The 42,466-nt window shown below is 56.4% G+C and carries 37 protein-coding genes and 9 pseudogenes; 17 read left to right on the forward strand and 29 right to left on the reverse strand.

Annotated features, from left to right (window positions below):
- Positions 1–90: 90 nt before the first annotated feature.
- Entirely contained in the window at positions 91–336 is a 246-nt protein-coding gene (locus tag FHX05_RS28560) for a transposase (RefSeq protein ID WP_183876134.1), read from the reverse strand.
- Positions 337–378: 42 nt separating this feature from the next.
- Complete coding sequence (locus FHX05_RS28565) at positions 379–2,988, reverse strand: GGDEF and EAL domain-containing protein (protein ID WP_183876136.1); 2,610 nt, start codon at positions 2,986–2,988, stop codon at positions 379–381.
- A gap of 870 nt (positions 2,989–3,858) precedes the next feature.
- Between FHX05_RS28565 and FHX05_RS28570 the strand changes: the two genes are divergently transcribed.
- On the forward strand, positions 3,859–4,080 hold the full coding sequence (locus tag FHX05_RS28570) for a type II toxin-antitoxin system ParD family antitoxin (protein WP_183876138.1): 222 nt from the start codon (positions 3,859–3,861) through the stop codon (positions 4,078–4,080).
- 1,078 nt (positions 4,081–5,158) lie between these two features.
- Here FHX05_RS28570 and FHX05_RS28575 read toward each other — a convergent pair.
- A pseudogene (locus tag FHX05_RS28575) lies at positions 5,159–5,833 on the reverse strand (EAL domain-containing protein); the annotation flags it as partial.
- Between the two features lie 164 nt (positions 5,834–5,997).
- Here FHX05_RS28575 and FHX05_RS30630 point away from each other — a divergent pair.
- Positions 5,998–6,243, forward strand: a pseudogene (locus FHX05_RS30630) (IS21 family transposase); the annotation flags it as partial.
- A 409-nt stretch (positions 6,244–6,652) separates the two neighbouring features.
- On the opposite strand, the gene FHX05_RS28580 reads toward FHX05_RS30630, so the two are convergent.
- The gene (locus FHX05_RS28580) at positions 6,653–6,859 is read right to left on the reverse strand and encodes a hypothetical protein (RefSeq protein WP_183876140.1); all 207 of its coding nucleotides are present in this window, start codon (positions 6,857–6,859) and stop codon (positions 6,653–6,655) included.
- A gap of 260 nt (positions 6,860–7,119) precedes the next feature.
- On the opposite strand from FHX05_RS28580, the gene FHX05_RS28585 reads away from it, so the two are divergent.
- The 3 genes and pseudogenes from FHX05_RS28585 to FHX05_RS30635 form a co-directional block, all read left to right on the forward strand.
- Positions 7,120–8,112 carry a helix-turn-helix domain-containing protein gene (locus tag FHX05_RS28585; protein WP_183876142.1) on the forward strand — a complete coding sequence of 331 codons (993 nt, stop codon included), beginning with the start codon at positions 7,120–7,122 and terminating at the stop codon, positions 8,110–8,112.
- 303 nt (positions 8,113–8,415) lie between these two features.
- Entirely contained in the window at positions 8,416–10,428 is a 2,013-nt protein-coding gene (locus FHX05_RS28590) for a methyl-accepting chemotaxis protein (RefSeq protein ID WP_183876144.1), read from the forward strand.
- A gap of 38 nt (positions 10,429–10,466) precedes the next feature.
- A pseudogene (locus FHX05_RS30635) lies at positions 10,467–10,573 on the forward strand (chemotaxis protein CheW); the annotation flags it as partial.
- On the opposite strand, the pseudogene FHX05_RS28595 reads toward FHX05_RS30635, so the two are convergent.
- The 15 genes and pseudogenes from FHX05_RS28595 to FHX05_RS28660 form a co-directional block, all read right to left on the reverse strand.
- Positions 10,571–10,909: pseudogene (locus FHX05_RS28595) on the reverse strand (IS701 family transposase); the annotation flags it as partial. The pseudogenes FHX05_RS30635 and FHX05_RS28595 overlap by 3 nt on opposite strands.
- Positions 10,910–10,931: 22 nt before the next feature.
- Positions 10,932–12,290, reverse strand: coding sequence for an ISKra4 family transposase (locus FHX05_RS28600; RefSeq protein WP_183876146.1), 1,359 nt, complete (start codon positions 12,288–12,290; stop codon positions 10,932–10,934).
- 82 nt (positions 12,291–12,372) lie between these two features.
- Positions 12,373–12,984, reverse strand: a pseudogene (locus FHX05_RS28605) (transposase); the annotation flags it as partial.
- A gap of 609 nt (positions 12,985–13,593) precedes the next feature.
- On the reverse strand, positions 13,594–14,928 hold the full coding sequence (locus tag FHX05_RS30640) for an EAL domain-containing protein (protein ID WP_246699148.1): 1,335 nt from the start codon (positions 14,926–14,928) through the stop codon (positions 13,594–13,596).
- A 39-nt stretch (positions 14,929–14,967) separates the two neighbouring features.
- Positions 14,968–15,918 (reverse strand): annotated as a pseudogene (locus FHX05_RS30645) (PAS domain-containing protein); the annotation flags it as partial.
- 100 nt (positions 15,919–16,018) lie between these two features.
- Positions 16,019–17,938, reverse strand: a complete 1,920-nt coding sequence (locus FHX05_RS28615) for a methyl-accepting chemotaxis protein (RefSeq protein WP_183876149.1) — start codon at positions 17,936–17,938, stop codon at positions 16,019–16,021.
- A 172-nt stretch (positions 17,939–18,110) separates the two neighbouring features.
- A complete protein-coding gene (locus FHX05_RS28620) occupies positions 18,111–18,335 on the reverse strand; it encodes a hypothetical protein (protein WP_183876151.1) in 225 nt (74 codons plus the stop codon).
- Positions 18,336–18,404: 69 nt separating this feature from the next.
- Positions 18,405–18,755, reverse strand: coding sequence for a chemotaxis protein CheW (locus tag FHX05_RS28625; protein ID WP_183876152.1), 351 nt, complete (start codon positions 18,753–18,755; stop codon positions 18,405–18,407).
- The gene (locus tag FHX05_RS28630) at positions 18,755–18,976 is read right to left on the reverse strand and encodes a hypothetical protein (protein ID WP_183876154.1); all 222 of its coding nucleotides are present in this window, start codon (positions 18,974–18,976) and stop codon (positions 18,755–18,757) included. Before FHX05_RS28630 ends, FHX05_RS28625 begins: the two co-directional genes overlap by 1 nt.
- 594 nt (positions 18,977–19,570) lie before the next feature.
- Entirely contained in the window at positions 19,571–19,918 is a 348-nt protein-coding gene (locus FHX05_RS28635) for a DUF3088 domain-containing protein (RefSeq protein ID WP_183876178.1), read from the reverse strand.
- 29 nt (positions 19,919–19,947) lie between these two features.
- Entirely contained in the window at positions 19,948–20,355 is a 408-nt protein-coding gene (locus FHX05_RS28640) for a PIN domain-containing protein (protein ID WP_183876156.1), read from the reverse strand.
- Between the two features lie 3 nt (positions 20,356–20,358).
- Positions 20,359–20,595, reverse strand: coding sequence for a type II toxin-antitoxin system prevent-host-death family antitoxin (locus FHX05_RS28645; protein ID WP_183876158.1), 237 nt, complete (start codon positions 20,593–20,595; stop codon positions 20,359–20,361).
- A 288-nt stretch (positions 20,596–20,883) separates the two neighbouring features.
- Positions 20,884–21,348 (reverse strand): annotated as a pseudogene (locus FHX05_RS28650) (DDE-type integrase/transposase/recombinase); the annotation flags it as partial.
- Positions 21,349–21,410: 62 nt separating this feature from the next.
- A pseudogene (locus FHX05_RS28655) lies at positions 21,411–22,531 on the reverse strand (group II intron reverse transcriptase/maturase).
- A 532-nt stretch (positions 22,532–23,063) separates the two neighbouring features.
- Positions 23,064–23,330 (reverse strand): annotated as a pseudogene (locus tag FHX05_RS28660) (IS6 family transposase); the annotation flags it as partial.
- Between the two features lie 90 nt (positions 23,331–23,420).
- On the opposite strand from FHX05_RS28660, the gene FHX05_RS28665 reads away from it, so the two are divergent.
- Positions 23,421–23,825 (forward strand): hypothetical protein, encoded by a 405-nt coding sequence (locus FHX05_RS28665; RefSeq protein ID WP_210295027.1) that lies wholly within the window; start codon positions 23,421–23,423, stop codon positions 23,823–23,825.
- A 324-nt stretch (positions 23,826–24,149) separates the two neighbouring features.
- Here the strand turns inward: FHX05_RS28665 and FHX05_RS28670 are convergent, their stop codons facing one another.
- Positions 24,150–25,079, reverse strand: a complete 930-nt coding sequence (locus tag FHX05_RS28670) for a LysR family transcriptional regulator (protein ID WP_183876162.1) — start codon at positions 25,077–25,079, stop codon at positions 24,150–24,152.
- A 247-nt stretch (positions 25,080–25,326) separates the two neighbouring features.
- Between FHX05_RS28670 and FHX05_RS28675 the strand changes: the two genes are divergently transcribed.
- From FHX05_RS28675 to FHX05_RS28690, 4 genes are all read left to right on the forward strand, one after another.
- On the forward strand, positions 25,327–25,992 hold the full coding sequence (locus FHX05_RS28675; protein WP_183876164.1) for an ABC transporter permease subunit: 666 nt from the start codon (positions 25,327–25,329) through the stop codon (positions 25,990–25,992).
- Between the two features lie 4 nt (positions 25,993–25,996).
- On the forward strand, positions 25,997–26,746 hold the full coding sequence (locus tag FHX05_RS28680) for an ABC transporter permease subunit (protein WP_183715363.1): 750 nt from the start codon (positions 25,997–25,999) through the stop codon (positions 26,744–26,746).
- A gap of 75 nt (positions 26,747–26,821) precedes the next feature.
- Positions 26,822–27,667: a transporter substrate-binding domain-containing protein gene (locus tag FHX05_RS28685; protein ID WP_183715365.1), complete on the forward strand. Its 846-nt coding sequence runs from the start codon at positions 26,822–26,824 to the stop codon at positions 27,665–27,667.
- A gap of 82 nt (positions 27,668–27,749) precedes the next feature.
- Positions 27,750–28,985, forward strand: a complete 1,236-nt coding sequence (locus tag FHX05_RS28690; RefSeq protein WP_183715367.1) for a CapA family protein — start codon at positions 27,750–27,752, stop codon at positions 28,983–28,985.
- 88 nt (positions 28,986–29,073) lie between these two features.
- Here the strand turns inward: FHX05_RS28690 and FHX05_RS28695 are convergent, their stop codons facing one another.
- The 4 genes from FHX05_RS28695 to FHX05_RS30905 all read right to left on the reverse strand — a co-directional run bounded on the left by FHX05_RS28695 (position 29,074) and on the right by FHX05_RS30905 (position 33,550).
- Positions 29,074–29,562 carry a helix-turn-helix transcriptional regulator gene (locus tag FHX05_RS28695; RefSeq protein ID WP_183715369.1) on the reverse strand — a complete coding sequence of 163 codons (489 nt, stop codon included), beginning with the start codon at positions 29,560–29,562 and terminating at the stop codon, positions 29,074–29,076.
- Between the two features lie 380 nt (positions 29,563–29,942).
- Positions 29,943–31,349, reverse strand: a complete 1,407-nt coding sequence (locus FHX05_RS28700) for a hypothetical protein (protein WP_183715371.1) — start codon at positions 31,347–31,349, stop codon at positions 29,943–29,945.
- Positions 31,350–31,352: 3 nt separating this feature from the next.
- Entirely contained in the window at positions 31,353–32,552 is a 1,200-nt protein-coding gene (locus tag FHX05_RS28705) for an MFS transporter (protein WP_183715373.1), read from the reverse strand.
- Positions 32,553–32,629: 77 nt separating this feature from the next.
- Positions 32,630–33,550 carry a helix-turn-helix domain-containing protein gene (locus FHX05_RS30905; RefSeq protein ID WP_183715375.1) on the reverse strand — a complete coding sequence of 307 codons (921 nt, stop codon included), beginning with the start codon at positions 33,548–33,550 and terminating at the stop codon, positions 32,630–32,632.
- A gap of 286 nt (positions 33,551–33,836) precedes the next feature.
- Here FHX05_RS30905 and FHX05_RS28715 point away from each other — a divergent pair, with 286 nt between their 5' ends.
- Positions 33,837–34,853, forward strand: a complete 1,017-nt coding sequence (locus FHX05_RS28715; protein WP_183876166.1) for a class I SAM-dependent methyltransferase — start codon at positions 33,837–33,839, stop codon at positions 34,851–34,853.
- A gap of 92 nt (positions 34,854–34,945) precedes the next feature.
- Complete coding sequence (locus FHX05_RS28720; RefSeq protein WP_246699144.1) at positions 34,946–35,638, forward strand: hypothetical protein; 693 nt, start codon at positions 34,946–34,948, stop codon at positions 35,636–35,638.
- Between the two features lie 11 nt (positions 35,639–35,649).
- On the opposite strand, the gene FHX05_RS28725 is transcribed toward FHX05_RS28720, so the two are convergent.
- The 5 genes from FHX05_RS28725 to FHX05_RS28745 all read right to left on the reverse strand — a co-directional run bounded on the left by FHX05_RS28725 (position 35,650) and on the right by FHX05_RS28745 (position 39,602).
- Positions 35,650–37,674, reverse strand: coding sequence for a hypothetical protein (locus FHX05_RS28725; RefSeq protein ID WP_183876168.1), 2,025 nt, complete (start codon positions 37,672–37,674; stop codon positions 35,650–35,652).
- Positions 37,640–38,032: a hypothetical protein gene (locus FHX05_RS28730; RefSeq protein ID WP_183715381.1), complete on the reverse strand. Its 393-nt coding sequence runs from the start codon at positions 38,030–38,032 to the stop codon at positions 37,640–37,642. The genes FHX05_RS28725 and FHX05_RS28730 overlap by 35 nt, the downstream gene beginning before the upstream one ends.
- A gap of 4 nt (positions 38,033–38,036) precedes the next feature.
- On the reverse strand, positions 38,037–38,345 hold the full coding sequence (locus tag FHX05_RS28735) for a hypothetical protein (RefSeq protein ID WP_246699145.1): 309 nt from the start codon (positions 38,343–38,345) through the stop codon (positions 38,037–38,039).
- Positions 38,346–38,446: 101 nt separating this feature from the next.
- On the reverse strand, positions 38,447–39,196 hold the full coding sequence (locus tag FHX05_RS28740) for a ParA family protein (protein WP_183715384.1): 750 nt from the start codon (positions 39,194–39,196) through the stop codon (positions 38,447–38,449).
- A 7-nt stretch (positions 39,197–39,203) separates the two neighbouring features.
- Positions 39,204–39,602: a hypothetical protein gene (locus tag FHX05_RS28745; protein WP_183715386.1), complete on the reverse strand. Its 399-nt coding sequence runs from the start codon at positions 39,600–39,602 to the stop codon at positions 39,204–39,206.
- Between the two features lie 112 nt (positions 39,603–39,714).
- Here FHX05_RS28745 and FHX05_RS28750 point away from each other — a divergent pair, with 112 nt between their 5' ends.
- The 5 genes from FHX05_RS28750 to FHX05_RS30655 form a co-directional block, all read left to right on the forward strand.
- On the forward strand, positions 39,715–40,419 hold the full coding sequence (locus FHX05_RS28750; RefSeq protein WP_246699146.1) for a nuclease: 705 nt from the start codon (positions 39,715–39,717) through the stop codon (positions 40,417–40,419).
- An 8-nt stretch (positions 40,420–40,427) separates the two neighbouring features.
- Positions 40,428–41,060, forward strand: a complete 633-nt coding sequence (locus FHX05_RS28755) for a thermonuclease family protein (protein WP_183715388.1) — start codon at positions 40,428–40,430, stop codon at positions 41,058–41,060.
- Positions 41,057–41,683, forward strand: coding sequence for a thermonuclease family protein (locus FHX05_RS28760; RefSeq protein WP_183876172.1), 627 nt, complete (start codon positions 41,057–41,059; stop codon positions 41,681–41,683). The genes FHX05_RS28755 and FHX05_RS28760 overlap by 4 nt, the downstream gene beginning before the upstream one ends.
- Positions 41,680–41,991 (forward strand): hypothetical protein, encoded by a 312-nt coding sequence (locus FHX05_RS28765; protein WP_183715392.1) that lies wholly within the window; start codon positions 41,680–41,682, stop codon positions 41,989–41,991. Before FHX05_RS28760 ends, FHX05_RS28765 begins: the two co-directional genes overlap by 4 nt.
- 35 nt (positions 41,992–42,026) lie before the next feature.
- The coding region (locus FHX05_RS30655) for a hypothetical protein (RefSeq protein ID WP_246699147.1) at positions 42,027–42,466 on the forward strand (440 nt) is incomplete at its 3' end.

Consider the following 42,466-nt stretch of genomic DNA (forward strand, 5'->3'; position numbering starts at 1 on the left):
CTTCTTCCAGACGAATGGTGACGGACCCGACGATGATCTCGGGACGGCTGGCCTTCTTGATCGGCGGTTCCGAAACAGGTGGGTCGACGATTACCCCTGCAAACTCCACGGCGTCTTCGGGTGCTGGCAGAACCAGCTTGCCCTGCCGCGCCATCGTTCGCCAGGTAGAGTAGAGACGTGGTTTGGCTTCAAACCATGTCGCTCGGCTACCTCACTCACCATCACTCCAGGCCGAAGACTTTCGGAAACGATCTGTGCTTTTACCTCGTCCGGCCAGTGCCGATGAACCTCACGTCCAGACTTCTTGGTCGTGAGAACCTCCAATGTACTCTCCATGGAGAAACTCCCGTTGCTCGTCCATGGATAGGCGATCACAGATCAGGGCGGCGAGCACAACGTGGGAGCGGAACACCTGTTACGCTGAAACGTTGACAGATCAGCCACTTTGCTGGAGACCCGGTTCCTGGCGAACTCGATCAGGTTTGAGGAAAACATAGGCTTGGCCAGTCCAAAGCCCTGAAGAATATCGCATCCAAGGTCTCGAAGTATAGTTGCGTGTCCAGCCGTTTCTACGCCCTCGGCTGTCGCCTTAACGCCGAGAGAATGCCCCATACCAATGATGGAGCCGACGAGTTCCCTTTGCTCCGATGATGTATCTATAGAGCGGATAAGCCGCCTGTCGATTTTTAGGGTGTGAGGCCGGAGGTGTAAAAGGCTCATGATCGAGGCATGCGCAGTGCCGAAGTCATCTACTTCAATCGATATGCCAAGCTTGCGAATGTAGGCAAGGTTTTCCTCCATTTGCGCATCCAACTCGTCGAGGACTATTGATTCTAGAAGCTCGAACGAGAAGCGGCTAGCCGTTTCCGGATCTATGCCGAGCAGGGTCTTGAGTTTGGGATCTTGCAAGCGTCGGGCGGAAACGTTGACGGAGCATTTTGGAATAGACACCCCGTCCTTTGCCCAAATCTCCGAGTCCGCCATGGCCTTTCGAAAGATCAAGTCGTCGATGTCGCCGACGATGTTCATTTCGTCGGCAATTTGGAGAAATTCACTAGGTGCAAGAAGACCACGCGTTGGATGCTGCCAACGGACGAGCGCTTCGACGCCCACAATATCGAGCGTTATCGCGTCGAATTGCGGCTGATACATCGGAATGAATTCGTCTCGTTCCAATCCAACCAGGATCTCGTCCGAAATCTGTTTTAAGGTCACCACACGACTGCGAGATTTAGTTGAATAGAAGTCAAAGCGGTTCCGCCCATGCTCTTTGGCCTGATAGAGAGCGATGTCCGCATTGATCAGGAGGCTACGCACGTCGACGTCGCGACCGATTTCGCAAGCAATACCGATGCTTGTACTGGAGCGACAGTCGATTCCATTTATGTTTACGGGCTTGCGCAATGCATCGACGATATTCTTGGATACCGCCTCAAGCGGCTCCACCGAACCGTCAAATCTGACGATCGCGATGAACTCATCGCCGCCAAGGCGGGCAACGAATTCATCGCTTCGAACGCTCGCCTTCAGTATCTTTGCTGTATGCTGCAGTAAAACATCGCCGACATAGTGCCCATAGGTATCGTTGATCTGCTTGAAGCGGTCCAAGTCAAAATGGAGCACAGCAGCGCCGCCACCGGTGGCCTTGCAATCGGCTTCAATGCTAATGATCTTTTCTTCCAGATACCTGCGGTTGGGTAGACCCGTCAGAGGATCGTGCAGCGCAATGTATTCAATATGCTTTTTGGCGGATTCGAGTTCGGCGTTCCTCGCTTCTGCAAATTTCTTGGCGTGCGCAAGATCCCGCTGGAGGGCGAGATCGGCGGTAACATCCCAATTCGCCCCGATCATCTTGCGATGGCCGTCATTGTCGATGAACGGCAGTGTTCGGGACCGAATGAAATGTTCCGAGCCGTCCCGAAAAATTACCCTATACTCATCCGAGAAGGGGATAAGATTAGCGACGTGGTGATCTACTTTCTTGAAGACCCGCTCCATATCATCGGGATGCAGCATGGATTCCCACAAGCCGCCAATCTTCACCTCAGATTGGTGCTCGACATCATATAAGCGGAACATGCCCGCGTCCCATTCGGCACTACCCAAGTCAAAGTCAGCCTCGAAAACACCGATCTTCGAGACTTCGAGTGCCAGTTTGAGACGACGCGATATCCGCTCAAGCGTCTCTTCCGAATTTTTTCTGGTCGTTATGTCGGTATCCGTACCCACGACACGGAGGGGGCGGTTGTCACTATCCCATTTGACGCAGCCACCGCGACATTCAATCCAGATCCAATGGCCCTGCCGATGCCTGTAACGGTATTGAAATACACAAGGACTTGCATCTCCTTGCCGCTGCTCGTGAATGCCATCCAAAACTGTTTGCTTGTCATCGGGATGAACTTGTTCAAGCAACTCATCCAGCGATCTTGGAACCGCATCTTCGGCCGACAGGCCGCGAATCTCGCGCCATATATCTGAGTAGCATGTTTCCTCTCGCTCGAGATCATGATCCCACACCGCAGTCCGGCTAGCGATCAGGGCGAAATCCAACGGTCTTTCGGCGCTCGTCTCCGTCGCGGTCCGAAGGAGATGCACGTCAGTCGGCACAAAACGCGCCAGCACCGGGCGCGGCAGCGCGGCTCCGTCGACGTTCGTTGCCAGCTCGATCAAGACATGCCAAGAAGAGCCGTTGTTGCTACGCAAGAAGACCTGCGCGATCCGGGTAACGCCGGGTATCGCCACTGCTGCTACGAGTTGCGCGTCGAAGATAATTCTATCATGGGCGTCTAGGAAGTCGTGGATATTCCTTCCGACGCGAAAGCCCGGCAGAAGTCGAGCGACATTCGCAAGGGCTGAGTTTGCCTCCATCATCTCGCCATTCGGAGCCAAGACAGCTGCCGCGAGCTCGGCGTCGGCCAACCACGCCGTAGCTGGAGAGCAATCATCCTCTTGATGGCAACGGGCTGTCTCGATGACTGAATTCAAACGAGTTATCTCCAATACTTCGAGATCACGAGAGAACAAGCTTCATCGAGGCAAATAAATTTGCCGTTAACAGGGTGCGAGAGCGACGGTGGAAAATTAATTCGCGGCACAGGCGGATAGTCCCGTTATGGCAAGGTTGCAGCCTTGTGCTTGCCAAATGTCTCCGTTACCAAGCTTCTGACCCAACCGGAGGCCGCCGTCCGTTGACGGTCATATTGTGGGGCGATCCCACCCGCTCATCCGGCACGATGACCGTGCAGGTACTCGAGATGATGGGCGAGGGCAGCGCAAGGGGTCTCATCCCGGGATAAAAACGGGTTTCGGCTTGTGCCCGTCGGATTGTTAGCGCCAACAAAATAGAATGACGGATGCGATTTGGGACCTGGTGCCCAATGGATTTGACTGAACGGCACTTTCGATCCTTGTTCGAGGCGCGCACCTGGGAGCGCGACATTCCCTATGCACGGCGTGGACGAGTTTCACACATTTGCCATGAGGCGGACGGCGATATCACGGTATCGGTTCGCGGGCAGTGGCGGAAAGACATATCGCCAGACGATTTGCCCGCTCCGTGACGGGGGCGCTTGAACAGCTGATGCGGTTCCCGGTTAGCACCAATTGCAAGCATGTGGCGGCGGTATGCCACAGCATCGCCGCGCAGCATACAGAGGCTTTGAGAGAGAGGCAGGGGCCCGATGCCCGGCTTCTGCGGGCTCAAAGAGCCCCCGGTCCAGAGTCGGAGCTTGTTGAGGACTCCCCAATCACGCCGACGTATAGTATATTGATGTGCGCACTAAACTCCTTCTGTGCCAGGCGCCAACCCGTTATCTATTCCGGCGCCTGGTTTTTTGTTGCCGCCAGGAACAGCAGGTGAGCATTGCTGGTCCGGATAAACAGCTTGAAACCTACATTCAGCAGTTCGTCGATGCCAATCGCTACGGCTCGAAAAGTGAGGTTCTGCGGGAAGGTATTCGACTAATTCAAGATCGAGATAGGAAACTGGCTGCATTGGATTCGTCGATTATGTGTAGCATAGTCGATGCTGACAAGCAGCGGAGCCATGCTGCAGATAGGCGACCTCATCGCGAATGACAATCCGCAGTCACTCCCCTGATCGCGCTGCAATCCAGCGATAGATATCAGGCAAACTGAGGAGCGAGCCGCAGGGCTTCGCTGATTAGAAAAATCGCAACCAGTACGATGCAGAGACGCTCGATGAACATAGGTTAGCTTCCTGATTGGAGTGACGCTTTTTCGTCTTTATGCTCTGTCTGATGTAGACCGCTCGTGCCGAGCAATTCGGCGAGAGAGCCTTGCCGCCGCAGCGCGTGACGAAGCCAGGTAGTTGCCGGCGCAGCCAGTCGCCGAGGCGTTTTGTGATCTCGGGATCATTGGCAATTTTCAACCGCTGCGGGACAAGGGGTATCGAGTAGGACCTTATGGCACGTGGTGTTAGCGCGTTCGTATTTGCCGAGACGGACATTGAAGATAGCCTGCTGTGCTTCCAGTTTGGCCACTCTCCGTACGATCGATTCAAGGGCCATTTCGGAAATCTCCTGTTGATGGTTGTTGCACTGCCATATCCGAGATCCAATCCAAGATGTGGCAGGCAATGCGTACCTCCAGTGCCAGTGTCACGCGTCCGCGCTAGTTGCCTTCGCCCAGCATGCTTCATTCTCGGGTTCATGTGGACAAGATCGCGATTGGCAGCTCCGCATCCCCTCATTTCCGCCACGTATCTCTGTGCAATCATTCCGCACTTTTTTGCCATTGCATGCCGACGGTGGCAATGGCTGTAATGCAGATTATCGCCGTGAGGATGATGATGCTGAAGTTGACGTGGCTTTTGACTCAATACTATCCTTATGCGCGTTCACCGGTGACAGAGCCAGGCAGGCTGAGAGACCGACCGCCGGCCAGAGTGGTTGTCTGACTAGTGTGGAACGATCAGTAAGGCGTTTGCCGCATGAGCGCCCGCCGGACGGTGCCGTCACAGTCCAGCCTATTGGTGTGGTCATGGCCCACTGGCCATGATGAGAGTCGCGACACCGATCGCTTATTTAGTTGTGTGTGCTTAAAAGGCGCACGGAGTCCGATGGTCTGATGTGACAAATATTGCTTGGCATGTCTGTCGGATTGTGGCTCTGTTTCACGGAGCGTAAGTTTATGTCTAACGAATTTGGCGGTTTTCGGGGGACGGGGACCTATCGATTTGCTCCCTGTTTCGCCGGTGGAATGCGACGAAGTCCACAGCGGGCAAAGCCTTGGAAAACAGCCAGCCCTGGCCGAATTCGACATTGCGGGCGCGCAGATACTCCGCCTGAGCTTCAGTCTCGATACCTTCCGCGACGATCCGAAGCTTTAGTGTCTTCGCCATGTCGATGATGTGTGGCGTCACAGAACTGGTCGCGGTCTCCTGGCCGATTGTCTCGACAAACGACGTGTCGATCTTCAAGGCATCCATCGGCAGTCCCTCGAGATATTGCAGACTGGAGTAGCCCGTTCCGAAATCATCGATGGCGACGGCATAACCGAGTTGGCGAGCGCGGTCGATCGTTGCGCGCGCCAGTTCGATATCCATCAGCCCGCGCTCTGTCGCCTCCAGCCATATTTGCTGGGGATGTATGCCGGTATGCTCAAGCGCCGCTGTCATAACGGCCAGAAAACGTCCGGTCTTGATATCCTCCGCACTGAGATTGATGGCGATATGCAGAGACCGATCTGTGACCAATAGCTTATTGAGGTCCAGGACAACCGCTTCTATAACCTGATCCGTGATCGGCATGATCAGACCGCTTTCCTCCGCGAGCGGAATGAAGAGATCTGGTCGAACAAGTGACCCGTCAATTAGGAAAACCAGTTAGCACTATGAGCTTCACAGCTCGGAAAGTAGATTTGGACCTGATCCGCAGATCACCATACCGGCCAGCGGTTTTTGAAATGCCGCAATCGAAGGGCTGACAGAAGACCGCACTCGATCACACGTTCAGTCAATCAAAAACCTCTTGCATAACGGGCGGCAACCACAGAAGAAGTGTTAGGGCGATCTGCCGGGAGCTTGGCATATCGCGGAAAGTGGTGGGGAAGGTTCTGCGCAATGATGAGACGGAGTTCAAATACGAGCGGACCCGTCAACCTCAGCCGAAGCTCGGCCCCTGGCGCGATCAGCTCGATGGAATGCTGCTCGCCAACGAGGCCAAATCCTCTCGTGAACGGCTGACACTGATCCGGATATTCGAGGACTTGCGCGACCTTCGGTCGCCGCGGCTTGCTTTTGAAGCGCGATCAAGGCGTCCTTGTTAACTGAAACGGCGACGCCTCGCGTGTCGCGCAGAGCCTTGAGCGCCTAAAAGGTGCTTCTAAGCCGCGATAGCTGATGCAGACCAACGGAGTAATCACGGAATTACTGGCCGGTGCACACGGCGTCCGAAGCTGAGCTTACTTCAATCTGGATCATAGGAAACTCGGTCGCGATCTCGCGGTAAGCTTTTTCGAGATCGACACTTGCCCATAGAGAGGCACGTTCTTTTTGGACGGCTCTGAGGCGGGGGGATTTTATTTCGATTACGAACGGTCGTGGCTGCATTTGATTTGAATACCTTATTGGTAGAGAGACGAGCGAAACAGGGAGGTTTCTCCCAGTTGTACGAATGGCGGACTGAATTCAGGCCGAGATGACGATTTCGGTCATGATCGTAACAGGCGGTGCACTGGCCAATTCCGCGCGATTTTCATCCTGAGCGGCGACAGTTTCGCTTGAACTACTGACATTTGGTTTTGAAGGCTTCGATTTGGGAGGAGCCTTCTTTGGAACCCGCATCACAGCATCAAGCGCGATAGCTGCCGCACGCATAAAATCTCGATTGCTCATTGTTTGTCTCCGTACCCAGAGATGACCGTGCCGGCCGACACGCGAACAGCATCATGCTGTCCGTGTAAGCACCTACGCAGGTCAATCTGGCGCGAAACTTGCTTAATGCGGACTGAGTCCGTCGGTCCGCATCCACAATTGGAAAGCCGTATACGATACGCGCAACAATTAACTTCGGGCATGACCAGATCGTCCGACTGTCACTTTCAGTAGCAATGGTGAAGCCGATAGCTGCGCCTGCATATTTTATAGGAAAATGAATGACTGCAATACAGGCAACTGATTTCAAACCTTCCCACTCCGGTACGACCTTTGAAGGTATGATTGAAACTTGTTCGAGCCGGTTTGGCCCCTTTAATGCATCACCAGAAGGTTTGGGGCGTGACTTTGAGTGGAAGTCCGGCCTCTGGAGCGATGGCACGGCGACCTTGATCATCAGCGAGTTTCAGACTGAGTGGCGGGCACATGCGGTCCCGGAAACACCTGAATGGTTATCGATCCTGCTGCCGCAAACGGGTGCCATCGACGTTACACTTGGTAGCGACAGGATCGAAGGCTCGCCTGGTAAGGTGCTCGTCGTGAACAATCATGAAGTCGAGCGCTTCCATATCCGCGGAGCCCCACATCGTTCGGAGACCCTGCGGCTCGACTGGGCCGTCATGGTGCAAGCGGTCGCGGCGATCCTTGAGATGCCGCTGGATGGATCGCTCGCGCTGATGCCGGTCCTGGATCTATCCCTGCACTCCGGTGAGTTGATCGGCAATCTTGCAAGAACTATCTCGTTTGGCATGCGCGACAACGGTCCCCTGCTGCATTCACGTATTGCCATGTCCAACTTGACCAATGCGCTGGCTGACCTGATCGTTCGATCGGTTCCCCATCGGCTCTCACATGTGCTGGACAGAAAACTCCATCTGATTGCACCGAGGCACGTCCACCGCGCGATCGATTTCATGCATGAGAATATTGACCAGCCGATATCCATGGCGGAGATCGCCGAGGCGACCGGCGTTTCCCTTCGCACGCTTGAGAATGGGTTTCGCGCTTTCAGGGAAACGACGCCCGCCGCCTATCTTCGCAGCATTCGTATGAAGGCGGCTCGTGAGGACCTTCTCGATCCGTTCAACAATCAGTCCGTGAAGGCTGTTTGTCTGAAATGGGGTTTCTTTCATTTCGGGCGATTCTCTCTCGCCTACCGAGCCGCCTACGGTGAGAGCCCATCCGAAACAAGGAAGCGCCTGCCAACGGTCTGAAGCCGTTACTGAAAGGTTGGAAAACTGTCTGATTTCCGCAATCGCTATCCCGTTTGCGCAGGTACTGCGAATTGCAGCCCAGGAGGCAAGGTGTCGTTAATGTCCTTGATCCTTTGGTGGACCGACGAGGCCCCATCAATGACCAGCGGTCGCGATGTTTTAAAGGCGCCTTCTCCGCTCGAATGATTTGAAGCGGTCCTTTTCAAACATGATCCATATCCTTGCGCCGTCCGCCCCAGGTGAAGGGGCCACGCGGATGTGCTTCTCCATTGCCTGTCACTCTCATCCAGAGGCACCTTTTACATGTCCATGAACTCCCTGAAGATCGGCACGAAATTGCTAAGTCTGACACTCCTCACTGTTACCATTGGCTCGGGCGTCAGCATCTACGAGGCAAGGAAGCTTCGGTCGATTGACACGACCTATAGCGCGGTTATCGATACCGACGTCAACGGCACACTCACCATTGCGGCGATCGATAACAATCAGCAGTCGATCGGCCGTCTTCTGTACCGGATGATTGCAGAGCAGACGCAGGAGGATATGAGAAAGTCTAACCAGGAAGTGGAAGAGACGTTCGTTCAAACGGCCCAACTCATCGAAGATGCAACCCGGTATTACCCTGACTGGAGGCGCGACCTGGACAATCTGTCTGGCGATTTTGGCATATTGCGTGACGTGACCCGTCAGATTTCTGCCGCGACGCTCGCCGGGGACAATGCGACTGCGATGGCGCTCGCCATTGAGAAGTTTCGGCCGGCGCGGAAGAAAGCCGGTCAGGATACTGCTGCGCTCTCCGACAAGGCTAGAATCGAATTGGCGCGAAAGAGCGATGGAGCGAGTACAGAATCCGACGCGATCATCATGACGAGCTATTTGACCCTTGGCTTCGGTGCAGTGCTTGCACTCGCCCTCGGTTTCTTGATGAGTGCAACACAAGTTGTGAGACCCATACGCCGGCTGACCGCAACCATGTCAACACTCGCGAATAGCGATCTCTCGGTGGGCGTACCCTTCACCGAACGCGGCGACGAGATCGGCGAGATGGCGCGCGCTGTGGAGGTGTTCAAGCAGAACGGCATCAAGGTGCGCGAGATGAACGCCCAGGAGGCCGCGCTGCAGGCGAAGAGCGCCGATCTGCAATCGAGCATTGGCGAAGTCGTGTCGGCGGCGGTCGCCGGCGATTTCACCAGGCGTATAGGCAAGGACTATGACAATGCCGACCTCAACCGCTTCGCCGCCCAGGTCAATGAGTTGGTGACGTCGGTTGACCACGGGATCGCCGAGACCCGGCGGGTTGTTTCGGCACTGGCCGAAGGCGATCTGACGGAGTCGATGCGCGGCGAGTTCCAGGGTGCATTCGGCGAACTCAAGAACAATGTCAACGCGACAATGGCCAATCTCCGCTCGGTGCTCGGCGAGGTGCGCTCGGCAATCGACACGATCAACGGTGGCGCCGGCGAGATGCGCAATGCCTCCGGCGATCTATCCAAGCGCACCGAGCAGCAGGCGGCCTCGCTGGAGGAGACGTCCTCGGCGTTAGAAGAGATCACCGTTGCGGTGAAGAGTTCGACCGAGCGAGCGACGGAGGCGAGCCACATGGTCGACGAGGCGCGCCGGTCGACGGAACAGTCGAGTGCTGTGGTCGAGGACGCCGTCTCGGCGATGGGCCGGATCGAGAAAGCCTCCGGCGAGATCGGCCAGATCATCAACGTCATTGACGAGATCGCCTTCCAGACCAACCTGCTGGCGCTGAATGCCGGGGTGGAGGCCGCGCGTGCCGGCGATGCAGGCAAGGGTTTTGCCGTCGTTGCCCAGGAAGTGCGCGAGCTTGCCCAGCGCTCAGCCAACGCCGCCAAGGATATCAAAGGCCTGATCAACCGTTCCGGCGAAGAAGTGACTTCCGGCGTCAAGTTGGTGACAGCAACGGGCGAGGCGCTGTCGCTGATAGAGAGCCATGTGGTCAAGATCAACGAGCATGTGCATTCGATCGCCACGGCCGCGAAGGAACAGTCGGCAGGGTTGGGTGAAGTCTCGACCGCGGTCAACCACATGGATCAGGTGACGCAGCAGAATGCGGCGATGGTTGAGGAATCGACCGCCGCCACCAACCGGTTGGCCGACGAGGCGGCGACACTTGCCCGCCTGATCGCCCGTTTCAAGCTCGATGGTCACGGCGCCGCTCCCCGCGCCGTCGATCATGACAGCAGGCCGGTTGCATCGCCGGCCCGCGTGCTCAGCCGCAAGCTCGCCGGCGCGTTTGGCGGACGCGGTGTAGCGGCAGCAGCGGTCGCCTCGGAATGGGAGGAGTTTTGAGGACGTGTGTCTCTCCGGTCGCGAACCAGACGGCTGCCATGGAAATCATTGTGTTCCATCTCGGCGACCAGCAATTCTGCTCTGCATCAAGACCACCGCGATCCGGGAAATCCCGGGATGGGCAGCGGGAACGCCGCTGCCCCATCGTCGTCAACGCGTGCCGGTGAAGGCCGATCCAGGAACGTCCTTCGAAATGATCAAGGCCTAGTTCTTCCTTGAGTTGCTGATGCGCCTGTTCGCATACCCAGCGCGCCTTGATAGCGCCTGCGAGTTGCTTGAGCGGGGTGTCAGCGGGAAGATTGGAGAGAGAATATTTGCGCTCGTCGGTGGAGCGATGCTCGCCGATGACCCAGACCTCCTCACCAGGCAAGTGTTGGGCACCCATGTCGCGGATGCGCTGGGGTGGACCGTCGGCGACCCGAACACGGACAGCGGCGAAGCGCGCTGAGAGGCGACCTTTGGTACCACGCCGCCAACTGACGGGAGCGGGAAAAACCTGGGGGTCACGCTGCAAGATTTAGCTTTGCCTGCTCAAGTCGACCATCCGCAACGGCGGCTCGGACCTGAAGAACCCGATGAGCGCCAATTGGCGACCAACGCATCTGACGCTTCTTGTTCATCCGAGCATTGACCAGGCTGTTGGCAGCACTTTCAGCCGGTGAGCTGGATATCGGCAAGCCGGACCAGTACCGCTGGCAGTAGTTGACGATCGAAGCTTCGTTTTGGATCACGTAGGTGCCAAAATTGCTGATCAGTTCGTATAGACGCCTGATTTTGCCGTTCGCATCGCGCAGCCCGGCATGCTGATCCAATTGGGCAAGCATCTGCTTTACGACCTCGCTTGCCTCTCGGACATATCCACTCCATAGGAGATGCCGAAGTCTGGGCACATGGATTGCGACGTTTTGTAGATAGACTTCCAGATTTTGCAGATGTCTGATGCCCTCCCAGGTCTGTTCAACGTGCCGCAGCCGCATCGATAGATGAAACCAGTCGAGAATATGCGTAACGGGCCCGCGTGTTGCGCTGACAACGATGCTTTGCAAGCCAACTTCTCCGTCGCTGAAGACAGTGACATCTCGGCCAGGCAGCCATCCTTGTGCGCGCATCGCCGCGCGAAGGATATCGTGTTTGCCGGTAGCGATATGAGGCGCACCGGCAAACTGACGCGGTGCGCGGCCTTGCGCAACAACGCGTCCCATCGCGATCTCGAAATGCCGGCTTTGATAGCCGGGAACAGCACGAATATAGGCGCCGTCGATGAAAACGGAAACGGGAGACTTGCCGGCGCGACTGAGACGATAAGGGCTCGCAACGTCCCACTTTTCGATCTGATCGGCAACCTTGGCCAGCCGGTTACTCAGAGCCCGGTGATTATGGGCTCTTGCCGTCGGCAAAAAGATATCAAGTACACGAGCTGCTTCTCGAAAGGACAAACGGGAGCCGAGTTCTGCCTGAATTCGCTCCAATTCCGGCGTTGCTCTTCCATTCAACAGGGTCGGGGCGCAATCGGTGCCCAATCTTGCGCTCGATCCGCATTCACAACGTCGCCACCGTGGCACGCGCACACGACAAAGGCCGAAGAGCGAATGGATCGTACGGGATCTGTAGTCGTGAACCTGGCGAGAGCAATTGCAGTGCGGGCACTTCCGATCACGCTGGGCGGCCTGATCCGTCTGAAACTGCGTCAGCTCCTTCTGCAGATGCAGCTGAATTTCTTTGGCTTCTTCCAGGGAAAGGCCAAAATCCTCGAGGCGAGCCTCATCGACACTTCGCTTAACGTTGGCAATTTCGCGACGCTGTTGAACGCCGTCCACCCCCACAAGCTCCACGGAGATGATCATCTTCAATTGTGCGGTCAACGAGTACCCTTTCCAAAAAGCACTCGATTACCTGAATACTCTTACCCCCACATTTTTCCCCACTCTCGATGCCGACGGCCTAGGCAAGGCCGCGCGCGGTGAGCGCCTGCCTGAACGGCGCACTCAAGCGATATCCGGCTTGGTGCTGTAGGCACGATGGTCATCAGGCACACCGGCACGATCGAGCCGGGCGGGGTTGGAAGTCCAGCTCTCGGGCAGGAACAGCCGCAACCCCACCATGACCGGCACTTCGCCAGAAGCCAGTGTCAACGACACGAGCGTCTGGCAATTGGCGTTCTTGCCAAGCACCGAGGCATATTGCGCCGCCACGCCGACCGAATGGCTTCCCTTCTTGGGCAGTGCCGTGTCATCGACGATCAGCCACGCATCGTTCGCGCCAACTTGTCTGTCGGCCTCAGCCAGCAGCGCCGCTTCCAACGGCGCCGCATCCCAGACACCACTCGCTACGAAATGGTGCAGTTGGTCGTAGCTGACGGTGCCAGCACGTGCCGCCATCGGTTGAACACTCTTGCGATCGCCAGGACCGATCAATCCCGCGACATACGCAGGGCACATCCGTGCCCTCGTCTTGTGCCGCAGCGCCCCAACAAACGGCGCTAGCCAGCGCTCCAAATCAGCTTGCCAGTTCTCGTCCATGGCCGGCACCTCCAAAAGCCGACCTCCTAGGAATCACCGAAATCCCTTCTTGGGAATCTGGAGGGTTATTTGAGGTCGCATCAGGCGGTGCGGCGAGTTCGGGGCGGCCTCATGTAAGCCGGATTGAACTAAGACGCGGGTTGTTTGACCTGCTATGGGGAATTGAGAGCCAACCTGCCGGAGATGAAGGACGCCGTATCTGGTCCCGACTGCTTTGCGGGCGGCACTGAGCCGGGAATGATGCTTTCCGGTGCGGTTTGCCGAGGACTTTGCGGACTTCGCTGCGATATTGGAAGGGATCCGCAGCCTTTTGAGCTTGCTGCGGTCGAGCGATATTGCTCGCCGAAGACGCGCTGAACGACTGGGAATATTCTGAGAGGCTGATTGTCGGGCATCATGATGTATCGCACCGGAAGGATGATGGTCGCGGTGGTGCAACAGGCGCTAGGGTGACGCCTGTCCTACGCATGGGACGCCGGCAATCGGGGCATTCGTAGGACTGCCCGTGCTGTATTTGGCGGGATGCGGTTGCCCGCCTGTTGGTGATGCCTGGCCGAGGAGGCTTCTGCAGAGACCGAAACGATCCCGTCGATGGCTATTGGCCAATAATCTTTTAATCTAGGAATCTTGTAAGTTACCAGCTATCTCATACGGTCTCGTGCACCTTGCCAGATGTGATCAAACGCCTTGGCCCCATATTATTGGTGCCCGTTTCCGGCTGCCAGCCCCTTACCTCGTCCTTTGGGATTGGCTTGCTGTAGAGATAGCCCTGCGCCGCGTGGCATCCGTTTGCTTTCAAAAAGGCTGCCTGATTTTCCGTCTCCACGCCTTCCGCTACCACTTGCTGGCCGAGGCATTTGGCAATCGAAAGAATTGCCTTGATGAGTTCTCGGTTGCGGTCATCAGTATTGTTGATAAAGGATCTGTCAATCTTGAGCACGTCGATCGGGAAGCGGGCCAAGTAGCTCAGCGCCGAATAGCCTGTCCCGAAATCGTCGATCGCGATTGATATGCCCATGTGGCGGAGCGATGTCAGCACCTTAAGTGTCTTTTGCTCGTCATCAAGGAAAACGCTTTCCGTTATCTCGATTTCGATCCACTCAGGCCGGCAGTTCGTTTCGGCAAGAATATCGGCGACTTCCGCTATCAGATCCTGATGCAATATCTGCCTGGCGGAGACGTTCACGGCAATTTTGTGCAAAAACGATCCTTCGGCATTGAACTCAACGGCCGTTCGGCAGGCCTCCTGGAGAACCCAGCGCCCGATTTCGAAGATGAGCCCCGTTTCCTCCGCGATGCGGATGAAGCGGTCCGGCGGTACGTTTCCCAACCGTGGATGGTGCCATCTGAGCAATGCCTCAGAGCCGGTGAGCGTGTGATCCTGCAACCGAAATTTCGGTTGAAAGAAAAGCGTCAATTCTCGCCTTTCGAGGGCATGTCGGAGTTCCGTTTCTATTTCCAGGCGTTCCTCCGCTTTCACGGTCAGTTCTGCCGAATAGAAACGAAAGGCACCACGGCCGGAGTGCTTTGCGAAATACAGCGCCGAATCGGCGTATCTGATCAAATCGTCGGCCGTTTCTGCGTCGTCCGGATAAGTTGCAACACCAATGCTGCATGAAACGAAGACCTCCCTGCCGTCCAGCGAGAAGGCGTCGGCGAACTTGTCGAGCAATGCCTTCGCCAGTCGTGCCAGTTCATCCTTTCGCATATCCGGCAGGATAATTGCGAATTCATCGCCGCCGAACCGGGCTACCGTTCCCAAATGCTCGACGCATTCCTTCAAACGCTTCGCCGCCTGACATAGCAGCTCATCACCTATCGGATGCCCCATGGTGTCATTGATCTTCTTGAAGTGATCCATGTCGACCAGCATCACGCCGGAAAGCGGTTCGCACCTTGCCTCATCGGAGATCAATTCCTGCAGAAGACTATTGAAACTGGCCCGGTTGGGCAGCGAGGTCAGGCCGTCATAATATGCCATGCGCTCGACCTCTTGCCGGGAAGCGTTCAGCTCGGTGACGTCACGCGCGATTCCGAGGATACCGCTAATTCTTCCATCCTCGTCCCTGACAGGCACCTTTCGGGTTTCCAGCAATTGGGAAGCGCCGCTATCGCCGTGAACGACCCATTCCTCGTTTACCGTGATGCATCCCGCTTCGGCCGCTTTCTGATCCTTGTGACGAAAAAATTCTGCAAGTTCTCTTTCGAAAAGGTCGAAATCCGTATGCCCCACAATTTCCGCTTCCGATTTGCCGACAAGTCGTTCGAAGCCGTGATTGCATAGCAAGTAACGACCTTCCGTGTTCTTCAACCAAACCATATCGGGCATGGTCTGAAGCACGGAAAGCAGATGGTTTCGCGCCTCGCTGAGGACGGTTTCGGTCCGCTTCAGATCGGTCACGTCGCGGGACAGCACCAGGAACGTGGTATTCCTGCCATCGCCGCCCGGTTTCGCGGCTATGGAGTGCTCGAACCAGCGGGTTGTGCCATCCTGCTGTATGATGGGAATGACCTTGCCGTGGGTGGAACCGTTCCTTTCGGCTTCGCGAATTCCACTCAACGCTTCGGCCGCGGCGTCTGGAGGAAGCACTTCATTGAGCGTCCTTCCGATGAGCTCCTGACGGGTCGCAGCTAGCAATTCCGGACTTTTGGTCCATACCTCCAAGTAACGGCCGTCCCGGTCAATCTCGAAAAGAATATCCGGTATGACGATGATCAATCCTTCAAGAAAACGATAGGCATCGTCCAGGCTTTCTGTGGAAAGGTCTTTTTCCGCCATCTCATATGCGCTGTTACGCAGCGTGGTGAGTTGTCCGGTCTTTGCGGTCTTTGCTGGCGAGCCTCGAAACAGATCCAGCAGCGCGACGCAGGTCCGGAGCGTGCCCATGTCGATAGGCGGTTGACGATCCGCGCGATATGCATTTTTCGTGGAGCCTTTTCGCAGGTGGGAGCGCTTCTTACAATTATCCATGTCTGATCCGGGTTGGGCATTTGAACGCGACTGGTTTGCAGATTGGCGTGGCTAGACCGCTACGCGGCGGCATATTGCCGGACTGAAGATGAAGCTTCCGTCAGAATTCCTCCCATTCCTTGGCTGCTGCCGCGGTCGCCGTCCTGCTGCCGAAGGCCCGGGTAAGCTTGTTGCCAAGGGCACGGGCCGGAGAGGCGACCGGCTTTGCCGTTTCGCGGGCGGCACCTGGGCCAGCAGCAGCTTCCAACTGGAACCCGGCGATGAGATTGCGAAGCTTCACCGCCTCCTGGGCAAGGCTGGAGGCGGCGGCGGTCGATTGTTCCACCATGGCCGCGTTCTGCTGGGTCGTCTGATCCATCGAATTGACGGCAGTATTGATTTCCGCAAGGCCCGTTGACTGCTCTTTGGCCGAGACGGCGATGGCGTTCATGTGGCTGTTGATCTGACTGATGAATCCGCCGATGACGTTCAGCGCCTCGCCGGTTTCGCGCACTAACTTTACTCCGCCTTCGACTTCGGCTGTCGAGGTCTGAATCAGACCTTTGATTTCCTTGGCCGCCTGCGCCGAGCGCTGAGCAAGCTCGCGCACTTCCTGTGCGACGACGGCAAAGCCCTTGCCAGCTTCGCCGGCACGCGCAGCCTCGACCCCTGCGTTTAGCGCCAGAAGGTTGGTCTGGAAGGCGATCTCGTCGATCACGCCAATGATGTTCGAAATCTGCTGCGAGCTTTCCTCGATCCGCCGCATTGCCTCCTCGGCATGGGAAACAACCTCGGCAGATTTCTGAGCGCTTTGGTTGGCCTGCGTGGCGACCGTGCGGGTCTCTTCGGTCAGCTTCGTCGACGAGCCAACATTGGCGACGATCTGATCGAGAGCCGCGGCAGTTTCTTCGAGCGACGCAGCCTGTTGTTCCGTCCGCTTGGAAAGGTCCTGGGCGCCTGACGAGATCTCGCGTGTGCCGTTGTCCATCGCGTCGACACTTTCGGCTATCGTCGTAAGTGCTGCGCCGAGCTGACGGATGGATCGATTGAAGTCCTGGCGCAGCGGCTCGAAATCGGGCGCGAAGGTCTCGTTGATCTGGAAGGCGAGATCGCCGGCGGCAAGCCGCTTCAGACCGACTGCGAGGTTTTCTGAGGCAAAGCACAACTGTTCTGCTTCCTGCTCTGTGCGGCGCTGCACCTCGGCGCGCTCGGCTTCCTGCAGGCCGCGAGATGCAACCGCCTCCTCTTCGAGGCGTTTGTTAGCGACGGCGTTCTGCCGAAACACTTCGACCGCCTCGGCCATCGCACCGATCTCGTCTGCGCGGCCAATGAATGGAACAGCACTGTTCGTGTTGCCCTCAGCAAGCTTTTTCATCGTGCTGGTAATAGTGGTGAGCGGCGCAGATATACCCCTTAATGCATATAGGGTCGAGAGGATCAACATGAGAGCTACGGCAGCTAGCGCGGAGAAGGTCGCGACCTGGGTTGCCTCAAAGGCATCGCCGCTGTCTTTGTAGGCCTGCTTCGAACCGTCATCATTAATTTGGACAAGTTCGTCCGGAAGTCCGGACAGTTCGCCAAAGGTTTCGCGCATCTCCCCCTTGAACATGGCTGTTGCTTCAGAATTCTTGTTGGTGCGTGACAGGTCGAGCATTTGCTTATGAAGTACTTGGTACTTCGACCAAAGGGCGCTGAATTGATCGTAAACATCTTGTTCATGTTTCGAAGAAATCAGGCGTTCATAGGCCTTGCGATCAGCGGCCAGTTGTGCGGATACGGACTCCAGCTCCGCTTCCGCGAGCTTCATTCCGTCCTGGTCGGTCGAAAGAATATGCGAGCTTTCCGCAATGCGGTAATCAGAAATATCCGAGTTAAGGGCACTCGCCATTTTGACGCTTGGTAACCAGTTAGTGGCGATGTCGACTGTCGCTTCATTGGTCTTCGCCAATCCGCGTACTGCGACGAACCCCATTGCGGTGGTCGTCACAAAAAGAAGAAGAAATATGCCAGGCAGTGCGGTTTTTATGCTGGGGCGGTTCATTTCAATACCCGATCTTAATGGAGGCGAAATCGACGATAGATCGCGCAAGGCTGCCGGAGAAATCATCTCTGCAAACGGATCATGGCGTTTTGCAGCGACACATGACGAACCGTCGCTCGTGTCTCTTTTGTGCATCGCAAAAATTAGTGGATCGTTATCGCGCGCAAAGTGGCTACCCGGGCTTTCCATCAGCCTGCTCACCAATCGCCGCGGCTATCGAACGCCCATTCGACACTCCTAGCAACCGGGCATAGAGCGCTTCCATATAATTGGTGACGTGCAGGAGTTCGTCCCTCTCCCGTTCCAGCGCCGCTTTCGTCTCAATTTCAATGGAGGCCTGCGAGGCGTCATTCGTGTTGGTTGGCTCAAGGCGAGATAAGGTGGTGTTTACATTCATTGGTCGTGTCTTCCGGTAATATTCGAAGCTTTTGGAGGATCCCGGCCGTTTCCCGGCCGGGATGGCGGTTCATGCGGCGTGTGCCCTTTCTTCCAGCCTCTCGAACATGTGGTCGAGATTGAGAAAGTAGACCTCGCCTCGTTCGAGCGGGATGATGCCATACAAAAGGTTCGGATTGAAAGACGTTCCAAGCTCTTGCGCGGGTTGAACCTGGTCCACTCGGATCGCGAGAATGTTCCGACCCCTGACCGACGACAAGGCCAACAATGTTCTTGCCGACTTTCGCAGCGACGTTGCCGCGGCCCATCCTCGGATTTCCCGGATCGAGGTGGTCTTGATGCAGAACTGCTGGTCACCGAGATGGAAAGCGACGATTCCCAGCGTCGCTACATGGCCGGCGGCCGAAGTTGCCGCCCGCATCAAGATTTCTTCCACTCATTTGTAGCCAACGCCGCAGCGGTTCTGCCGCCGAAGGCGCTGACAAACTTGCTGCCGAGTGCATGTTCGAGAACTGCGGTATGGGCATTGTCGATGGATCGTAGTCGCGTCGCCTCATGGCGGTTGATGCAAGAGCCGATGGCCACGATCAGACACCTCAGTTCCGGCAGTTTCGTACTGATCTTCAGGGAACTAATAGGCATGTCGCGTGTACCTTTGGAGCGAAGGAGGAGCAACGATTGTTTCGACACGCAGCGAGCATGCATATCCACTCGGGTTACGGACGGCATATCCGCTCACGCAGGCGAGAGGCGGAGGATATCGATCATATTTGAAGGGCATCGCCTCAAATCATTGGGGCGACGGAGATGCAAACGCTGTGGCGATAGCCGCATGTCAACTCTCACTCAATCAAAGCACGCACCAGGGTTAATAAAACGCTACTCCGCGGCCTGCGGAACGCAGAAGTTTCGCGATTCGGATAGTCGCGAAGAAAGTGGATAACCTTCTTTCTCTGGAGCAGAAGTTCGACCGCGTGGCGGCGGGATTACCTGTTGTATACTCCACGGGGTGTGGACAACCAGCTTGCTAGAGTGACGGCCTTGCGGCAAATTGACAATGGTCCCAATGCTATGGATCCAACGGAAATCCTCCCGGGACGAACGCGGCGACCGGCCGCACAACGGTCATGATGACTGGGCCGGTCGCCAACTTTACTAGATCAAAGCAAGTGGTTGTTAGAGGGCGAGAGATGCGTGGGCGCTAGCTGCATTCTGCTTTCGCGATAGTTTGCAAACTTACGGATGCGGATTGGGAAAACCATGCCGCTCTGACGGGGCTGCGAGAATCTTATCCTTTTCTGAGATGAACGAAAAGCCCTCATAAGTTCCCGTTTGATGAGGCGATGTTGCTCCATCCGCCAGCACCAGCAAGGGAAGGGATTGGTTTTCCTCCCCCACAAGCTCAATGACGGGAAGTCTCGGCCGAGGCCATTCAATCCGTTCGACGTCGAGCCGCTGCGCCAGCGTGGGGAACGATACCAATACCCCTTCCATCAGCGCACAATGCCAGCAATAGAACCGCTGGCCTGGATAGGCCGGGTCTTCAAAACCTGGGCGTATCAAGAACAGCCTGTCGCGGTTCATCTTCTTCATCGCTTCCTTCATCTGGAATATCAGGGCTGCAGCCAGTTTTCGACGCTTAGACCGGGTACACGGGAGAACTCGCGGACATTGTCCGTTACGACCGTCGCGCCGATTGCCAGTGTCTGGGCCGCAATCCAGGTATCGTTTGCTCCGATCGGCGTTCCCTGGCCCTCCAGGAACGCTCGTATCCGTCCATAGTGCAGCGTCGTGTCGTGATCGATACCGACCAGTGGCAGCCGCTGCGCCAGGGTGGCCAGACGCGCGCGATTGCGTTCGCCATAGGCGCTTTTCTCTGCGCCAAACTCCAACTCGCCCAGCACAATCACTGAAAGCCGTAGAGTGCTCAACTCCTCCGTCTCCAGCCGCTGGCGAATCTCAGGTCGCCCCTTCAGACCTGCGATCAGAATGTTCGTGTCCAAGAGGTAAAGGGCAGACACGATTTAGCTGTCCAACGAGGCAACGCCCTCAGCCGGCTGGTCTTCAGGCGCGGCCAGATCGATTTCCGCGCTATCAGTCCACAGATCACGAAAGGCGTCGGCTGCTTTACGGGAGTAATCCGGAACCAAACGTGCGACTATCTTGCCATGCCGAGTAACGGCGATTTCCTCGCCCGCCTCGACCTCGGCCAGCAAAGCGGAAAAATGGGCCTTTACCTCAACGACGGGGACACTCTTCATGGCGACCTCAAGAAATGACTATATGGTCAGAATATAGGGTTATAGCGGCTCAATGTCAAAAAGGTGCGGGCGCACCCAAAAATCTTGGGGGAGGCGTGCTGCTGATAGCGCATCCGTCTCCGCGAGGAGCATAAACTCGTCGCCACTGAGGAGCGCGATGAAAGCAACCTCAGCGACCGTCTTCAGACGCCCATCAACGGCACATAACAGGACGTCGACGACATTGTGTCCGAAGGGTGGCGTCGCCTTAATCGAGTACGGGGGGAAAGGGAGTCTTTGGCATAGCTTTCAGGCCTCGATTAACATGGCGATTTCTCGCCAGGCCGTGATGGCATGGGCGCGAAGTTGGCGATGATCAGTGGCAGTGAGATGTTTTCGATGAAGATGGAAGAGATTGGCGATCTGACCGTGGGTTGAGACGAAACGCTGGCATTGTATCGCCGATTTGAACCGCATCATGCGCTTTTCTCGTCGTCGCACAGGAAGGTGAGAGTTCTCCGCGCGGTTGTTCAATCCTTTATGCGAGCGATGCTCGACGTCTGGCATCAACTCAGCCTTTGCGGCGGCGTAAGAGCGCAGCTTGTCGGTTACCATCATTCGCGGCATGACGCCCTGTCCTTTGAGCAGCTTGCGCATCAGCCGAAGAGCTGCCTTTTTGTTTCTCCGGCTTTGCAACAGAGCATCGAGAACATAACCATCAGCATCTACGGCACGCCAAAGCCAATATTTCCTGCCCTTGATCGAGACGACCAGGCGAGTGGCGCAGGGGAATTTCACCCCCACGCTCTCTCAGAACCGGACGTGATACTCTCGCATCATCCGGCTCCCATTGTTCGACCGTATCCATGAAGCAGAGGCCAATGGGCGAACAGCCGAGGTTGGCGATGCGCGATGCGCAAAAGCCAATGCCGGGATCGCCGCTTATGCCCACGCAAGGACTTGTACTTTCCCGAGGCCCATCGGGCCAAGTATCGCTCGACACTCCAGAGCGTAGGTTGGAGAGCTGAAGGACAGAACCGACCATAGTAATTGATCCAGCCGCGGATGTACGAGTTGAACATCCGTGCCAGATCATCGAGAGCCCTGTCACTGCGAAGGTGCAAGGACCAACTACGGATCGTGCCCCGTATCGCCTTGAGCGCCGTCGGACTGGCCGCAGGACCGAATGAAACACCCATGCCCCCGGCCTTCTTGCTCACAAGTCTCGGCCGGAAAGCGTAGCCGAGAAAGTCGAACTTGTAGACCGGATGAGTGCCTCGCCGACTTTCATCCCTGCAATAGACGATTTTGGTCTTGTCAGGATGAAGCGTCAGCCCACAATCAGTAAAACGCGCGTCCAGAGCGTTCCGAAGCGCCATCGCCTGGTCCTCGGTCCGACAATGACAGATCGCGTCGTCAGCATAACGCTCAAACGGAATGTTCGGGAAATTCCGACACATCCACATGTCAAACGCATAGTGAAGAAAGAGGTTTGCCAAGAGAGGGCTGATTACCCCGCCCTGTGGCGTTCCTCGTTCTCTGGCGACGAGATTTCCGTCCGGCATCTGCACTGGCGCTTTCAGCCATCGTTCAATGTATAAAAGCACCCACGGGCAATCGGTGTCCTTGCGCACAGCCCGCATCAGCAGGTCCGGTTCAATGCTATCAAAGAAAGCCTTGATATCGAGATCAAGAACCCAGTTGTAACGCCAGCATCGCTGCCGCGCCACGCTGATCGCATCGAGTGCCGATTTGCCGGGCCGATACCCATAGGAATCCGGATGGAATTCAGGCTCCACCGCCAATTCCAGAGCTTGTACAGGTTGTTCGTAAGATCAGCCTCAAAGTCCAAAATCGTCTGGCCGTCAATACCAGCCGCTCCTTGGTTGGCTCTAACCCTCTTATATGCTTCCCACACCTCCCTTTTCGGGATCGCGTACTGCTTTGCTCTATCCACGAGGATCCTCCCGTCGCCGGTTGTCCACGCTCCAGAGCTGAACAACGCAGCCCCTTCGCTCCAGCCCCATTACAGGACCTTCAGCACTACTACGGGCTGCTCCGCCCCTGTGCTCCGCTTCGGTAATCTCACCCTCGCAGGGACCGCCGGCTTGGGTTTCTCCCTTAACATCGGAGCGACAGGTTCCCGCGTTCCACACGAAAGCCTGGTCACGAGTCACGCCGCCTTCATGCCGGATGCCGCCTGGGCAGAAATCAGGTCGCCCCCCAGACTTGTCCCGGGCTAACGAATTCCTCCCGGTTTCGACATCATCTTGCACTTTTCGACACGTCATCAGCGGTTCGCTTGCGCTCGTCTCTCCAAACCTCACCTGACGGACTAACGTCCGCCTTTTCTGCAACGCTCACCACCACGGCTCCTTACCGTTGCAGCTTGCAGTGGTTTGTAACCTACCCCTGACGGTCAGCTTCGAGGGACCATACCCTCATCTTCCGTGCAGCTTGGCTCCCACACTGCTGTGGGTGCCTCGCGGCACACTCTCGTCGAGGTGCCACTTGTCGGCAAAGTTGCCTCGCGACCGTCGCCGGAGTTGATGTGCGAACTTGCAGCCGAACTTCGCGACCCACTCGGAGACGGTCTGGAACGAGACATCGATGCCACGCTCGGCAAGCAGGTCTTCAACGCCACGCAGGCTCAACGGAAACCGATAATAGAGCCACACAGCATGGGCGATGATCTCGGCAGGAAAGCGGTGGCGCCGGTAGCGGGGCGTTGAATCTCCGATGGGAAGCTTTGTCATCGCTGGCGAATATCATCATGACAGATGCAAATCGGTTAAGGCAACGCCACCCGCGGCGACGATGTGATCCGTTCGGGCGGAGAGAACGGCGTGTTTATCAAGGGGGGATCCGGCAACCAGACACTGATTGGTGGTGGTGGCAACGATGTCCTTTCGGGTGGCTCGGGAAACAACCTCATTATCGGGGGCACCGGTAAGGCGGTCATTTATGCCGGTCCCAACGGCGATGTGATTTATGCCTCAGACGGCGGTAGCATTATCAGTGCAGGCGGCGGGGACGACTACATCTATGGGCGCGCCGGCAACGATGTGGTCGTCGTTGGCCGCGGCAATGCCACGATCGATGGCGGCCTTGGCACGAATATCGTCGAGTTTCATGGCAACTACGGCGATTATAGCATCGCCAGAGACGGCGATATTTTCACCGTTACGGACCACTTAAGTTCCATAAACTGGATTATGCTAGATTTACCCGTATTACGAGCATTACCATGAGATTTCGCCAAGCGCCTTCACATTCCGCTAATCCACATGGTGCCACTCTACGACACAATAACGACGCGACGGCTGAAGAGAGCAGATTTCATGAGTTGCCCGGCGGCCGCAGGCATCCCCGGCTGCCCGCTAGGACCATCGAAGACCGATCTCAGCGCTCATGCGCGGTCTCGCGCTACCGCTGACCGATGGTTCAGTCGGCACATCGCGGACACCGTAGATGCGACCGATTCCCCGCAAGCGCCTCAATATCTTTGACTGGCGTTGCTCCACCATGGAACTTGCATCCAGCGCCGTGAAACTGTGTCGCTACCGCGCATCGATTCACACATCGCAAGACTGGCTACAGGAGGCATCTGCCACAACTGCGGCCAGTTCTTCGACAGCAAATCGGAGGCCATCGCTCAGCTTTCGATCCTTCTGCCAAAAAATCACATAGTGATAAACTGCTCCAGGCTCGAAGAGCCGGAACTCAACGTCGAAACCAGCATATTCCCTCGCAATAATCTCATTCGTAATCGAGACACCGATACCTGCCATGACATAACCAACGTCGTGGCTATTCACATCATACTCAACGACAATTTCTGGCTGTGTTCCCATATATCGCAGCGCATTGACACTCATCTGATGAGACGCAAACTGCGGGTCGATGTCAATAATGGCTTCGCCGATAAGGTCTTCGGGCGTGACCACACGCTGCGAAGCGAACCGGTGATTTGGCGGAAACAGACACACATTGGTCGCCGTACCGACAGGCATCCAATCGAAGGTGCGTTCGTCGAGCGGCAATCGGGAAATCCCGAGATCCACCCTACCGGTTAAGACATGGTCGGCGATCTGCTGATAGCTCCCCGATTTGACCTGCACGGTATAGGAACGGCTCTTCTCGCGAATCTTTTTGACGACGAGCGGCAAGCTTCCAAATGAGAAGGCGCCTGGTGCTGCGATCCCAATCACGCGCGTGTCGTTGTTCCGGAGAAATTCGATTGACGGCCCAATGCGATCAAGACCGGCAAACGCCGCATCAATCGTGCGCAGAAGTTCCCATGCCTTATCGGTAGGACTCAATCTGTTGTTTTCCCGGCGGAAGAGTGCAAAGCCGATCGCCTCCTCCAACTGCCTGACGTTCTGACTAACCGCTGGTTGCGTTATTCGCAGCGCTTGCGCTGCAAGCCTTTCCGAGCCCGCGCGCATGACCTCTCGCAAGATTTGAAGCTGGCGGATCCTTACCGTTGAACCAACGATTTCCATTGTCGTCCCGTCCCTCAGTCCATGTTTCACACCACCAAGGCTATAAGCTATGCTTATTGAAATTTCGTTCATCTTATAAATTGACGATCCCGAGTCAAAGTATATTTTGGCCCGTAAGCCAGATTAATCACGAGTTAAATCAGATTAATCGTTCGCTATATGGTTGCGCATCCAGTTTTTTCCTTTTACTGAGAAAACATCTTTTCGATAAGCGGTAAAGTATACGATATTTAGAGGAGATATTGTTTTGCTCGACTTCATAGGCCAGTTCAGGCATGGCCTGACGAACACGCTCATCGTCTTTTTCTTAAGCTGTGCGCTCGGAACCACATTAGGATTGCTTATCGCAATCCTCCGAAACTCACGCCGAAAAGCTCTTTCAGCGAGCATGCAAGCCTATACGGGGATCATTCGAGGTGTTCCGGAACTCCTCATCATTCTCCTCATGTATTTTGGCGGAACGGCTCTCCTCAGCGCGATCGTTGGTCGCTATATCGAGATCAATGCGTTCGCGGCCGGTGTAGCGGCATTGACCGTGGTGTTTAGCGCCTACGCTGCGGAGATATTTCGCGGGTCGATCAACGCAATTGCTGCAGGCCAGAGAGAAGCCGCCATGTCACTCGGACTGCCGCGCTGGCAAATTTGGCTTTTGATCATCATCCCCCAGATGATCCCGATCGCCTTACCAGCCTTCTGCAATCTTTGTATCTCTTTGATCAAGGATACGTCCCTGATCTCCGTCGTGGGGCTGACGGATGTCATGCGTGTCGCCTACGTCGGCGCAGGTTCCTTGCGCGCACCCCTCCCCTTCTACCTCGCCGCGTCTGCGATCTATCTTACACTGACGAGCCTTTCTCTGCTTTCGTTCAGGCTAGTTGCGCGTCGCTACCCTGTTTCCTCGGCGAAAGGTTGAAGCGATGAATACCACCGTTGTGCTTGAGGCGCTTTTCACCCTTCCCCGAGGCTTGGCTTTAACTTTAGCACTCACATTCGCATCGCTTGCCTCAGGCTTTGTGATCTCGATCCCGCTAGCGTTCCTACGCGCATCATCCAATCCATGCGCCTCTGTACCGGTGCTTGCCTATACCTATGCCTTTCGCGGCACGCCACTGCTTGTACAGCTTTTCCTGATGTACTACGGCGTCGCGCAGCTTCCGTTCGTCCGTCAGAGTTTTCTTTGGCCAGTGATGAGAGAACCGTTCTGGTGTGCATTCATCGCCTTCACGTTAAACAGTACTGCCCATACTACCGAGGTTCTTCGCGGAGGAATCCAGACGGTCCCGCGAGGACAGCTAGAGGCCGCCAGATCCTTGGGTTTATCCGGTTTTCATACGGCGCGGTTAATCGTCTTCCCACTCACGATCCGCATCGCGCTTCCGGCCTACGTCAACGAAGTTATTGGAATGCTGAAAGCGAGTTCACTCGCAAGCACGATCACCTTGCTGGAAATAACCGGCCTCGCTCGACAGTTGGTATCTGAGACATTCGCACCATACGAGGTTTTCGTCGTCGCCGGCGGTCTTTACCTGCTGCTTACGCTCATAATCACTCAAGCGTTCCAAATTCTGGAGCTGCGCTGGGCGCACCCGAACAAACCGTCCGTCTTCGCTCCTGATAACTCGAAGAAGCACCGGCCAAAACCATCGCTCGCCACCACGCCAACCTGAAGCGGCGCTCGATATCAGCGCGGGCTCGCCAGAGCCCCAACCGTCAAACCCAACGATGATGAAGGGATTAAGGTTATGAAACGAACTGTCACGCTTGCACTATCCTCTCTGCTTCTATTGGCCATCAATTCGAATGCGATGGATCGAAAGACCATCACTATTGCCTCCGAAGGTGCGTCGCCGCCCTGGAATGCCATCAGCGCTGAAGGCAAACTGTTCGGCTTTGACGTCGAAGTCGGGCGGGAACTCTGCCGGCGCATGCACGTCGAATGCACCTTCGTGCCACAAGACTGGGACGGAATTATACCAGCGCTGACCGTCGGAAAATTCGACGCCATCATGTCCGGCATGGCGATTACGGAAAAGCGAAAGAAGTCCATCGCGTTTTCTCAGCCCTATGCCGGAGGCTTCAACCAACTCGTCGTGCGCAAGGATCTCAGGCTGCCGCCGACCGATACATCGGAGAAATTGAATTTGACGGCCATCGACGCCGGAAAACAGGCTGTCATTGATCAGCTTCGCACGGCCCTCACCGGCAAAACCCTGGGCGTTTTACGATCTTCGAATTCTGAAGCGGTGTTAAACGACTTGTTCGGTAAGGTGGCAACGATCAGGAGCTACGATTCCCAGGACAATATGCATCTCGACCTCGTGGCCGAACGCATCGACGGCGGACTTGCCGACTACTTCACATGGAAAGCATTTCTAGGTAGCAAAGATGGCGGGACCGCAACCTTATACGGTCCACAGCTCTCAGGTGGTTTGTGGGGGCCGGGGGTCGGTGTCGGCCTTAGGAAGGACGATCAGGAACTCATCACCGCGTTCGATAACGCCATCGAAGCCGCGACAAGAGATGGAACGTTAAAGCGCCTAAGCGAACAGTGGTTCAAAATCGATGTCTCGCCACAGGCCTCAAACTAGAGGCGCGCTCCGCCCGTGCCCTCTTCGAACAATAGGCTGAATGCATAGTCAGTCGATAATCCGAAAATCAAAGGGAGACTGTATGTCCGCGCCCTTTTCCATTGCTCTGACCGGCCAGTCGCTCATTCGTCACGACCTGAGATCGATCAGCGACCCGCAGCTCGATGAGATTGCCCAAATTCTCAAGGCGAGCGATGTCGCTTTTACCAATCTCGAGACGACCATTTATAGCCGTCATGGCGGCTGGCCGCTCAAGGGCTCCTACTTCGGGGCCGCGGCACCTGAGGTTTTGCCAGCTCTGAAGGAGTTGGGATTCAACAGCCTGGCTTTGGCGAACAACCATGCCTTTGATCTTGGCCCCTCGGGAATCCTGTCGACGCTGGAGGAGGTTGCGGCACAAAACTTCCTTCATGCCGGCATCGGTGTTGACCAACGTCATGCCGCCAAACCAGGGAAAAAAACATTCGGATCCAGGAACGTTGCGCTGATTGCAATCGATGCCGGCCCCGGACCGTCGTTCATGTATGCCGAGGATGCGAGCGAGGGCCGGATGGCTAGGCCCGGTATCAACAGACTGAAGGTATCGAGGGTATTCGATGTGGAGGTGGAAACCTTCAACGTACTTCGTTCTATACAAAGGCGATTTCTGAGTTCAAATCTGGAGCGGGCCAATTATGCCCAACCGGAGGATCCGCCTGAGGTCAACGACAAGACCGAAATCGATTTCTACGGAACGATGTTTCATAGAGCTGATCGCAATGTTCGCCGTATCGTGATCGACAGACATAGCGCCTGGGCCCAGCTCTCGACGATCGTGGAAGAAGCAAATGACGGCACGTTCGTCATCGTCTACTTGCATCACCATCACTGGGAACCGAGCTGGCAGCAGGTCCCCTCCTGGGTCCGGGAATTTGCCCATCACTGCGTGAACGCAGGCGCAGGCCTGTTCGTCAGCCATGGTGCCCCGGTCTTGCAAGCAATTGAGATTTATCGGGACACCCCGATTTTCTACGGCCTCGGAAACTTTCTCTTCCATACCGAGAAGGAAGAGCAGGAATGGAGCCCGCCGGAAGTTTGGAAGAGCGTTGTCGCGACCTGCAACTACGGCCCGGGCGGACGTTTGCGAGACATCAGCGTGCGTCCAATCGTAATCGGCGGAATTGAGGCACTGTCGGACCGAGACCGTGGCCGCCTACCCTTTCCTGTTCTTGTCGACGGCAAGATGGCGGAAGAGATACTTAAAGATCTCGCCGTGCGCAGTGCTGGCTTCGATACCATCCTATCCCAGGATAATGGGATCGGCCGGATCGTCCTTTAGGCGCGAACGCGGAAAAGCGCCGATGCGACAGCGCCGCATCCAATTTCCACGATCGGCGGCCCACAGCCGCCAATTTTTTCACGCTTTCCTAGCGATCAGCGTTCGGCTCCTCCTCCATCTCTTCATCAGCAATTGAACTGACGAGAGCGACAACGCGGCTGCGAACACGCGCTGGAAGGAGCAAAACGTCCTCAATCAGACGACGCCCTTCTGCAGTGGAAATATAGGCGATCCTTTCATCGACCTCGGTTGTGATGCGGCTGTCCTCGGACGTTGCAGGATCTGGAAGGCCTTCGAAGAACTTTGATACCGGGACCCGAAGGCGATTTGCGACCTCGTAGAGCATGGAGGCGCTGACGCGGTTCCGGCCGCTTTCATATTTCTGCACCTGTTGCAGGCTGACGCCGATGCCAGCGCCAAGATCGCCCAGCGATACATTCGACTGTATCCGGCGAATCCGAATCTGCTGCCCGACATGGAGATCGACAGGATGCACTGTTTCGCGTTCAGTTTTCGATAGCGCAGCTTGCGCGCGCCTTGATGATCGGATCTGGACGGCTGGTATGTGGCGATTCATGGTCGACACCCCGAATGGAGAGTTTCATGCGGTACGCCCCCGCTGAAAACTCGCTCAACCCACTGATCGGGGAGTTAGTAACCGTACACGACGGCCCTGTGGCCTTTAGTTCCGGGGAACCTGGACATACGCCACAGGCTCCCCGACCTAAAAGGTCAAGGAGTGTGATGCCGTATCGGCCGGCATCAACCGCGTGTAGGGGTTACTACGCCCCAAGGCAGCGCGTACTGCCTCATCGAAAAAGATAGTTGAAATCCGTTTGCCGCGCAACCGAATTCGTCACAAGATTCAAAGACTTCGCCTCAAGGCACGCGTTCGCCGAGAGAGGGTAAGCTCTCCAGCTCGCCAATGAGATGTCGGTACAAACTATCGTTGCGCGATCAGGAAAATGCCCATTGCGGGCAATCTCTGCTCACCTTGCCAGATGAGAAATCGGCAGCCAGTTCCGCCCATAAAGGATCCTGCGTGAAGCTTAAAAGCGACCCGCAAGCTTCTTCGATGTCCATTCGGCGAAATCGATCAAGAAGCGTCGCAATCCCGCCTTGGCCGAGCGTATTCAGCAGCGAAAATGGTTCACAGGGCGAGGAAACAATCCGGTGACCCCAGGCACCCGGTCGCTGGTCCTCCGCCAGCGCGGAGAGAAGCTGCGCATCGCGATCGTCCGTTCTCAGCGCGTCACAGAACGCCCAGCGCATCAAAGGATAGTAGATTGTATGCCGACTTCCGCCGAGAACACGGACGCCGGGCAGGATCGATGTGACGATGAACATCAACAGAAGATTCGGAACGATCTGGCCGTTCTCGAGGGCTTCGACCAAACTTGCCGGCGTAAATTCAACGCGGATATCGTCCGCATCGGTCGACCGAAGAATGGGACCATTGAGGCAAAGCGGAATGAGCCGTCCATCGATACAGCCCCAGAAAAAATGCGTCGAGTTCTTCAGCCATCCTCGCCAGGCTGTATTGGTTAACCGATCGATGCACCCTAGGAGCTGTACGGCAAAGGCCCTGTCCTCGATCAGCCGGGTTCGCAGCCAGGATTGCTCGTCGCAAAGGTGATCTCTCACCAGATGGGCAACGTCATTGTCGTCGAACTGAAGGAAGTCGATCCCGTTGTCGAAATAGCACTGCCAGAGTTTAATGTTTGCCGCCTTGATCGCCTCAGCTGCCGAGGGAAATTCGTCGGACGGCAAAATACTGCGGAGGCTGGAAATTGCCTCTGAGTCGGCACCCGGCTTGGCGGCATTTTGAAGCTGAAAGCTGTAGCAATTGTTTCTGCCCAGGATGCTATATGGGATCATTTTGCTGCGCGACAGGCCGAAAACATTGATCGCCTGGCCATCAATTTGAAGCCAAGCGGGACCTTTACGGCCACGTTCCACGAACTTCACGGTCGAACAACCATAGGAGATATAACACCTCCTTCCGTGGGCGCGGAGCCCCATCAATGAGAACAGATGAGTATAAAATGCGTCAGGCTCAATCAGCAGGTGAAGGTGGGGGCCGGTCTGCAATACGGGCGCGGCCTGGATCGCTCCTCCAAGTCGAAATGCTTGCTCTTTCGAAAAACCCTGGCGCTGCGCCACCTTTACGATCCGTGACCGCAATAGCGACATGGCTTGGCTGCGCGTACCGCAATTGGGTTGGTGGCGCGCAACAGCGAAGACAGACTTGGCATAGGCTTCCACTGGCGCCTGCTCAAACCGTCGAGCCCACGGGAACAGCTCAAATATCAGAGCCAATACCTTACTCTTGGATATGAACTCTGCATCGATCGAGGTCTCCATTCCTCAAACAAGCCGGCTTTTCAGCGGCCCTCCCCGATCCCTTGTAAAATAAAGGAAGAGAGCAACGGCGATCATAACGGCGCCGAAAAACCCCAATATCTGTGAAGGCAGGACCGCGCTTCCGAGAAAGCCGATGATGCCATAGCCCAAAAGCCCGACCGCCACGCAAATTGTATGGATCTGGCTTCTGGCACGCCCCAACATGCCGACAGGGACGGTAGATTGAACTTGCACATCAATCAGAACCCGCGCGATGTTATAGCTCAGGCCGAGAATAGTCATTTGAAAGAGCGCGAAGACGAAGCTTGGGACGACCCAAAAGCCGAGAAGAAACAAGCCGGCGAGCCCCAAATGAACAAGAATGTTCTGCCGCCAACACCTGTGGCCTGAAAGAAAGCTTGCACAGCCAGCAATAGAACCAAAGGCCCATCCGGCCTCAAGGTAGCCGAATTGTACCGCCGTGCCGTCCAATTCATGGATCACATATGCGGAGGCCAGCACGTTCACGAGCATACCCATTGTGTAAATCAGAGCGTATATAGAGGCGCTGGCCTTCAGCGAGCGAAGTGTGCTCGTCGTCGGCAAGAGGTCCAGGCAACGGATGCCGTCCCTGATGGAGCGCTGTTGAGAAGAGGAGCGCTGCCATCGGTTGCGCATAGCCCACGGCGCCAACAGAGAGAGAATAAAGCAAACACCCGGTAGGACCGGCGTCAAGTCCGTGTCTTTGGCGGTGAGAGCGAATCCCGTGACGATGGCGGCGAGCAGATTGCCTGCCTGCATTCCAATATAGGAGGCCGAGTTGAAGGACCAAAGTTTTTCGGGACCGACAATTGACGGAATCAGTGCTTGCAATGCCGTCAAATGGGTTCTGTCGACGATCGCAAAGATCGTCCACGAGATATAAAGGATGAGCAGCGGGTCGACAAACGAGAGACCTACACCGGTCGACACCATCAGCGCCAGCCGAAGCAGATCACAACTCATGCAGACGATGCTGCGATCAAATCGATCGACCAGCGCGCCGCCGACATTACTCGTCAACAATTCGGCGGCGCTGCCGAGCGCGAGAAGAATAGCAAGGACGCTCGCGCCGTGGCTGACGTCGACGGCAATCCACGCTGTTAGCACGAAATAAGCATTGCGGCCGGCAGACGATGTCACAACGCAGCACAGATAGACGCGGCAAGCGACATTCCGGCCCATCAATATCCCGACTCCATCCGCAGTCCCTCCTGACAATTACATGAGGGCACCCTATTCCATTCAAAGGCCTGCGGCTTTCACGAAATTGATATTATTTCTGGCTCGGAACGAGCTTGTCCTCTCCAGACAGCACGGTATTCCGCGGGCGAAAGTCCCGTCTCGCGTCGAAATCTGGTCGACAGATGGCTTCCACTCGCATAGCCGCAGGCAAGCGCAACCTCAGTGACTGTCATCGCTGTCGTACGGAGAAGATCGCTGGCGCGTTCGAGACGACGTCGATTGTAGAAGGCATAAGGAGTGAGGCCTTGGGAGTGCTTGAATGCGCGGCAAAAGTGCTCATAGGTCACACCTGCTTCTTCGGCGAGCGAGCGCACGCTCGGAGGTCGATCGATATGGGCGTCGATTTTTTCAATCACTCTCTTCAGCTGCGCGGGCGCCATGCCCCCGCGGGGAGCCTTGCCTGATATTCGAGAACCGCGGTGCAAAAGTCCAAAGATGGCCGCCAGATGTCCTTCGACAATCAAGTCGCTTATCGGATCGTCATATGAAAGCTCGCCGGCAATCTGCCTCGCTAGGCATTGTATTGGTAGATCCCTAAAACCGAGCTTTGGGCGAAAACTACGGGTGCCAGGCAGCCTTGCAGACAAGTCGACCAGTAACTCGCTTGCAACCGTTATCATGAGATAGCAAGCCTCGGGGTCACCCTCATCCCAGCCGCTCCATCGGCAACCAGGCGGAATGTAAACGAGAGAACCGTCCTGACGGGGAGTAAAGCCGGCATTTCGTCCGTCAATGTAGTTTTCGCCTGACCTGGCGGCGCCTCGTATATTCAGAAAAATCAGGTGGTGATCCGTTACAACGTCGATTTCCTGCCGAGCTAAGCCGACCCGACGGACAACATCGGCGCGAGCGTGCTTCCAATGGCCATGCTTGTGAAGGACGACCCGCGCTTGCGACTGCTTTATTTTTTCGGGTTGAACGGCTGGAACGATCCCCACGTTGATTGGCTTCTCCTGTTTAAAGATCGCCGTAACCTATCTGATCAAAAGTTGTCGATCAAACGTCCTTTAACCTGAGGTCGAATTCTATATCAATTTCGTGAAAGCCCATCAAAATTGTGGATGCGAGAACCTCAGGATGAAGCTCATCTTACGAACGAGCATTATCGCGAGGAAGCCGCCGTGGCGTTCGTCGTCTCAGACTTACCTCGATCGTCCGGCATTCTCAATTTGCGTCTTTAAATCACCAAGCGGCGATAATGCGAGAGAAAGGCAGGTCTTTCGCATGCCCGAATTTGACGACTTTATAGCGGAATGCGACCGCGCACCTCGTCTCAACGAGCTTTCGGAGTTCTTTTCGACAACCGCATCGGGACAAGCAGGTAAGCCCATCCGCCAGCCTAAGTTTGATCGCCGCTTCTTTCCGCCGGATCTAACCTTCCGGCGCTTTTCAGCTCTTCACCCACTGCGGCAGGGCCCGTTCGATCAGCATTACCTCAGTAGCATCCCATACCGCTTCGAAGAGGAATGCCGCATGGGTTGTGCGATCCTCAAATATATGCGCGCGAGAAAACGAAAATTGAAACTCTACACATTGGGAGCAGCTGAGGGCACGATGGCGCGCGTGATAGCTGAACTCGCCGATGGTAGGGTCGAAGCACTATCGTGCAGCCCAAACATCGAGAACTTGAGGAGCTTTTATGCCTATGGGGTTCCTTCGCATGCCATGTTTTTCCATGGACCGTTTCATCATCTGACGCCTCAAAAGATCCAAAATGATGACAAGCTTCGGACGTTTGCAGGCGGCTTCGACATCATCGTCGAGGACACGACCTTCCAGATGTATTCGCCCAATCGCTTCGATCAAATTCGTTTTGTATCGCAGCATCTTAAAAGCCATGGACTCTTCATATTCATTGAGAAGTTCACGCATGAAGACGACGAGGAATATCGGCGGCGTGAACGGCAAAAGGACCATGGTTTCAAGGCCCGTTTTTTCAGCGCTGCCGACATTCGCGCGAAGGAAGAGACCGTTCTAACGCATATGAATCGAAACGAAGTCAGTCTGGTGGAAATCCGCGAGACGCTGCGTCATTTTTTCGGCCACACGATCGTCATCTGGAACAGCGGGAATTTTTACACGCTTGTCGCCAGCAACGACGCAGAAAATCTCGAGCTGTTCCTGTCGAGACTATACCCGGCCCCAATCCCGGCGGAATACGTCTACGCGGACCTGCCATATCGGCTTTATCCCGTATCCGAAGCCGTGCCTGTCTCAGACAGATCTGGACCCCTTCGGTGATACCGAGAATGGGCCATCGGAGCCATGCAACGGCGCCTCTCGTTATCCAGTGTCCGATTTATTCTAGAAGCTTTTGGAAAGGCGGAGCAAATTTGAGCAGCGATGGTCAGTCTATGAATTTCAACGCTCGCGGCCTTCACTGCGTCATGCGAAGAATTGGCTGCGCCAGCCTCGTCATTTTCGACAGAGATGGTCTCCTTCTGAGCCGGAAAAGTCCCTCCAGGGATCTCATGCTGGGGGACGTTAGCGACGAATTCGTTGAAATGTTACGAGAGCTGCGAGAGCTCAATCTTCGATTCGGCTTCATCTCGGACGAAAGAGGGATGGATGCTGTCTCATATGGGAGATCGGAATTCACCACCCTCACGAGCCTGCTCGATGAGTTGCTTCGCATTCGTAGTGCCATGCCAGATTTCTGGATGACATGGAGTGAACTCTCAGGAAATCGCGGCTCGAAACTTCGACATCGAGATGATTGGCGACAAAAGCGTGGCGCCGGAATGATCCGACGATCGATAGAGTTGTACGGGATCGACAATAGGGAAACCGTATTCGTCAGCGCCTCTGCAGCAGGACTCCTCGCCGCAAACACCGCGGATGTCACGTTCATCCAGGTTGTTGGCCAGGGAAGCGATTGTGTCATGCCACGCCGGATGGAAACGGAGGCGCAACAGCCAAGTCAATCTACAACAACGGAGATCGGACGGCTTCGAGCCACGATCGAACAGATATTGGGGCTGCCTCATCGCGCCGGACACCACTGCATCGGCGTCCGATCAGAATGATTGGCGGTGCGTCAGCGGTTGCGATCTCTGTCCTTTTGCCGTGGCGGTCGAAGCTTGATCGACTTAGGTATTTCCCGATCGCTCAGTCGCGTTTTCTCACGATCGCGATCTGATCGCTCCGTTTCGGACCTACCATGCTGCGCGTTGGACCGGGCGATACGTGACGCGTCGAGAGAGCGGTTGCTCGAGCTTTTGTTGACGATCCCCTGCTCGGCAATATGATCGCGGCCGGCCGCCGACTTCGTTTCCAGGCTGTCAGAACCGCGATTATTTTCACCGGTTTCGACGCGGTCGCGGTCCTTCGGGATGCGAGCGTCCAGCTGCAGTCCAACGACCTTTCCAATAACCTTTGTCGCCTGCTCGAACATCAGCCGATCGGATGGATTGACGATTTTCGCGGCAAGGCTTAGCGCGGTATTCGCGAGGGTTTCTTTCGCGGTCTTCGCCTGGGCGGCGCTGATGGGTGTCGATCGTAGCATGTGTTCTTCGCCTTTCTCTCTTGTGGGATCGCGGCCATCATGGACGGCTGTCTCAAGCCGGCGGTATTCGCGTTGTAGTCCGATTGATAAATCTCGGCTCAGCTCGCGCGCCGTACTAGGCGCAGATCGATCTTTCGCAATTCCGTCCAGCATTCTAATGACAAGTCCGACTGAGCGCCTGCTTTGTTCGAGCCGTCTCCTGGCGCGCTCCAGTCTCGGCGCGGTCGGCGTGTCGCGAAGCTTGGCCAGAACCTTGTCGACCACGTTGCTCGGGGCCGTGGCTCCCATCCGCCGGAACATCTCCCATTCCCAGCGTTTGACCGGCGGGGGGCCGGCACGTTCGATGCGTTTTTGACGATCGATAGCTATTCCACGTTCCCACGCCTTTTCGGCGAAGCGAGTGCGCCACTCCGTGAAGTCACGAATATTGGGATTGAGCATCTTGCCGCTGCTGTTACGCAGCGCAACGATCACATGCAGGTGCGGATGCTTATCAAGGTCATTGCGATTGTGGACGGCATAGGCATAGCGGTGACCGAAAAATTGCTCTCTCAGGAAATCGCGGCCAGCGAGAATGAACTGATCCCGGTCGACATTGGCCGGCCCCGACAGCAACAGATGCATGAAGTCCCGAGGCTGGCGTGTCTGCATGAGCGCCCCGACGATCTTGCCCTCCGCCGTGAGCTGCTTGTGATCGCTTGTTTTCAACTCGCGCCGTGCGACGCCTTGCTGATAGCGGCCGCTCTTTCCCGGACGCTCCTCTAAGTGCGTCTTGGTCGAAAGCGTCACTTCCGCGTCTCCGCGCTGCATCGCATGCAGCGCCGCCATGAACCCCTTCGGACCACTCGAAAACTCCACCGGATAGCGCGAGACCGGCGTGATCCCCTCCGCACGCAATGCCTCGTCCAACCGTGAATCGATTGCATTCACGTCATCGATTTCAGCCACGACGCGATTCTGGGTGCTGCGGTCTGATCGGTCCCGCTTCTCATGCGCAATCACCAGCGCGAGGTTCAGACGGGTTTGGCCCTTCACGCCTTCGCTGACGCTGAATGCGTAGGTCCGATCCGTATCACCAACGTCGCGAAACCCTTCTGACGCAAGCGAGCTCAATGCGCGCGCAACGCGGCCTCGATCGGTGCTCTCGAGCTCATAGGTCAGCCGCAGCACGTCCTTGCTTCCTTTCCGGTTTCCGAACTCCCTCTCCCAGGATCGGACTTCTGCGCTGAGATCGGAGATTTCGCGGCCATCCTGATCGTGTGCCTTTTCTTCTTTGCTTTGATAGGCAAGAACGTTGCGTGCCGAGGCGGCACCTGCTCCATACGACAAAACCTTGACGACGACGGCGTTGTTGCCACTCGCTCGACTGAATGCTGTCGCTGCGCCAGCGTTGCGCGCTGCCGAGGGTAGCCCGACTTTCGTCCTCGGCGGCGCCTTTTTTGCTCCACCACCCCCGCCGCCGCGCCGTCGAAGCTCATCCTCGATGAGGTCCAAATAGCTCGGCAGCCTTCGGCCTTCACGCCTAGATCCGGAGCGACTTCTGGAGAGGTCGTTCATCGTGTCTCCTGATCAGGTCGGCGATAAAGGTGGACGGTCTGACGAAAGAAGCATCACGAATTGAATCAAGAGCTCCCATGATCTCGTCCAGCTTCGCCATGATTGCCGCCGCGAGGATGTCTTGATCGCTCCTTCCCGACAGAAACTCCTCGTTGCGGAAAGCGAGCTCACGAAGGAATTGATGCATGTTTCCCAACTGGCGGTCATGCTCTTCCAGGATCGCGGGTACATGCATGATCTCCCTAGTCACGATGAGCTTCGCGATGAGGTTGACCGAGATGTCGAGACGGCTGGCAAGCAGCTCCACGTTGCTGAGGACATGGGTAGGTAGACGGAACATGATGGCCGGTTCACGCATCTGCCTACAGCCCCCTCGCCTTCAAGGCTTCGAGGATCAGTCTGTGGGTCGCCGAGGAGAGTTGCTCATGCCGTTCCAGCGATACACGGAAAATCTTCGTCAGCACGTCGTCGTCGAGGTACAGGGAAATGCGCTTTCGCTTGGCCGAGCCAATGTTTACATCGGCTTGGGCTTTTACCGCCTGCTCCTCGCGAAGTTTGCTTTTCCCTGGAGAGCGACGGTGCTCTGACATCGTTTCCCGCTCGACGCCCGGCTCCTGCGTCTGGGAAGGATCCTCCGGCATGAGCTTGTCGAGATCTAGGCTGGTCGGCATGTAAGAGGTCGCATCCTCCTCTACGACCTTCGCCTGGTCTTTTCTCGATCGCGAAAGAGCGAGAATGTTACCGGCTGGCGTTCGTTCCCTCGACATCGCGCTCAGGCAGCCTCGGCCTGCAGAAGGCCGATGAATTCGTTGTTGATTTTTTTGACCAGATCGATCGCGTCGAGCACGCTTTCGGAGGCGCGCCGCTTAGCCGACGGGGTCAGCGCCGGATTGTTCTCGATGCTGGTAAGCTTGGAATAGAGCGTCCCAAAGCCGGCGCCGACGTCGCTGAAGTGATTGCTCTTGCGAACGACTGTGTCCACCAACGGAATTCGGCCGCTCGTCAGGATAGCATGGACCTCCGGGAGGGAGCGATTATGCTTGAGGGCGATCATGTCCACAAAGTTCCAGATCGCCGCATACGGGATCGGACCTTGCGTCCGCTTCCTGGAAATCTCCTTCAAAATCGTTGCCACCTTGATGGCGGAGGTCGCGGCCGTCGGTTCGGGGATGACGGGAATGAGCACCGCATCGCATTCGTGGTAGACCTCGATTGCCCGCTGGTGAACGTATCCGCCAACGTCGTAGATCCGAATGTCAGCAGCAGGCGCCTCCGCAAGGCGATCTGCGAACCGGTCGTCCGGCGCGACCCGCATATGCAACAGCGTTCCATCGTTCGGGAGCAGCCCCCGCTTCATCGAGACATTGTACCAGCGGGTCGACGATTCCTGCTCGTCACAATCGATAAGCAGTGTCCTGTGTCCCTGCTGGGCGAACTCGGCTGCGAGATTGACGTTCAAGGTCGATTTCCCGGCGCCGCCCTTGAAGGTCGAGATCGCGAGCGAAAGTGGTTTGCCTGTCATGGAACCCTCAGCCTCGAAGTTTTGCTTGGGCTAGCGTGCGCTGGCGAGCAGCGATCAGATCGTCGTTGATCCTCATCGCTTCACGCTCCCGGGCTGTGTCTGCCTTGAGATCTCTGCCCGGCCAGAGTTTCAGGACTGGCAGAAGAAGGAGAACGAAGACGGTGATCGTCGCGCCTTTGAACCAAGGGGACTGCGCATACAGACTGGCCGCCCATTCCCATAGTCCCCGCGTCCACGCCGCCGGGAAGAAGAGATAGGAAATCGTCAGCGCAAGGGCGTAGGCAACAAAGGCCGCAATCAAGACACAGGCGGCCGAGACGATCAGAAAATTGATGCTTAAAATCAGGAACCATAGGGCCCTGAAGGGGAAGATCACGATCCTTGTGGCTGTCTGCTGTAGCGACATCTGCCTTTCTCCATGTCCCAGTTTCGCGTTTGAGAAGACATATCGCAATCTTTCCGACTTTTCCAGACTTGCACTGCAGTATAATTTTATGCATCATCGCCGGAGCCAATTGATGACGGACGCAAGCATGAAACCTGGCGCACGACGGCTCGCTCAACTCCTCCTCTGCATCATTGCATGCACGACAAATGCAGCGACGCTTGCGGGCGAAGAGGATGCGGTCTCAAGATTTGTAAGCTACTATCAGAAGGCCTACGCGGAAGGGCGGGATTTGATCCCTGCCCCGCAGAAGCCTCTCGATGTCTCCTCGATCGCCGAGCGTCTCAGCCTGCAAACCATCACACCGGAAGGCGCATTGAGCGGAAGCGCGTTCCTCGCCTCCGACGGCACCATCATTAAATTGGCCGGTGTCCACGGCTGCCTCTCGACCGAAAAGATGGAATTTGCCGGCGTGCAGACCACATGCGCGATGGTCTCGCTCGCCGGTCTAACCGCCATGCTCGAGGAGGCTGAGGCCGGCGCCGGCAACGCTTTCCCGTGTCATTTCCTCGGCCAAAATTCCGGTTCTCCGACCGTACGTTTTGCCGAATGCTTCTTCGTGGAGGACGGTGAAACACGATCGCTTTCCGAAGTGCTCCTTACAAAGGGAGTAGCGTTCGCGGCACGCGATCGCACCGGCCGGGCAGTGTTTCCAGAATATGCACAGGTAGAGGAACTCGCGCAGAAAGCCAAAGCCGGAATCTGGGCAAACGCGCAGTTCCTGCATCCTTACGGTGAGCGCTATCGCGCCAACCCTTCCGCAAACTCATCGCGATGAGGTTCCTGATGTTGATAACCACGCTAGCAGCCTCCGGCCTTTTTGCAGGCATGTCGATCATGCCCATGCTCGCCGGCTCGAACATCCCAGAACCTCCGCGCCTCCAAGCTCCGATTATACTGGTCCAGGCGACTGGGAGCAAAACGGCCGCCGTAGATAACCACGAAAGCGATGGAACCGAATTCGCGCCTTTTCCAGAACGGGCGCAGTTCGAAACCGGCGACACCTGGATTTCCGGCGGGCGGCGATATCGTCTCTATGGCCTGCAAGCGTGTCTCCGCGGGACACCCGTCACAATTTCTCCCGGTGTTGTCAGGGATTGCGGAGAGCTTAACCTGATCATGGTCCAGGCGTTGATAAGAGATACGAATCCCGTCTGCACAACCATCAGGGACATCGATCAGAACAATGCCGTGGTCGGCTGCCAAACGACAACAGGCGAACGGCGCTATGATCTCGCAACTTACATGATCGCCGAGGGGTGGGGATTCGCCGCCGTCGACACCGCCGGCCATTTGATCGTTCCCGGCTACAGGGTGGCGGAAGAAAGTGCACGATCGGCACGCGCCGGACTGTGGGCCTATTCGGACATGCCGCATCCCGTCGCAATCCTTGCCGGCCAAGGGAGTGCACAACGATGAGACTTGTTTCGCTGTCGACCATATTTTTGACGATGACAGTGACGGCCCCGAGCGCACAAATCCGGCCAGCTGACATCCCGCGTCAGATTTATGGAAAAGTCCAGGTCGTCGACGCGACCACCTTTGAATTCCGGAAGAGCGCGCAGACCGTGCGGCTGGCGGGATACGAAGCCCCTCGTCTCGAGCAAACGGCCACCAGCGATGGCGTCGACTGGCCGGCGGGCCAGGTCTCCCGGGCCTGGATGATCCTCCGAACACTTGGGCGGGACGTCAACTGCGCACCGATTGCTCGCGATGCCAACGGTGTGATCCTTGCCCATTGCTTTGTCGGAGAGACAAACCTCGCCGCCACTGCGATCGCAGAAGGCATCGGCTATGCGTTTAATTACCGCGGCGAACCTCAGGTTCCCGCTTATTTCGATATCGAAAGGAAGGCGCGCGGCCTTGGGTACGGCGTCTGGTCATCGCCAGATCTCCTTCCTCCCTGGCTCTATACGGCGTCAACGGCAAATGGAGAGAAGGTCGGGGGTTCCTCACCGGAAGCTGACAGCGGCTTGCCCCTGCCTTTACCCGTTGTCCCCGCCAGATCACCCACTCTAACGACGTGCATGGAGGTTAAATGAGCCGCATTGTTGCAGCCGTTGTAGCGCTCATATTGATGACCGGATCCGTTTCGATAGCGACCGCGCAGGACGGCGCTACCCAGAAGCAGATAGACCAGCGTGATCCAGACGTTTGCGGAGCCGGAGGTGCTGGTTGCGATCCTGCCGATGTGCAACGGTGGAAAGCTGTCGGCAACAGGCTTGCCGATCTCTCGTCAGCCGATCTCAGTCAGTACGCCTATGCCTGCGCCAAGCATCCCGATTGGAAGAAAGACTGCGAAGCCAATCCGGCTGCCGTCCTGAAACGGCTCGGGATCGAGGGATACTAAGCATGGCGCTAAACAAGCCTTCCGGAGGCGCGGTCTTGGCAGCCGCCATCGCCTTCCTCGTCGGCACGACTGGCGGCTATGCGATCGACGAAGTCATCCGGAGCGATCGCGAGACTGATCTGGAACACGAGGTCGCGCGGCTGAAAGATGAAGTGTCACAAAAGACGAACGCTGACGTCCCAAGTGACGAGGAGGTAAGCGCTGCGCTTGCGCAATCCGGGCGGTCAATGCGCATTTCGGAATGCAAACCGCGTCAGTCCGTGCCGGGTGTGACCTGCTCAGGCATTATCACAACGACGGCAGGATCATTTGCCGGAGCAAGCCAACCCGGTGGGTTCTGTTGCAAACTTCCTGGTTACTGGTGGCATGGCATTGATCTTCGGAAGTCGCGGAGATTGGCAATGTTCAAAGGTCGGCATTTCGAGCAGTCGGTGATCTTGCTGTGCGTGCGCTGGTATCTGAGCTATGGCCTGAG

Origin of the sequence: Rhizobium sp. BK491 (assembly GCF_014194925.1) — a bacterium.
Lineage (GTDB): Bacteria > Pseudomonadota > Alphaproteobacteria > Rhizobiales > Rhizobiaceae > Rhizobium.

Excerpts from the sequence above, each read along its gene's own strand:
- FHX05_RS28560 (WP_183876134.1), bottom strand. The coding sequence starts at position 336 with ATGGAGAGTACATTGGAGGTTCTCACGACCAAGAAGTCTGGACGTGAG.
- FHX05_RS28580 (WP_183876140.1), bottom strand. The coding sequence starts at position 6,859 with ATGAGCAATCGAGATTTTATGCGTGCGGCAGCTATCGCGCTTGATGCT.
- FHX05_RS28585 (WP_183876142.1), top strand. The coding sequence starts at position 7,120 with ATGACTGCAATACAGGCAACTGATTTCAAACCTTCCCACTCCGGTACG.
- FHX05_RS28590 (WP_183876144.1), top strand. The coding sequence starts at position 8,416 with ATGTCCATGAACTCCCTGAAGATCGGCACGAAATTGCTAAGTCTGACA.
- FHX05_RS30640 (WP_246699148.1), bottom strand. The coding sequence starts at position 14,928 with ATGGCATATTATGACGGCCTGACCTCGCTGCCCAACCGGGCCAGTTTC.
- FHX05_RS28615 (WP_183876149.1), bottom strand. The coding sequence starts at position 17,938 with ATGAACCGCCCCAGCATAAAAACCGCACTGCCTGGCATATTTCTTCTT.
- FHX05_RS28620 (WP_183876151.1), bottom strand. The coding sequence starts at position 18,335 with ATGAATGTAAACACCACCTTATCTCGCCTTGAGCCAACCAACACGAAT.
- FHX05_RS28625 (WP_183876152.1), bottom strand. The coding sequence starts at position 18,755 with ATGCGGGCGGCAACTTCGGCCGCCGGCCATGTAGCGACGCTGGGAATC.
- FHX05_RS28630 (WP_183876154.1), bottom strand. The coding sequence starts at position 18,976 with ATGCCTATTAGTTCCCTGAAGATCAGTACGAAACTGCCGGAACTGAGG.
- FHX05_RS28635 (WP_183876178.1), bottom strand. The coding sequence starts at position 19,918 with ATGAACCGCGACAGGCTGTTCTTGATACGCCCAGGTTTTGAAGACCCG.
- FHX05_RS28645 (WP_183876158.1), bottom strand. The coding sequence starts at position 20,595 with ATGAAGAGTGTCCCCGTCGTTGAGGTAAAGGCCCATTTTTCCGCTTTG.
- FHX05_RS28670 (WP_183876162.1), bottom strand. The coding sequence starts at position 25,079 with ATGGAAATCGTTGGTTCAACGGTAAGGATCCGCCAGCTTCAAATCTTG.
- FHX05_RS28680 (WP_183715363.1), top strand. The coding sequence starts at position 25,997 with ATGAATACCACCGTTGTGCTTGAGGCGCTTTTCACCCTTCCCCGAGGC.
- FHX05_RS28685 (WP_183715365.1), top strand. The coding sequence starts at position 26,822 with ATGAAACGAACTGTCACGCTTGCACTATCCTCTCTGCTTCTATTGGCC.
- FHX05_RS28690 (WP_183715367.1), top strand. The coding sequence starts at position 27,750 with ATGTCCGCGCCCTTTTCCATTGCTCTGACCGGCCAGTCGCTCATTCGT.
- FHX05_RS28695 (WP_183715369.1), bottom strand. The coding sequence starts at position 29,562 with ATGAATCGCCACATACCAGCCGTCCAGATCCGATCATCAAGGCGCGCG.
- FHX05_RS28700 (WP_183715371.1), bottom strand. The coding sequence starts at position 31,349 with ATGGAGACCTCGATCGATGCAGAGTTCATATCCAAGAGTAAGGTATTG.
- FHX05_RS28705 (WP_183715373.1), bottom strand. The coding sequence starts at position 32,552 with ATGGGCCGGAATGTCGCTTGCCGCGTCTATCTGTGCTGCGTTGTGACA.
- FHX05_RS28715 (WP_183876166.1), top strand. The coding sequence starts at position 33,837 with ATGCCCGAATTTGACGACTTTATAGCGGAATGCGACCGCGCACCTCGT.
- FHX05_RS28725 (WP_183876168.1), bottom strand. The coding sequence starts at position 37,674 with ATGAACGACCTCTCCAGAAGTCGCTCCGGATCTAGGCGTGAAGGCCGA.
- FHX05_RS28730 (WP_183715381.1), bottom strand. The coding sequence starts at position 38,032 with ATGCGTGAACCGGCCATCATGTTCCGTCTACCTACCCATGTCCTCAGC.
- FHX05_RS28735 (WP_246699145.1), bottom strand. The coding sequence starts at position 38,345 with ATGCCGACCAGCCTAGATCTCGACAAGCTCATGCCGGAGGATCCTTCC.
- FHX05_RS28740 (WP_183715384.1), bottom strand. The coding sequence starts at position 39,196 with ATGACAGGCAAACCACTTTCGCTCGCGATCTCGACCTTCAAGGGCGGC.
- FHX05_RS28745 (WP_183715386.1), bottom strand. The coding sequence starts at position 39,602 with ATGTCGCTACAGCAGACAGCCACAAGGATCGTGATCTTCCCCTTCAGG.
- FHX05_RS28750 (WP_246699146.1), top strand. The coding sequence starts at position 39,715 with ATGACGGACGCAAGCATGAAACCTGGCGCACGACGGCTCGCTCAACTC.
- FHX05_RS28755 (WP_183715388.1), top strand. The coding sequence starts at position 40,428 with ATGTTGATAACCACGCTAGCAGCCTCCGGCCTTTTTGCAGGCATGTCG.
- FHX05_RS28760 (WP_183876172.1), top strand. The coding sequence starts at position 41,057 with ATGAGACTTGTTTCGCTGTCGACCATATTTTTGACGATGACAGTGACG.
- FHX05_RS28765 (WP_183715392.1), top strand. The coding sequence starts at position 41,680 with ATGAGCCGCATTGTTGCAGCCGTTGTAGCGCTCATATTGATGACCGGA.